The 56,492-nt window shown below is 59.3% G+C and carries 52 protein-coding genes, 1 tRNA gene and 2 pseudogenes; 6 read left to right on the forward strand and 49 right to left on the reverse strand.

The features are described 5' to 3' along the window. From ACMLHZ_RS02050 to ACMLHZ_RS02180, 27 genes and pseudogenes are all read right to left on the reverse strand, one after another. Nucleotides 1–637 (reverse strand): annotated as a pseudogene (locus tag ACMLHZ_RS02050) (PolC-type DNA polymerase III); the annotation flags it as partial. A gap of 77 nt (nucleotides 638–714) precedes the next feature. Further along, nucleotides 715–1,758: a flavodoxin-dependent (E)-4-hydroxy-3-methylbut-2-enyl-diphosphate synthase gene (gene ispG, locus ACMLHZ_RS02055; RefSeq protein WP_418666152.1), complete on the reverse strand. Its 1,044-nt coding sequence runs from the start codon at nucleotides 1,756–1,758 to the stop codon at nucleotides 715–717. Between the two features lie 23 nt (nucleotides 1,759–1,781). Then, a complete protein-coding gene (gene rseP / locus ACMLHZ_RS02060; RefSeq protein WP_418666153.1) occupies nucleotides 1,782–2,867 on the reverse strand; it encodes an RIP metalloprotease RseP in 1,086 nt (361 codons plus the stop codon). 22 nt (nucleotides 2,868–2,889) lie between these two features. After that, the gene (gene dxr, locus ACMLHZ_RS02065) at nucleotides 2,890–4,041 is read right to left on the reverse strand and encodes a 1-deoxy-D-xylulose-5-phosphate reductoisomerase (RefSeq protein WP_418666154.1); all 1,152 of its coding nucleotides are present in this window, start codon (nucleotides 4,039–4,041) and stop codon (nucleotides 2,890–2,892) included. A 17-nt stretch (nucleotides 4,042–4,058) separates the two neighbouring features. Then, entirely contained in the window at nucleotides 4,059–4,985 is a 927-nt protein-coding gene (locus ACMLHZ_RS02070) for a phosphatidate cytidylyltransferase (protein WP_418666155.1), read from the reverse strand. A 25-nt stretch (nucleotides 4,986–5,010) separates the two neighbouring features. Beyond that, the gene (gene uppS / locus ACMLHZ_RS02075; RefSeq protein WP_418666156.1) at nucleotides 5,011–5,724 is read right to left on the reverse strand and encodes a polyprenyl diphosphate synthase; all 714 of its coding nucleotides are present in this window, start codon (nucleotides 5,722–5,724) and stop codon (nucleotides 5,011–5,013) included. A gap of 81 nt (nucleotides 5,725–5,805) precedes the next feature. Further along, nucleotides 5,806–6,360 (reverse strand): ribosome recycling factor, encoded by a 555-nt coding sequence (gene frr, locus ACMLHZ_RS02080; RefSeq protein WP_418666157.1) that lies wholly within the window; start codon nucleotides 6,358–6,360, stop codon nucleotides 5,806–5,808. 45 nt (nucleotides 6,361–6,405) lie between these two features. Beyond that, nucleotides 6,406–7,119: a UMP kinase gene (gene pyrH, locus ACMLHZ_RS02085; protein ID WP_418666158.1), complete on the reverse strand. Its 714-nt coding sequence runs from the start codon at nucleotides 7,117–7,119 to the stop codon at nucleotides 6,406–6,408. Nucleotides 7,120–7,329: 210 nt separating this feature from the next. Beyond that, nucleotides 7,330–8,151, reverse strand: coding sequence for a sensor histidine kinase (locus ACMLHZ_RS02090; RefSeq protein WP_418666159.1), 822 nt, complete (start codon nucleotides 8,149–8,151; stop codon nucleotides 7,330–7,332). Further along, nucleotides 8,135–8,848, reverse strand: a complete 714-nt coding sequence (locus ACMLHZ_RS02095; protein WP_418666160.1) for a response regulator — start codon at nucleotides 8,846–8,848, stop codon at nucleotides 8,135–8,137. The genes ACMLHZ_RS02090 and ACMLHZ_RS02095 overlap by 17 nt, the downstream gene beginning before the upstream one ends. Nucleotides 8,849–9,131: 283 nt before the next feature. After that, a complete protein-coding gene (locus ACMLHZ_RS02100; RefSeq protein WP_418666161.1) occupies nucleotides 9,132–10,577 on the reverse strand; it encodes a sulfatase in 1,446 nt (481 codons plus the stop codon). 22 nt (nucleotides 10,578–10,599) lie between these two features. Beyond that, nucleotides 10,600–11,271 (reverse strand): beta-phosphoglucomutase, encoded by a 672-nt coding sequence (gene pgmB / locus ACMLHZ_RS02105; RefSeq protein WP_418666162.1) that lies wholly within the window; start codon nucleotides 11,269–11,271, stop codon nucleotides 10,600–10,602. Beyond that, on the reverse strand, nucleotides 11,249–12,727 hold the full coding sequence (locus ACMLHZ_RS02110; protein ID WP_418666163.1) for a sulfatase: 1,479 nt from the start codon (nucleotides 12,725–12,727) through the stop codon (nucleotides 11,249–11,251). The genes pgmB and ACMLHZ_RS02110 overlap by 23 nt, the downstream gene beginning before the upstream one ends. Continuing rightward, a complete protein-coding gene (locus ACMLHZ_RS02115; protein ID WP_418666164.1) occupies nucleotides 12,724–13,629 on the reverse strand; it encodes a DMT family transporter in 906 nt (301 codons plus the stop codon). Before ACMLHZ_RS02115 ends, ACMLHZ_RS02110 begins: the two co-directional genes overlap by 4 nt. Before the next feature lie 15 nt (nucleotides 13,630–13,644). After that, complete coding sequence (locus tag ACMLHZ_RS02120; RefSeq protein WP_418666165.1) at nucleotides 13,645–15,963, reverse strand: glycoside hydrolase family 65 protein; 2,319 nt, start codon at nucleotides 15,961–15,963, stop codon at nucleotides 13,645–13,647. Next, nucleotides 15,960–18,992: a glycoside hydrolase family 2 TIM barrel-domain containing protein gene (locus ACMLHZ_RS02125; RefSeq protein WP_418666166.1), complete on the reverse strand. Its 3,033-nt coding sequence runs from the start codon at nucleotides 18,990–18,992 to the stop codon at nucleotides 15,960–15,962. The genes ACMLHZ_RS02120 and ACMLHZ_RS02125 overlap by 4 nt, the downstream gene beginning before the upstream one ends. Before the next feature lie 32 nt (nucleotides 18,993–19,024). Further along, the gene (locus tag ACMLHZ_RS02130) at nucleotides 19,025–19,861 is read right to left on the reverse strand and encodes a carbohydrate ABC transporter permease (protein ID WP_418666167.1); all 837 of its coding nucleotides are present in this window, start codon (nucleotides 19,859–19,861) and stop codon (nucleotides 19,025–19,027) included. After that, nucleotides 19,862–20,749, reverse strand: coding sequence for a carbohydrate ABC transporter permease (locus ACMLHZ_RS02135; RefSeq protein WP_418666168.1), 888 nt, complete (start codon nucleotides 20,747–20,749; stop codon nucleotides 19,862–19,864). It abuts the gene before it with no gap. Between the two features lie 108 nt (nucleotides 20,750–20,857). Beyond that, nucleotides 20,858–22,273, reverse strand: coding sequence for an ABC transporter substrate-binding protein (locus tag ACMLHZ_RS02140; RefSeq protein WP_418666169.1), 1,416 nt, complete (start codon nucleotides 22,271–22,273; stop codon nucleotides 20,858–20,860). Between the two features lie 316 nt (nucleotides 22,274–22,589). Beyond that, nucleotides 22,590–23,492 carry a helix-turn-helix domain-containing protein gene (locus ACMLHZ_RS02145; RefSeq protein ID WP_418666170.1) on the reverse strand — a complete coding sequence of 301 codons (903 nt, stop codon included), beginning with the start codon at nucleotides 23,490–23,492 and terminating at the stop codon, nucleotides 22,590–22,592. 191 nt (nucleotides 23,493–23,683) lie between these two features. Further along, nucleotides 23,684–23,759 (reverse strand) — tRNA-Ala (locus ACMLHZ_RS02150). A gap of 201 nt (nucleotides 23,760–23,960) precedes the next feature. Beyond that, nucleotides 23,961–25,403 carry an aminopeptidase gene (locus ACMLHZ_RS02155; protein ID WP_418666171.1) on the reverse strand — a complete coding sequence of 481 codons (1,443 nt, stop codon included), beginning with the start codon at nucleotides 25,401–25,403 and terminating at the stop codon, nucleotides 23,961–23,963. 3 nt (nucleotides 25,404–25,406) lie between these two features. Further along, complete coding sequence (locus tag ACMLHZ_RS02160; protein WP_418666172.1) at nucleotides 25,407–26,000, reverse strand: lytic transglycosylase domain-containing protein; 594 nt, start codon at nucleotides 25,998–26,000, stop codon at nucleotides 25,407–25,409. Then, entirely contained in the window at nucleotides 26,001–26,600 is a 600-nt protein-coding gene (gene coaE / locus ACMLHZ_RS02165) for a dephospho-CoA kinase (protein ID WP_418666173.1), read from the reverse strand. After that, nucleotides 26,597–27,616, reverse strand: a complete 1,020-nt coding sequence (locus ACMLHZ_RS02170) for an L-threonylcarbamoyladenylate synthase (protein WP_418666174.1) — start codon at nucleotides 27,614–27,616, stop codon at nucleotides 26,597–26,599. The genes coaE and ACMLHZ_RS02170 overlap by 4 nt, the downstream gene beginning before the upstream one ends. Nucleotides 27,617–27,622: 6 nt before the next feature. After that, nucleotides 27,623–28,699: a peptide chain release factor 1 gene (gene prfA / locus ACMLHZ_RS02175; RefSeq protein ID WP_418666175.1), complete on the reverse strand. Its 1,077-nt coding sequence runs from the start codon at nucleotides 28,697–28,699 to the stop codon at nucleotides 27,623–27,625. A 48-nt stretch (nucleotides 28,700–28,747) separates the two neighbouring features. After that, nucleotides 28,748–28,936: a DUF951 domain-containing protein gene (locus ACMLHZ_RS02180; protein WP_177561797.1), complete on the reverse strand. Its 189-nt coding sequence runs from the start codon at nucleotides 28,934–28,936 to the stop codon at nucleotides 28,748–28,750. Between the two features lie 155 nt (nucleotides 28,937–29,091). On the opposite strand from ACMLHZ_RS02180, the gene ACMLHZ_RS02185 reads away from it, so the two are divergent. Then, complete coding sequence (locus ACMLHZ_RS02185) at nucleotides 29,092–30,015, forward strand: S1 RNA-binding domain-containing protein (protein WP_418666176.1); 924 nt, start codon at nucleotides 29,092–29,094, stop codon at nucleotides 30,013–30,015. 61 nt (nucleotides 30,016–30,076) lie between these two features. Continuing rightward, nucleotides 30,077–30,634: a DUF4364 family protein gene (locus tag ACMLHZ_RS02190; RefSeq protein ID WP_418666177.1), complete on the forward strand. Its 558-nt coding sequence runs from the start codon at nucleotides 30,077–30,079 to the stop codon at nucleotides 30,632–30,634. A 45-nt stretch (nucleotides 30,635–30,679) separates the two neighbouring features. Here ACMLHZ_RS02190 and ACMLHZ_RS02195 read toward each other — a convergent pair whose 3' ends face one another. The 17 genes from ACMLHZ_RS02195 to ACMLHZ_RS02275 form a co-directional block, all read right to left on the reverse strand. Then, nucleotides 30,680–31,273, reverse strand: coding sequence for a sugar transferase (locus ACMLHZ_RS02195; protein WP_418666178.1), 594 nt, complete (start codon nucleotides 31,271–31,273; stop codon nucleotides 30,680–30,682). 3 nt (nucleotides 31,274–31,276) lie between these two features. Continuing rightward, on the reverse strand, nucleotides 31,277–33,157 hold the full coding sequence (locus ACMLHZ_RS02200; protein WP_418666179.1) for a polysaccharide biosynthesis protein: 1,881 nt from the start codon (nucleotides 33,155–33,157) through the stop codon (nucleotides 31,277–31,279). 232 nt (nucleotides 33,158–33,389) lie between these two features. Further along, entirely contained in the window at nucleotides 33,390–34,865 is a 1,476-nt protein-coding gene (gene spoIVA, locus ACMLHZ_RS02205) for a stage IV sporulation protein A (protein ID WP_418666180.1), read from the reverse strand. A gap of 15 nt (nucleotides 34,866–34,880) precedes the next feature. Beyond that, nucleotides 34,881–36,398: a DUF3794 and LysM peptidoglycan-binding domain-containing protein gene (locus tag ACMLHZ_RS02210; RefSeq protein WP_418666181.1), complete on the reverse strand. Its 1,518-nt coding sequence runs from the start codon at nucleotides 36,396–36,398 to the stop codon at nucleotides 34,881–34,883. Between the two features lie 150 nt (nucleotides 36,399–36,548). Then, nucleotides 36,549–36,629 carry a stage V sporulation protein SpoVM gene (gene spoVM / locus ACMLHZ_RS02215; RefSeq protein WP_418455043.1) on the reverse strand — a complete coding sequence of 27 codons (81 nt, stop codon included), beginning with the start codon at nucleotides 36,627–36,629 and terminating at the stop codon, nucleotides 36,549–36,551. 36 nt (nucleotides 36,630–36,665) lie between these two features. Then, entirely contained in the window at nucleotides 36,666–37,325 is a 660-nt protein-coding gene (locus ACMLHZ_RS02220) for a thiamine diphosphokinase (RefSeq protein ID WP_418666182.1), read from the reverse strand. Between the two features lie 74 nt (nucleotides 37,326–37,399). Next, nucleotides 37,400–38,275, reverse strand: coding sequence for a ribosome small subunit-dependent GTPase A (gene rsgA / locus ACMLHZ_RS02225; RefSeq protein WP_418666183.1), 876 nt, complete (start codon nucleotides 38,273–38,275; stop codon nucleotides 37,400–37,402). Nucleotides 38,276–38,322: 47 nt separating this feature from the next. Beyond that, nucleotides 38,323–40,215: a Stk1 family PASTA domain-containing Ser/Thr kinase gene (gene pknB, locus ACMLHZ_RS02230; protein ID WP_418666184.1), complete on the reverse strand. Its 1,893-nt coding sequence runs from the start codon at nucleotides 40,213–40,215 to the stop codon at nucleotides 38,323–38,325. Nucleotide 40,216: 1 nt separating this feature from the next. Further along, complete coding sequence (locus ACMLHZ_RS02235; RefSeq protein WP_418666185.1) at nucleotides 40,217–40,957, reverse strand: Stp1/IreP family PP2C-type Ser/Thr phosphatase; 741 nt, start codon at nucleotides 40,955–40,957, stop codon at nucleotides 40,217–40,219. Continuing rightward, complete coding sequence (gene rlmN, locus ACMLHZ_RS02240) at nucleotides 40,954–41,997, reverse strand: 23S rRNA (adenine(2503)-C(2))-methyltransferase RlmN (protein WP_418666186.1); 1,044 nt, start codon at nucleotides 41,995–41,997, stop codon at nucleotides 40,954–40,956. The genes ACMLHZ_RS02235 and rlmN overlap by 4 nt, the downstream gene beginning before the upstream one ends. A gap of 75 nt (nucleotides 41,998–42,072) precedes the next feature. Beyond that, complete coding sequence (gene rsmB, locus ACMLHZ_RS02245; protein ID WP_418666187.1) at nucleotides 42,073–43,380, reverse strand: 16S rRNA (cytosine(967)-C(5))-methyltransferase RsmB; 1,308 nt, start codon at nucleotides 43,378–43,380, stop codon at nucleotides 42,073–42,075. A gap of 131 nt (nucleotides 43,381–43,511) precedes the next feature. After that, the gene (fmt, locus tag ACMLHZ_RS02250) at nucleotides 43,512–44,426 is read right to left on the reverse strand and encodes a methionyl-tRNA formyltransferase (protein ID WP_418666188.1); all 915 of its coding nucleotides are present in this window, start codon (nucleotides 44,424–44,426) and stop codon (nucleotides 43,512–43,514) included. Between the two features lies 1 nt (nucleotide 44,427). Beyond that, nucleotides 44,428–44,952 (reverse strand): peptide deformylase, encoded by a 525-nt coding sequence (gene def / locus ACMLHZ_RS02255; protein WP_418666189.1) that lies wholly within the window; start codon nucleotides 44,950–44,952, stop codon nucleotides 44,428–44,430. 49 nt (nucleotides 44,953–45,001) lie between these two features. Continuing rightward, entirely contained in the window at nucleotides 45,002–47,254 is a 2,253-nt protein-coding gene (gene priA / locus ACMLHZ_RS02260; RefSeq protein WP_418666190.1) for a replication restart helicase PriA, read from the reverse strand. Between the two features lie 18 nt (nucleotides 47,255–47,272). Next, entirely contained in the window at nucleotides 47,273–47,839 is a 567-nt protein-coding gene (gene gmk, locus ACMLHZ_RS02265; protein WP_418666191.1) for a guanylate kinase, read from the reverse strand. After that, nucleotides 47,832–48,104 (reverse strand): extracellular matrix/biofilm regulator RemA, encoded by a 273-nt coding sequence (remA, locus tag ACMLHZ_RS02270; RefSeq protein WP_177561765.1) that lies wholly within the window; start codon nucleotides 48,102–48,104, stop codon nucleotides 47,832–47,834. The genes gmk and remA overlap by 8 nt, the downstream gene beginning before the upstream one ends. Nucleotides 48,105–48,120: 16 nt before the next feature. Then, nucleotides 48,121–48,999, reverse strand: coding sequence for a YicC/YloC family endoribonuclease (locus ACMLHZ_RS02275; RefSeq protein WP_418455021.1), 879 nt, complete (start codon nucleotides 48,997–48,999; stop codon nucleotides 48,121–48,123). 227 nt (nucleotides 49,000–49,226) lie between these two features. Between ACMLHZ_RS02275 and ACMLHZ_RS02280 the strand changes: the two genes are divergently transcribed. Further along, nucleotides 49,227–49,415 (forward strand): hypothetical protein, encoded by a 189-nt coding sequence (locus tag ACMLHZ_RS02280; RefSeq protein WP_177561761.1) that lies wholly within the window; start codon nucleotides 49,227–49,229, stop codon nucleotides 49,413–49,415. Nucleotides 49,416–49,586: 171 nt separating this feature from the next. Here ACMLHZ_RS02280 and ACMLHZ_RS02285 read toward each other — a convergent pair whose 3' ends face one another. Beyond that, on the reverse strand, nucleotides 49,587–50,240 hold the full coding sequence (locus ACMLHZ_RS02285; protein WP_418666192.1) for an HAD family hydrolase: 654 nt from the start codon (nucleotides 50,238–50,240) through the stop codon (nucleotides 49,587–49,589). 233 nt (nucleotides 50,241–50,473) lie between these two features. Here ACMLHZ_RS02285 and ACMLHZ_RS02290 point away from each other — a divergent pair, with 233 nt between their 5' ends. The 3 genes from ACMLHZ_RS02290 to ACMLHZ_RS02300 are packed head-to-tail and all read left to right on the forward strand — an operon-like array spanning nucleotide 50,474 to nucleotide 52,629. After that, complete coding sequence (locus ACMLHZ_RS02290; RefSeq protein WP_418666193.1) at nucleotides 50,474–51,283, forward strand: AraC family transcriptional regulator; 810 nt, start codon at nucleotides 50,474–50,476, stop codon at nucleotides 51,281–51,283. A gap of 19 nt (nucleotides 51,284–51,302) precedes the next feature. Beyond that, nucleotides 51,303–52,220 carry a DMT family transporter gene (locus ACMLHZ_RS02295; protein ID WP_418666194.1) on the forward strand — a complete coding sequence of 306 codons (918 nt, stop codon included), beginning with the start codon at nucleotides 51,303–51,305 and terminating at the stop codon, nucleotides 52,218–52,220. After that, nucleotides 52,207–52,629: a DUF2000 domain-containing protein gene (locus ACMLHZ_RS02300; protein WP_418666195.1), complete on the forward strand. Its 423-nt coding sequence runs from the start codon at nucleotides 52,207–52,209 to the stop codon at nucleotides 52,627–52,629. The genes ACMLHZ_RS02295 and ACMLHZ_RS02300 overlap by 14 nt, the downstream gene beginning before the upstream one ends. Nucleotides 52,630–52,761: 132 nt before the next feature. Here ACMLHZ_RS02300 and ACMLHZ_RS02305 read toward each other — a convergent pair whose 3' ends face one another. From ACMLHZ_RS02305 to ACMLHZ_RS02320, 4 genes and pseudogenes are all read right to left on the reverse strand, one after another. Then, nucleotides 52,762–54,165, reverse strand: a complete 1,404-nt coding sequence (locus ACMLHZ_RS02305) for an oxaloacetate decarboxylase subunit alpha (RefSeq protein WP_418666196.1) — start codon at nucleotides 54,163–54,165, stop codon at nucleotides 52,762–52,764. Nucleotides 54,166–54,183: 18 nt separating this feature from the next. After that, nucleotides 54,184–54,549 carry a biotin/lipoyl-containing protein gene (locus tag ACMLHZ_RS02310; RefSeq protein WP_177561751.1) on the reverse strand — a complete coding sequence of 122 codons (366 nt, stop codon included), beginning with the start codon at nucleotides 54,547–54,549 and terminating at the stop codon, nucleotides 54,184–54,186. 47 nt (nucleotides 54,550–54,596) lie between these two features. Then, entirely contained in the window at nucleotides 54,597–55,925 is a 1,329-nt protein-coding gene (locus ACMLHZ_RS02315; RefSeq protein ID WP_418666197.1) for a carboxyl transferase domain-containing protein, read from the reverse strand. A 124-nt stretch (nucleotides 55,926–56,049) separates the two neighbouring features. Then, nucleotides 56,050–56,492: pseudogene (locus tag ACMLHZ_RS02320) on the reverse strand (pseudouridine synthase); the annotation flags it as partial.

A 56,492-nucleotide genomic window follows, 5' to 3' on the forward strand; every position in this document is an offset into this window, starting at 1 on the left:
GCTGGATCTCGCCGGGCTTGAAGGTCTTGCCGTAAAAAACGCTGACCGGCTTGTCCGTCAGGTCAAGGCCCGGTATCTTAAAGGTCGGTGCGACCTTTTTTTCTTCAAAACGGGGCGCCGGCACCTTTTCCAGCACCCGTTTTTCCCACTCGGCAGCGCTGACGGCCCCCGCCTGCGCCGCCAGCACCACCTGGGGCTTTGTGCCGGTGCGCTCGGCAACGCGCTGGGCCAGCCGTTCGGTAAACCCAATGCTCTCCAAAATATTTTTGCCCACCGGCACCTGCACGGTAAGGGTTTTTCCCTGCAGCTCATACCGGGCATGATCCAAAAAGCCGTTGACCGGCAGGCCGTCCTCCCGCAGCTCATCCACCATCTCCTGCACGCTTTCAGGGGTGATGCGCTCAAACGGGAAGTAGTTGCACACCGCCAGCTCAAACCCCTCGAACCCCGGCGCCAGCGAGGCGCAAAGCCGCCGGCAGGCCTCTGCCGCCAGGGGCAGGCCGCTTCGCAGGCTCACCTTCACCTTGCGGCTGCCCCGCAGCAGCTCCACCCGCTCCACCAGCACCCCCGAAAAGCAGCTTGCAAACGCCTCGTCGGCAGTGAACTGGGGCCAAAGCTCCGTGACCAAAGGATTCAAAACACAAGCTCCCCCTCACAAGATAAACGCAGCCTGCAGGCCGGGCCGCAGCAGCCCGCCCGCAGGCGCGTGTTCGCTCACAATTTATATATTTCTTCGACCAGTTGGCCCACAATGTCGCCCCGGAGCATGCGTATCTTTTCGCCCCGGATAAAGAGCAGCGCCTCATCTTTGCCGCCGGCAATGCCGATGTCGGCCTCCCGTGCCTCGCCCGGGCCGTTTACCACGCAGCCCATCACAGCCACCTTCACCGGCTTTTTATACCCCTGCAGGCGGCGCTCCACCTCGTCTGCGATCTGCGCCACTGCAATGTTGGTGCGCCCGCAGGTGGGGCAACTGATGATTTCGGGCCCGCCCACGGCATGGCCCGCCGCCCGCAGGATATCGTACCCCGCCTGCACTTCCTTTTCCGGGTCGTCGGTCAGCGAAACCCGAAGCGTGTCGCCGATGCCTTCCAGCAGCAGGCCGCCGATTCCCATGCCGGATTTAATCAGCCCCATGCGATAGGTGCCCGCCTCGGTCACCCCCACATGCAGGGGGTAATCGCATTTTTCGCTCAGCAGCCGGTATGCGGCCATCATGGTGGGCACATTGCTGGACTTGATGGAGATCACGATGTTATTGAAATCGTGCTTTTCCAGCAGGCCCACATGGTACATAGCGCTTTCCACCAGGGCCTCGGGCACAGGCGCGCCGTATTTTGCCAGGATCTCTTTTTCCAGGCTGCCCGCGTTCACCCCAATGCGGATGGGGATATTTTTGGCGTTGCAGGCCTGGGCCACGGCCCGCACATTTTCGTCTGCGCCGATGTTCCCGGGGTTCAGGCGTATCTTATCCGCCCCTGCGTCCACACAGGCCAGCGCGATTTTATAATTGAAGTGGATGTCCGCCACAAACGGGATCTCCACCGCGTTTTTAATGGCCTCCACCAGCCGCACATCCTCCAGAGTGGGCACGCTGGCCCGCAGGATCTGGCATCCCGCCGCGGCCACCCGCTTTGCCTGGGCCACGTTGCCGGCAACATCCGCCACCGGCACGTTGAGCATGGTCTGCACCGCAACCGGGTTGTTTGCACCGATCGCCACAGTTCCGATTTTTACTTCCCGCTTTACTTTGCGCATTGGAAACATCCTTTCCTCCGGGGTCAGAACAAACGGCCCAGGTCGTTGAAGGTGGCAAACAGCATCAGCCCAAACAGGAATACCAGTCCCACCATATTGACCCATATCTCAAACTTTTTGGGCAAAGGCCTCCGGAAAATGCCCTCAAACAGCAAAAACACCAGCTTGCCGCCGTCCAATGCGGGAAAGGGCAGAAGGTTGAAGATGCCCAGGTTGATGGTGAGCAGCGCCAGCAGGCTCAGCACCTCGGAAAGGCCCATGCCGGCGGCCTGGTTGATGGCGCTCACAATGCCCACCGGCCCCGAAAGCTCGGTGGCACTCACCCGGCCGGTCACAAGGTCCATGAGCGAGCGGAATACCAGCCGCCCATAGAACAGGGTGTAATTGCCTGCCTGGCTCAAAACGTTGCCCACCGTTTTTTCCATGGCATACACCTTGAACCCCATGTTCATGGTGGTGGTTTCGCCGTTTTGCACTGCGTCAAAATGCACGTCGTTGATCTGCAGGATCCTGCCGCCGCGCTTTACGGTAAAGTCGGCGGTATAGTCCTGGCTGCGCTGCAGCTCGTAGATGATGTCGTTGGCCACAAAGCAGCGCCGCCCATTGATGGCCATAATCTCATCGCCCACTTCAAGGCCCGCCGCCTGGGCGGGGGCTCCCTCTTCGAACATGGCGATGGTCCGGCTCACCAGTACATCCTGCATACTGAACATGACCAGCAGTACCACAAACCCCAAAATAAGGTTCATCACCGCGCCGGCCGCGATCACAACGGCGCGCTTCCACACTTTCACCTGGGGGAACGGCAGGCCCTGTTTCTCCGGCTCCGCCTGGGGTGCCTGGCCCGCAAACGCCTCTTCCTCCGCGGGCTGCTCCTCCAATTCTTCGTCTTCGCCCTCCATGCTCACATACCCGCCGATGGGCAGTGCGCGCACGCTGTAGCGGGTCCCGTTTTTCACGCGGGTAAACAAGGCCGGCCCCATGCCGATGGAAAATTCATTGACCTGGATGCCCGCCTTTTTGGCACTGATAAAATGCCCCAGCTCGTGGATCATGACCACAAGGCCAAAAATCAGGATCGCGGCAATGGTGGTAATCAAAACTGACATGCGGTGTGTATACTCTCTTTCTTCAAATATGGCTGTTCACAAAAGCGCGCGCCATGCGGTCACACTCGTATACGTCGGCCAGGGAATAACCGCCCCCAAAGCGGTCGCTGTCCACCACGGCCTCCACCAGGCGGCCGATCTCCAAAAAGCCGATCTTCTCCTCTAAAAACAGCCGCACAGCCTCTTCGTTGGCGCCGTTGGCGGCGCAGGGGCCAAGCCCCCCCTTGCTGATCGCCTTTTTGCAGGCCGCGAGGCAGCGGAAGCTCTCCTCGTCGGCCGCATCAAAGGTGATGGACTTCAAATTTGCAAAATCCAGCTCAGGCGCGCAGCCCGGGCGGCGCTCGGGCCAGGTGAGGGCGTACTGGATAGGGATACGCATGTCCGGCACGCCCAGCTGCGCCAGGATGGAATTGTCGCTGAACTGAACCATGGAGTGGATGATGCTCTGGCGCTGCACCACCACCTGGATCTTTTCGGGGGCAAGGCCGAAAAGCCAGACCGCTTCGATCAGCTCCAGCCCCTTGTTCATCAGGGTGGCCGAGTCGATGGTGATTTTTGCCCCCATGCTCCAGTTGGGATGTTTCAGCGCGTCGGCGGGCGTTTTGTGGGCCAGTTCTTCCTTTTTCAGGCCAAAAAACGGCCCGCCGGAGGCGGTGAGCAAAATTTTGGTGAGCGTTTTCGCAGAGTGTGCGTCCTGCAGGCACTGAAAGATGGCGGAGTGCTCGCTGTCCACCGGCAGCAGCCTGGCGCCGCGCTTTTTGCAGGCCTCGGTGACCAGATGGCCCCCGGTGACCAGGCTCTCTTTGTTTGCCAGCGCCACGTCGTGCCCGCTTTCCAGCGCGGCCAGGGTCGCCCCCAGCCCGGCGATGCCCACGATCGCGTTGAGCACCACATCCGCGCCCTCCTCCTGGGCCAGCTCCACCACGCCCCCGGGGCCTTCCAGCACCCTGGGCGCGCCAGGCATGCCCGCCAGGCGTCCTTGCAGCGCCCTGCAGGCGGCGGGGTCGGCCACTGCCACACAGGCGGGGCCGAACTCTGCGATCTGTGCTTCCAGCAGGTCGATGTTGCTGCCCGCCGCAAGCCCTGTGATCTTGTAACCCTGTGCGCGGGCTACCTCCAAGCTCTGCGTTCCAATGGACCCGGTGGACCCCAGCAGTGTGATACGCTTGGTCATATAACCTTCTCCTTTGTTCACAGGAACGTGGTGGCAAACCAAACCGAGATTGCCATCACAGGCGCTATAAACAATACGCTGTCGAACCTGTCCAAAATACCACCATGGCCCGGAAAAATAGCGCCATAGTCCTTGATGCTGCACTGCCGCTTTACCGCCGAGGCAAACAGGTCCCCCAGGATTCCCAGCACCGAGCATACCATCCCCAAAAGGAAAATGGGCAGATATCCAAAAAGCCCGCCCGCCAGGTAGCCGCCCGCGATGCCGCTTTCCCCGATCGCCGCCCAGCTTGCCATGTAACCAATGTGGCGCCCGCCCTCGATCATCGTCCAGCCGGTCAGGCCGCGGGCCACCACGGTGCAGAGCACCCCCAGCACCCCGGAACCCAGCACGCCGCCGATCGCGCCCTCCACGGTCTTGTGGGGGCTCACCACCGGCGCCAGCTTGTGTTTGCCAAAAAAGCGCCCGGCAAAATAGGCGGCGGAGTCGCCCCCCCAGGCAAAGGCCAGCGCCAGCATGATCAGATAGATCGCCTCGTAGCCGTAGCGGTCCATGGGAAGGCGGTTTTTGATGTACACCAGCGCGTAAAAGCTCACCAGCACCAGCGCGCTGAAGGACGCCATCCCCCCCAGCTTTGCCGCGCTAAGGGTCTGATTGTGCCAGATCACGCAGATCGCCAGATACAGCATGAACAGAAAGCTCAGGGGCACCAGTACCGCCTTGACGGCCGGGTACCCTGAAAACATGACCACAAAGGTATAGGGCACGAACGCCCCATACACATGCTTTTCGTTTTTCCCCAGATCAAACGCGGTATAGATCTCGTGGATGGCAATCAGGGTGATGAGCGCAATCACGATCTCAAACACGGGCGTATTGAAAAAGAACATCACTACACCCAGCACCACAAGGCCCACGGCGGCGGTAATAATGCGTGTTTTCAAACCAAGACCTCCTTGTACTGTGGGGTCAAATGCCGCCGAAACGGCGGCTGCGGCGCTGAAACTCTTCAATCGCCGCGTCCAGGTCGGCCCTTGTAAAGTCCGGCCAAAGCACATCCATCTCCACCAGCTCGGAATAAGCGCTCTGCCAAAGCATAAAGTTCGAGAGCCGCTTTTCCCCGCTGGGCCGCAGAATGAAATCCGGGTCTTTTTGGCCCCGGGTGTACATGTGGTCGCTCATCCGTTCTTCTGTAATATCGCCGGGCTGCAGAAGCCCCTGCTGCACCAGCTCGGCCAGCTGGCGCGCCGCGCGCACGATCTCCGGGCGGCCCCCGTAGTTTACCGCGATGTTCAGGGTCATACCGGTATTATGGGCCGTTTTGGTCTCGATCTCACGCATCAATTGCTGGTATTTTGCCTCCAGCGGAGCCCGGTCGCCCAAAAAAACCACCCGGTTGTTCTCTTTTTCATAATCAAACGCCTTGATGAGATACTCGCCGAACAGCCGCATAATGGCGTTCACTTCGTCCTGCGGGCGGCGCCAATTCTCGGTGGAGAACGCGTAAAAGGTGACTGCCTCCACCCCCAATTGGTTGCAGTAGCGGGTGATGTCCTGAAAGACCTCGGCGCCTTTTTTATGGCCGGCGGTGCGCGGCAGGCCGCGCTTTTTGGCCCAGCGGCCGTTGCCGTCCATAATGATGCCGATGCTCAGGCCCTGGGCCATTCGCTGCAGATCCGGCATTTGGTGAACACTTCCTTTTCCATACAAAGCAATGCCGCGCGCTTTGCTGCGCGCGGCATGCCCCGTGTTTGTAGCAGCACGTCAGATCTCCATGATCTCCTGATTCTTTGCCTCGCAGTCCTTGTCAATCTGCTTGGTGAACCGGTCGGTGATCTTTTGGATCTCATCTTCCAGGTTCTTCTGGTCGTCTTCCGTGATTTCGCTGATCTTTTTCAGCGCCTTGAATTTGTCCATTGCCTCGCGGCGCACGTTGCGCACCGCGATCTTGGCCTCCTCGCCCAGCTTCTGCACATCCTTGGTGAGCTGGCGGCGGCGCTCTTCTGTGGGCGAGGGGAACACCAGCCGAATGACCCTGCCGTCATTGGTGGGGTTAATGCCGATGTCGCTCACCAGCAGCGCGTGCTCAATGGGATGGATCAGGCTGGGGTCCCAGGGGGTAATGGTCAGGATGCGTGCCTCGGCCACGGCCACGGCAGCCATTTGGTTGATGGGCGTAGGGGTGCCGTAATAATCCACCGTGACCCGGTCCAGAATTGCAGGGTTTGCGCGCCCCGCACGAATTGCGGACAACTCTTTGCCCAGGTGATGCACCGCACCTGTCATTTTTTCTTCGTAGATCTTGGTGTATTCGCTCATGTTGACTGCTCCTTTTTTCGGGCCCTGGCGCGGGCCGTTCTCACTTTATGATTCCTCGTATACCAAGGTTCCAACCGCCTCGCCGCGGGCCGCACAGGCAATGTTGCGTGGCTGGGCAAGGTCGAATACCAAAATGGGAAGCTTGTTGTCGCGGCAAAGGGTTGCGGCGGTGCCGTCCATCACGGCAAGCTTCTTTTCCAGCACCTCGCTGAAGGTCAGCTTTTCATACCGCACCGCATCGGGATGCTTTTTGGGGTCCTTGTCGTATACGCCGTCCACCATCGTGGCCTTGAACATGATGTCGCAGCCGGTTTCAATGGCGCGCAGAGCGCTGGCCGTATCGGTGGAAAAGAACGGGCAGCCGGTACCCCCGCCAAACAGCACCACTTTTCCCTCTTCCATGGCGCGCACTGCGTCGTTCCTGGTGAACACCGGAGCCACCTGCGGCATTACAAGCGAGGTTTGCACCTGGGTGGGCACACCCAATTGTTCCAGCTGATCGGCCACCGCCAAGGCGTTCATGATCGTGGCCAGCATGCCGATCTTGTCGGCGCAGGTGCGCTCCATTTCTCCGCTGGAGCGGCCGCGCCAAAAGTTGCCTCCGCCCACCACAACACCGATCTGGGTGCCCAGGGCGTGGGCCTCACGGATCCCCTCACAGATGGCGCGCATCGCAGCCTCGTCAAACCCGGCCCCCTTTTCCCCCGCAAGGGCCTCGCCGCTCACTTTCAATAAAATGCGTTTATACTGGTTCGTCAAATATCACACCGCCTGAAATAAGCGCACCGGAGGTACACTTTATTATATTTGTTTTCATTTTACAATAAAACAGATTTATTGTAAACAATAAAAATGGCCGCAGCGAAGCGAAGGCCATTTTTTGCACCTCCGGGCCGGTTGCCCTGCAAGGGCGAGGCACGGGTACTTTTAAACAGCAAATGCGCCCGGCCAAGGCCGGGCGCACAGAAATTATTGCAGCACGCTCAGCTCCTGGGCCAGCCGCCGGTCCTGCGCGCTGCAAAAAGCCAAATCCCGCTGCGGGCTGTTCAAGGCTGCCGCTTCGCCGGGCGCGGGCCTTGGAATGCGGACCTTCACCAGCGTGCCTTCCGGCCCGCTCTCCAGCTCAAGGCGCCACCCCAGGGCACCGCAATACTCGTGCACCAGATATAGGCCCAGGCCCGCGCCGCTGCTTTGCCCGGCCTGGCTGGTCACAAACGGCTCAAAGAGATGCTGCCGCACCGCCGGCTCAATGCCTGTGCCTTCATCGCGCACCGTAAGCAAATATTCTTCCTCCCCGGCTTTCAGCGCCACGCATACCCTTGTACCGCAGCGCAGCGCGTTGGACAAAAGGTTCAGCAGCACCTTATCTGCCCACACGGGGTCCGCCTGCACATATTGCCCGTCGGAAAGCTGGCACTCCCATTCCAGCTCAATGCCTTCCAATTTTCCGATTTGGCGGCATTGCTCTGCAATGCGGCCATATTGCCAGGCCAGATCCACCGGCTGCGGCCGCACGGCCAGCTTCGCCTGCCGGCAGGCAAGCAGATCGTTCAGATTCTCCGCAATGCGCGCAAGCCGCAGGGCGCTGTTGTCCAGCGCGCAGAACGGGCGCTGGAGCTTTTCTTTGGCGGGCGTTTTGGCCATGCGCTGAAACTGCTTTTCCAGCGCCTCGCTGGCCAGCATCACAGCGCAGGCTACCTGCTCGATCTCAATGGAAAGGCCGCTGCACAGCATGGTGCGGCGGCGTTCTTCGCCCAGTTGGCGTTCCAGTTCTTCAAGAGTTTGTCGCATAGTCTTCCCGGCTTTCCTGGTCTAATTCCAGGCAAACGCCCCGTGCCAGTTCCGTCAGCAGCGTTTTATTGCTGTGCGGGCGGGCGCCGCCCGTCTGTTTTGCCAAAACCTGCGCCATGCGGTGTATCCCGCTCTCCACCCCTTTGGGTGAAATCCCGTAGTATCGCCCAACTTCCAGATAGATCGCCTTCAGCTGGGGCGGCCCGGCCCATTCCCGCAGCCAATACTGCAGGCTGCTGGCCAGATACCAATATCCCGCGTCCTTTTCCGGCGCGCCGAGCCTCCGCAGCATGTGCAGAATGGCAGCGTCTTTTGGGGTCGTCCACGCCAGGCGATGACCGGGTGCAAGGGATTCGATGCTCACAAACAGGGCGTTTGCCTTATACGGTTTTATCATATAATAATCGGCCCCGTTTGACAAGAGTGCAAGGCGAACATTTTCCGCATAGCCGCTTGGCCCGGTCACCACGATACGGCAGGCGCCGCTGCCGGGCGTTTTTCTTGCCTGCTCCAGGAAATTAAAAATCTCCATATCAATCGACAGGCAGTCCACCACCATCACATCCACCCGAACCGTTTCCAGATAGTGCAGCGCAGCCCGCGCATTGTGGAAGACCGTGCAGGCCGTTCGGCCACAGCCGTTGAACGCCCTTTGCAGCAGTTCCAATTCAGTGTTGCCGCCACCCAAAAGGACCACTTTCCCAAAGGATCTTCCCCGCATCGGATCCCCGCCCCTTTTCATCCCGTTTTGCTTTGCCGCGCTTTTTAGCTCGGATTCCAGCACATCCAGGTAAATTCTATCGGATTAACAGGAAGAAAGCAATCACAAAAAACCTTCGTTTTCCTTCGCCTTTCCTTTTGCCGGGCGGGCGCTGAATGGGGTGAGAAGGGCTTTTATGCCCTCATAACCACGGCAGCAGCCTTTCAGCTTGGGTCTGGCGCCGGCTCCGACGCCGGATCCAAGCCCCGCATGTGCCGCTTTATATTTCATAGGCGTCGTAAACTTCGCCGGGAGCTTCCAGCTGCTGCAATTTTTGGCGGATCCTTTCCAAAAATTCGGCTTCCAACCGCGGGTCGCAAAGCGGCTCCGCCTGCCCGGGATCATTTTCCAAATCAAACAAAAGATCGCCGAACGCATTTTGGCCGCTCGCATAATCGCCACACCGATCCTCCACCTGCATAAGAGGAAACCCCTTGGAGAACCCGAAAACGCGGCCTTGCCGAACTGTATAGCTGTCGTCTCTGCGCTGGATCGGGATGCGCCCAAAATGCAGCCCCGCCAATGTATAGGCAAACAGGGGTTTGCCCTGCCGAAGCCCCCGCATGTACACATACCGGCCGTTGGTCGCACAGAGTTGGCCCCCAAACGTGCCAAAGATCCCAAATTCCCGCTGCGGCGGCTTCAAAAGAGAATTTCCTGTCATGTGGGGCGTGGCATTGAGGCCAAACCAATCCAACAGTGTAACGGGCAGGTCCACGGTTTGCGTCAACCGCTCACTGCGGCCGGTTTCCTTTTTGCCTGGAACATGCAAAAACAGAGGAATATGCGCCACCTCATCATAGTAAGGGCACACATTTTTCCCCATCCAGCCATGCTCGCCCAATAAAAAGCCGTGATCGGTGTGCACGATCAGCAACGTGTCTTTCCAAAGCTCATGCTCATCCATAAAGCGCAGTACTCTGCCCAAATTATAGTCGCAAAAGCTTACCAGCGCCGCGTTTTCTTTTTTTATCCGCTCCACGGCTTCCGCATTCTGGCTGACCTTTCCATAATCAGGCCAATCCTGTCGGAGGCCGCTGAGTCCGTACAGCGCCCGAAACTCATCAGGCGCATAAAACGGTTCATGGGGATCAAAGGTTTCGATGTGTAAAAACCAATTGTCTTTTTGCCAGTTATCCTGCAGAAATTCCAGGCCCCAGCCGAAGGTCACAGCCTGTGGAAATTCTTCCGGCGCACGAATATGTTCACGATTCACCTGGTCTTGTGCCCGCAGCCATGGAACCCGCAGCCCGGCAAAAGCCTGCTGCCGGCTGGCCACCTGTGCATCGCCGTATACCGGGTCACCCTCCTGCCCCCGGGAAAAACGATAACTGCTGTAGCGATTATGGTAGGCAAACCCGGCGTCTTCCCAATAGTGGTAATGGTCAGTTACCAAATGGGTATGAATGCCGCTGTCATGCAGGATCTGCGGCACGGATTCGTCAAACGGTTCCAAGGGGCCCCATGGGCAATGCAGAAAATTCTCCCGCCCGGTGTGCAGTTCTCTGCGGGCAGGCATGCAGGGCATGCTTCCCACATAGCAGCGGTCATAAGTGGTACAGTGGTCCTGCAAAGAACGAAAAAAAGGCGCCTGCACCCAATCGTTCCCATAGTTTGGCAGCATATGCCGGTTGAGTGAATCAAAGGTTATCATGATTGCTTTCATCCAAATCGCCCCCTGTATCAGGTTACCACACTGTCTGGCTGTTTGTTTTCAAAATCTGCTCCCACTGGATGGTAGTATCGGCCAGATCGCGGGCATGCCATATTACCCTGCGGCTGAGGGCGGCCGGCCCCACCCCCAGCACTGGCATGCCTGCCGCGCAGGCTGCCTGCACACCCGCCTCTGCGTCCTCTACCACAAGGCAGGCCTCCGGGTCCACCCTCAATTTCTGTGCGGCCAGCTGAAACACCTGCGGATCCGGTTTGGAGCGCAGCGCTTCAAAACCATCCACCACTGCGTCGAATCGCCCTGCAAGACCGGTCTTTTTTAAAATTAAATCCGCGTTTTTGCTGGCGGAAGCCACCGCCGTTTTTATTCCTCTGCTTTGCAGCTCTGCCAGCGTTTCCAGCACCCCAGGCAGCAGTGCATCTGCGTTCAGTTCCTGCAGCTTTTTTACATAATACTGATTTTTCTGTTCGGCCAGTTGTTGTTTTTCGGCTTGAGTATATTTTATTTTTCCTTTCCGCAGCAGGATCTCAAGCGACTCCATGCGGCTTACCCCGCGCTGCCGCAGATTATCTTTGCGCGTAAAATCAACGATCCCCAGCGTGCGGGCCAGCTGCTTCCACGCTTCATAATGCAGTGTATCGGTGGCAACAAGGACACCGTCCAGATCAAAAAGCACTGCCTGTATCATAAAGCTCAATCCTCCATCGGGCATATAGTTCCGGGGGCGCCTCGTTCTGCTGCAGATGAAATGCCAGCTGCCTCAGAAAGCGGTTGCTGATCTCAGCGTTTTGCAGCGGTGCCAGCTGGCAGGGGTCCTGCTCCAGGTCAAATAAAAAATCTTCCCATACGTTCGGGTTATCGCTTTCATCCAGTTTGGAGCGGGCCGGCACTTTAAGCAGCGGGCACCCCCGTGTAAAGGAAAAAGGCGATACAAGTTCTGCTTTGGCAAGCGCCTGGGCAGAGAAAAAGCCTTGCATATGGCAGGGCATGAGGGTATATTCAAACAGCGGACTTTGCCGAACAGGCGCGCGCATAAACACATACCTGCCATCGGTAAGGCACGCCTGCCCGCCATGAATGCCAAACAGTGCGCTTGCACGGATCGGCTCGTCCCGCTGCAAAACTTTTTGCAGCGGATTCCCCTGCATGCGCTCCGTGGGCGGCAGATCAAACGCGTCCAACAGCGTGGGGGCAAGATCCACGGTCTGTACCAGGGCTTTGCGGCGCTGCCCCGCATTCCCATAGCGGGGGTCCCACACAAAAAGAGGAATGTGCGCCACCTCTTCATAAAAGGGATGCACGCTTTTGGCCCACAGCCCATGCTCGCCCAATAAAAAGCCATGGTCCGTGTTTACGATCAGCAGGGTGTCCCCCCACAGGTCATATTGATCCATGGCATCCAGCACCAGCCCCAAGCTCGCATCGCACTGCTCCACCAGCGCGGCATATTCATTGCGCAGGTGCGCCACCTGCTGCGGCGTTTCGCGCACGCGGGTATAATCCGGCCAGTCAAACCGCGGGCCATCATACCCATCCGCCCTTTTTCCTCGAAAACGCTGCGCAGCGCAAAAAGGCTCATGCGGGTCAAACGTTTCAATTTGTAAAAACCAGTTGTCAGCTTTGTGATTCCTCTTTAAAAAATCGAGTCCCTGCGCAAACGTACGGGCCTGGGGCCAATCCTCTTCTGTTTGCAGCCACGCCCTGTTCACCTCGTCCTGGGCGCACCAGATCCCCAAAGTTTTCGGTCTGGCAGGCGGCTGCACCTGTCCCTTCCAAAAGTCCCCTTCCTGGCCGCGTATACACTCCCAGGTGGAATAGCGGCTGTGGTAGGTGGCTCCGCCATCCTCCCAATAGTGGTAATGGTCGCTCACCAAATGGGTGTGTACACCGGCCTGTTTCAGCATCTCAGGCGCGGAATCGTCAAATGGTTCCAGCGGCCCCCAGCTGCGGTGCAAGAAATTATAGCGTCCGGTGTGCAGTTCCCTCCGGGCGGGCATGCAGGGCATGCTCCCCACATAGCACCGGTCAAACACAACCGAACACCGGGCCAGCCGCTCAAAGTTTGGCGTATTGATCCAGCCGCAGCCATACGGGCTCAGCATGTTCCGGTTCAGGCTGTCAAACATCACCATGATCGCCTTCATGCCGCATCTCCCTCCCTTCCCTTTTTCCTGGGCGGCAATTCCATCAAAATCACCACGGTCAAGATCATCATTCCCCCTGCCGCTAAACGCGGGGTAAAAGCTTCCATCCTCAGCGCCACAGAAAACAAACTTCCAAAAAGTCCTTCTGCCGACAAAATGATCCCTGCTTTTGCCGGGCTGGTATATTTTTGCGCCCAGGTCTGCAGCAGATAGCACAGGCCGGTACTCATGACTCCCAGATATAATACCGGAACAAGGGCTCTTGCCGGCTGGACTGCACACAGCGCGCCCCGGTCAAACAGCGCCAGCACCAAAAGTGAAGCGGCGGCGGCGGTGAGCAGCTGCACCGCAGTAACGCAAAGGGGGTCACCCCCCTGCCGGATCTGCCCCAAGCAGCAAATATGAAGGGCAAAAAACAGGGCGCACAGCAATACCATTCCATCTCCAATATTAAAAGCTGCGTTTCCCGGAGAGATTGTCAGCAGGCCTGTGCCCGCCAATGCTGCCCCTGTAAGCATAAACGTTTTTGCATTTGGCCGCTTGCCGGTCGCCCCCCACACCAAAAACGGCACCATTACCACATTCGTGGCAGTAAGAAACGCGCTGTTCGACACGGTCGTATGCCGCTGCCCTAAAATTTGCAGATAAAATGCCGCAAACAAAAGCAGCCCTGCCGCAATGCTTTGTTTTACCCGGTGCCGGGGCATCTGTTTGATCCGCCGGCCAGCCAAAAGGGCCAGCAGGGCCGCGGCCACGGAAAAGCGCAGCGCCATAATAAGCGCCGGCGAAGCTTGTGCCTCAAGCGCGTACTCGCTGGCAATAAAGCCCGAGCCCCATATGCCAGCCACGGCCAGACAGGCAAAATTGGCCAGACGGCTCTTTTGTTTTTGCTTGGGATCCATGGGCCATTCCCCTTTTCAAGAAAGTATCGCCTGCCGCACTGTGCCGTTACACCGGTATGCCACCGGCGTAACGCCCCCCTCCTGCATCAGGCTCAGCTCGTTTTGTGTAATGCATACCCGCAGCACCCTGCCGCGGTATTGCAGCGAAAACTGCAGTTTCTCCCAGCGATCGGGCAGCTGCGGGGCAAACTCCAGCAGGCCGTCTTTTCCCAGGCCCATGCCGCCGTATCCCAGCACAACGCTCTGCCATGTGATGGCTGCAGACGCCGCGTGGATTCCCTCCCGCGTGTTGCCCTGGTTATCATCCAAATCCACATAAGCCGAGCGCTCCAGATATTCATAGGCGCGGGCGCTCTCGCCGGTGCGGATCCCCATGATGCAGTGAACGCCCGGGCTGAGCGACGAGCGGTGCAGCGTCCTCTTTTCGTAATAATCAAAGTTGAGGCGCTGGGTCTCCGGGTCAAACTCCTGCCCCAGTAAAAAGAGCATCATTACCACATCAGCCTGTTTTAAAATACAGCGCTGCTGTTTTGGCACCAGCCGCAGCGTTTCCGGCAGCAGGGGCATTTTGTTTTGGTCCCACTGCGTGATCTCACCGTCGGCCAATGCAAAATAGCCCTGGAACTGTTCGATCAGCCCCTGACTTGCGCCCAGATACAAGCTGGCCGCCCTGCGCTTCCATTCCTCGGGTTCCTCTGCCTTCAGGCGGATCTTTTGCCGCAGCCGGGCATATACCTCCGGCCGCGCGGCCCGGCACTCTGCAAGATACCCGGCCGCCGTGACCAGGTTCCAGTGTGCCAGGCGGTTGGTATAAGCGTTATCATCCACCGGCTCATGCCACTCGTCCGGCCCGGTAACCTGGCGGATATGATACGCCCCGTCGGCCGCATCGTACTGCAGCCTGGAAGCCCAAAAGCGGGCTGTTTCTGCCAGCAATTCCAGCCCCTGCCGCTCCCAAAAATCTTGGTCCTGCGTGATGCGATAATACTGTACCGCGCTATACGCCACCGCGGCCGTCACGTGATGTTCATACTCAGCCACGTGGCAGCGATAGCAGCTCCCATCCGGTTCGATGGTCCATTGTGGACACTCTTCTTCACCGGTGTCCGCGCTCTCCCAGGGAAACTGCGCGCCTTGGTGGCTGTTGCGGCGGGCATTGCGGCGGGCGGCATCCAGCAAGTGATAGCGGTAATTCGCCAGGTTTCGGCCCACTTGAGGAAAAACATAGTCAAAAAACGGGTGCAGGAACAGTTCGGTATCCCAAAAGCTATGGCCACCGTATTCCTCTCCATGCAGCAATTTTGCACCGATCCCAACCCTATCGTCGGTAAAACTTGCCGCCCCCAACAAATGAAACAGATCGAATCGCAGGGCCTTCTGCATTTTTTCGTCACCGGTAAGCTGTACGTCTGCCAAACTCCATAAGGCCGCCTGTTTTTCAACGTGTGCCTGCACTGCGGCTTCAAATCCATGGTGGGAAAGCTCAGCCAGTGCCTGGGCCAACGCGGGCTTGAGCGGCTTTCCATCGCGCCCCGTGTATACGGCGCTGAATTTTTCAATGCATATGGTCTCGCCCTGCTCCGCTCTCACATCCATAAATTCGCAGGCGATTTCGCCGTAAGGCCGAAACGCCCGGTTGCGCTGTACCGGCACGCCTTTTTCATTTAAAACCCGGGTAAAGCTGCCCGTGCCGACCGGCAGATCCCGGTCGCGCGTTTTAGTTTCCACATAGCAGCCCTCTGCCCCAAGGCACTCGATTTTTTCCACCTGCAAGTGCTTGACCCGAAACCTTGGAAAGTCCATAAAGTTGGTGACCGTCGCATCAACAATGTCCTCTATCTCAAACAGGGCGTCAGCGTTAAGCGGCGTAAGCCACACCCGAAGCAACGCACAGTGGGGCATCGCACGGCTCAGCAGCTTCACCGATTCCACACGGGTCCGGCGCCCTCTGCTGTCGGTGTGCAGATAGCGTTTCGCTACTAAGCCGTTTTTCAGATCCAGGACCCGCAAATATTCCGCGATCCGGCCGCTCTCGGGCGAAAGCGGTTCCCGTTCCTGATAAATTTTGAGTTTGGCCCAGTCCGGCGTATTACACAGTTCGCGCTGAAATGCCTCCGACCGGTCGAACACGCCATGCACATAGCAGGCCGGCAGGGTATTCTTTACGAACCCTTCCTCATGCACCGCCCGGCTGCCCATATACCCATTTGCAAGGCAAAACCGACTTTCGTACGCCAGGTTTTGGGCGGGGTCGTATTCTTCTTCTGCCACCAGCCACTCATCCCGGGCCAAAAGCGCTTGCAGCCGGGGGCTGAATTGTTCTCTCAGGCTCATTTCAGACCTCCTTGCTTCTCTCCTAACATCAGCCCCTGGGCATAGCCTGCCGCAAACTGCGGCGGGCGCCCTTTCAACGGGCACAGGGCAAACTCACATGCAAACGGCAATGGGTGGACCCGGTAATGCCTGAGGGGCAGCGGCCCGCAGCTTGCGCTGCCAAGGCCGCTGTTCTGCAAATCAAAATGCAGTATCCTGTAAGGGCGGGGGCGCAGCTGGGCGCGGTGTGCCGCGGCAAGCAGATCGCAGTCCTCATAAGAGCTCAGGCTAAGCTCCACTGTGTTCCTCGCCGCCAAAACCATCCCCTGTGTGCCATTTTGCGCCGCCACCCATTGCACTTCTGTGCGGTTTCCATTTTCTTGAGGCCGCAGATACCCAACATCCCAGTGATCCGCCTGGCTTTGCCAAACACCATCCTGGGCGGCGGCCCGGCTGTCCGAATAATTCTCTCCGGGGCCCCTGCCCCGATAAACGATCTGTTCCAACTCTTTTGCAAGCCGGCTCACTGTGCCCAGGCGGGGCAGCGCGGGCGGAAGCCCGGCTCCGGAAAAGCAACCTTCCAGTTCCATGGTCAAATTGCCGGACCGGTCGATGCGGTAGCACACCGTCATATCCGCCCCCCAGGCAATTCCGCCGGGTCCGACCCAAAGCTTTGCGCTTACCGCCACATGGTCTTTTTTGGTTTCTCCGCGCAGCTCTTTTACCACTGTTTGCAGGCTGTCCAGGTGGCTGTGCTCCCAAATATCGCGGTACTTTATGTCATTATCGGTATAAGCCCGGAACAAAGTAAGCTCCGGCCCCTTGTGCAGCAGCAGTTCTCCCCCGTACCGGTAATTCACAATGCACCCGTCCACGGCCGAGATCGTCAGCTCAAAAGCGTCGCTCCATACCCGCACTCCCTCCAGGGTTTGGGTCCATTGCGGCGCGCCCTGCATCGTCTGGGGCACGCTAGGCGCCTCCCGCAGCAAAAACCGGCTGTGCCAGATCTCCTGTTCTGCAGCTGCGCCGCCGGGCTGCCGCTTATATTGAACCGCAAGCTCCAGCCACACCGGCCCTGTGCTTTGCAGCGCCTGCCTTTTAAGCTGTACCTCTCCCCTGTGGTGCGGCGGCACATGGGGCAGCGGTTCCACCCATTGGCACACCGTTCGCTCCCCTTCCACCAATCTGCATGCCAGTTCGGCAGCAGCCAGATCGGTAAAGTCCCATCCGTTATAAAAAGTGAACTTCAGGTCTTCCAAGACACAACTTTCAAGCCGAATGCTGGAGGCCGCCGCCGCATATTCGTAAAAAGCCGGCGTAGGGACGCCGTCTGCCGCCACAAAGCCATCCAGGCAAAAATTACCGTTATGATATCGCTCGCCAAAGTCGCCCCCATAGAGATAAGTCTCTTTTCCATCTGGCAGCGCCCTATACACGCCATGATCCTTAAATTCCCAGGCAAACATCCCCTGGATCCGCTGGCTGGCATAGACCAAATCACAATATTCTGCAAGGCCGCCGGGGCCGTTGCCCATTCCGTGGCCGAATTCGCACAAGATATGAGGCCGCTTGGGTACCTGCGTATCCAGCTCATACAATTCCCCCAGGCTGGTATACATGGTACTGCTCACATCCACGCTATGGCCGTGAACATCACCCTCATAATGTACCGGGCGGCTTGGCTCGTTTTGTTTGCACCAGCGATACATCGCCTCAAAATTCACGCCGTACCCCGATTCGTTGCCCAGGGACCACAGCAGTACGCAGGCAAAATTTCGGTCCCGTTTCACCATGCGCTCGACCCGGTCCAGATAGGCCTGCCGCCATTTCTCATCGTTTGCCAGCCGTGTCTGCTGCCCCACCGGGGTAAGGCCGTCACTTTCCAGGTCGCATTCATCGATCACATATAATCCCAAAGCGTCACACAATTCATAAAAGAAGGGATTGTTGGGGTAATGCGAGGTCCGCACTGCGTTCAAGCCTGCAGACCGGATCAGCCGCAGCTCCTGTTCGGTCTGGCTTCGGGTGACCACACGGCCTTTTCGCGCGTCATATTCATGGCGGTTGTAGCCTTTCATCAAAATACGCTGCCCATTCAGGCGCAGTTCCCCCTGTTCAATGGCAATATGGCGGAACCCCACCTGAAACCCTGCAGCCTCCATAAGCCGGCCCTGTTCATCTTTCAGCGCGGCTACCACCTGGTAACAAACAGGCGCCTCTGCATTCCAGGCTTCCACACCGGGCACATGCATCCGCAGCCCCTGCGGGGGCACCGCGGCTTCACAAAGCAAAGTATCGTCTTTATATACCAGCACTTCCAGCCGGCCATTTTCATAATGCGGCGAAAGATTTAATATGCCGCTGCCCTGTGCCAGGTCGTAGTCCGGGTCCAGCACCAAGTCCTGTAAATAGCAGGCCGGCCGATGCAGCAGCAGCACATCCCGAATGATCCCCCCCAGCCACCACATATCCTGTGCTTCCAGATAAGTGCCGTCGCAATATTGATATACCACCACGCACAGCAGGTTTTCCCCGGGGTGCACAAATGATGTGATCTCAAACTCCGCCGGCATACGGCTGCCCTGACTGTAACCTGCCATCTGCCCGTTTACATATACATGAAACGCACTTTCCACCCCTTCAAAGCGCAAGAACTGCCGCTCTTTTCCGGCTTCTTTCAGCGTGAACCAGCGTTTGTATACACCGGTCTCATTGTTTGCCGGGATAGAAGGAGGCGCAACGGGAAAAGGATAATCCATGTCGGTATAATGGAACTTCCCATACCCCGCATACTGCCAGTTCAGGGGCACCTGCAGGCTGGAGCTGAAAGCAGGGGGCGTGGAAGGGGTGTCCGCCGGAACATGGAGCGGAGAATCATACCACACAAAATCCCATAAGCCGTTCAGTAATTCCACCCGGCTGGACTCTTCCAATCTGCCGGCGCGCGCAGCCTCTATACTTTGAAACGGATAAAAATGAGCGCGGGCAGGCAGCCGGTTTCGCTGCAGCACCTCCAGGTTTGCCCAGTCGTTCTGTTCCATCAAATACATTGTTTGCTTCGTCCTTTCGCTGTGAAAAAATGCTATTCCTTTACACCGCCCAGAGCGATCCCCTGAATAAACGAGCGCTGAAAAAGCAGATAGACTGCCACTACAGGCAGCACCGAGATAGTGATCCCGGCAAACATCGGCCCATAATTTGCCACAAACTGCCCTTGCGTCATTGCAAGGCCGATGGGCAGTGTATACTTTTCAGGGCTGCTCAGCATCAAATACGGCCAAAGATAGTTGTCCCACTCCCACAAAAAGGTCATAATGGCGAGCGCGCCAATGCCGTTGGTCATAAGCGGCAATGCAATGCGATGGAAAATGCGCAGCTCGCCCGCACCGTCCAGCCGGGCGGCTTCCAGCAGAGAATCGGAGATGGAAAAAGAAAACTGCCGCATTAAAAACACGCCATACGCCGAAGTAAGCCCCGAATAAAGAATCGAAATATCTTTATCCAGCCAATTCAGCCAAACCATCATCTGATAGTTCGGGATCAGGGTGGCGGGCCAGGGCACCATCATAGTGGCCAGGATCATCAAAAAGACAGCCTGCCTGCCCCGAAACTGAAACTTTGCCAGTACGTACCCCACAATGCACGAAACATATAGCACGATCGCACTCTTGAGCACCGCATAATAGATACTGTTTTTAAAAAATGTGCCAAAATTATATTTTTGTAAGACCACCTTGAAATTCTCGATGTTCGTGATGTCATTCGGGAAAAATGTGGGTGGGATCCGCGTGATCTCTGCTGTGGTTTTCAGGCTGCTGAGCAGCATCCATATAAAGGGAAACAGCATAAACCCCGCCACCAGCAATAAAATTGCATGGATAAAAACTTGTGTCCAAGGGATCTTTTTCGTTCGCATCATTTAAATCTCCTCCCCCTTGCGCCCCAGGCGTATCTGGATCATGGAGAGCACAAAAATAATCAGAAACAGTACAAAGGATACCGCCGATGCCGAGCCAAAATTATAATAAGTAAACGCCTGATCGAAGATATAAAAAGCGATCGTTTGAGTCGACGTGCCCGGGCCGCCCTCGGTCATAAACTTGATGGGGGTGTAGATCTGCATATAGTCGATCAGCTTGGTGATCAGCAAAATCGTCATGGTATTGCGCAGAAGGGGCAATGTAATGGCAAAAAACTGCCGCGGTTTGGAGCAGCCGTCAATGGCCGCGCTTTCATAAATGCCACCGTCAATGTTGTTCATGCCTGCCAGGATCAATACCAATGCATATCCCACATCCTTCCAAGCCTCCACGACCATAAGCATCACGACCGCCAAGTGCGAGTTCTGCAGCCAGGGCACTTTGGAAAGACCAAGATCCATCAGCAGGGCATTGAGCAGGCCGTTATCATAATTAAAAATGAACCGCCACAGCATCGAGGTCGCCACCGCCGAACTGATCACCGGCAAAAAGTAGACGCCCCGATAAAAAGCCACGCCTTTTTTTGTGTTTTGCAGAAAAGCTGCCAGCAGCAAACCAAAGCTTACGGTAAGCAGCAGACTGCCGGCGGTGAATACCACCGTGATCACACAAGCATGCCAAAACTCCGGTCGCTGCAAAATGCTGACATAATTGGCCAAGCCCACAAACGTAAATAGATCCCGAAAGGGATTCCAGGTAAACAAGCTGGTGAACAGTCCATAAAAAATCGGGAAATATACAAATACGCCATAAACCAGCACCACAATGGTCATGGTCCACAAAATCAGCCCTTTTCGGCCTGGTTGAATCATCTGTTTCTTTTTCAAAACAATGCCTCCGCTTCTTGTGGGGTATCGCGGCGTTTTCCCAGCGCCGGTTTTAAAAAAAGGGCAGAATGGCAAAACCACACCATTCTGCCCTGTCCGGTCAGTTTTTTATTGCGCTAATTCGCTGTAATATTTATATTGATTTTCCTTCGCGGTGTAATTCATCTGGTTTAGCCTCATGTTCTCCATGATGTTTGCCTGGGTCGCAGGAATCACTTCTTGGGGGTCCTTTTTATTGATAAAGATGTCGCTGCCGGCTGCGCGCAATGCGGTATTGCGTGCGGCATTGCCGGGAATGGCCCCCAAATACACATGTCGGTCGGCCACCTCGGCGGCCACACGCAGGTTCTCATATTCAGCTACCCGCGGATCGCTGGCCAGCTGCACATTACTGGGCATAAGGCCCAGGCGGATCGCCAAATCACAATATACGGTCTGTTCGCACAGGAAATATTTGAGGAAATCGAATGCCACGGCGCGCTTTTGCTCATCCGCAGAACTCACGCCCAACGACCATTCATAGTCTTTCAGGCCATAGGCAGGAGCAGGCTGCCCATCCTGAGTGGGGCACAAAAAATATCCCCAATCCAGTTCCGGATAAGTTTCGTCAAAATAGCCGCCCACCCAGTTCCAATTCGACATCATTGCCGCCTGCCCATGGCCGAACTGATCTTCACAGTCGCCGTCACCATACATCATAAATCCATACTCATCTTTAAATTTGCGCAAAAGTTCAATGTTTTCATAGGTTTTAGGCGCGTCGAGATTCCAGGTAAACTGATCTTCCTTCACCAGGGCCTGGCCGCTCATATAATTCATATTTACTAAAAACACTTGAAAGGCATGGTCAATGGAAAATCCATATTGGGTCACATTGCCCTTGGCGTCCTTTTTGGTGAGTGCCTGCCCCACGCGGATAAAATCATCCCAGGTTTTAGGAATATCCGCCTCCGTGAGACCCGCCTCGGCCCACATGGCCTTGTTGTAATAAATGCCGCTGGAAAAGGTGGAGCCAAGCGGTATGGAGTAAAGCCCCCCGTCCTCCATAATCAAATCCTCTGCATCCGGAAAATCGGCAAACAGATCTTCCCGGGGGAATATGTCTTCCGGCAAGCTATGGGAATAAATTGCCAGTTCTTTAATGTGGCCGTAATGCGAGCGATAAAGGTCAGGGCCATTTCCCGCGCTCAAGGCCAAGGGCAGCTTGGTCCAATAATCATCCCAGGGCTGGGAAACCACCTGTATGGAAATATTGGGGTGTATCTCCATATATTTTTCAGCAATGGAGCTGTAATACCCTTCTGTCTCGGGCTCAGCCCAGACCAGCAGATCCAATTTTTCGCCGTTGTTGACAGGGGCGTTCACATCGTACTGCAAGGTGTTTCCAATATATTCAGGCTGTGTGCTTTGGTTGGGCGCGGCGCTTGCGGGCGCAGTGCCCGAGGGCGCGGTGCTTCCTGAAGCGCCGCATGCCGAAAGCAGCAGCATTGTGCTGATTGCCAGCGCCATCAATCTTCTTTTCATATCGTATCCTCTCCTTTTTTGTGTTAAGATCGCCCTGTGTGGTCACGCAGCTCACGTTACCACAAAACCGCTGACGAAAGATTTATGCTATTTGAAACAGGCCTGTTGTTCCAATTGTGCAGCAAAAGCATTTTCAGCCTTTTACGTTCGATTTGCTTTCCCGGCGCTCTTTCTTCGCCATAAAACTGTTTATTTCGACAATCAAACTGTACCATATCCGACCGTGCTTTGTAAAACACAAAAACCCAAATTAATTGCACAAAACAGATTTTCCATAAAAAGGAGCGGCCGTACCCAAAGGCGCCGGCCGCTCCTTTTATTCCTCTACCAATTCCAGCAAGCTTTGCCGGAGAACATTGGGAGGCTTTCCTTCGTATTTTTTGACCACGTTGCAAAAATAATTGACACTGTTGAACCCCACCATTTCGGCAATATCTCCCAAATCCAAATCCGCCTCCATCATCAGGCGCTTTGCCTTGCCCACCCGATAACGGTTGAGATACTCCACGGGCTTCATACCTGTTTCCTCTTTAAACCTTTTGCTTGCATACTCACAGTGCAGCCCGGTTTCTTCGCAGATCTGCCGCACTGTGATAGGCTTGTAATAGTTCGCTGCCACAAAACGTTTCATTTGCCCCGCCACTTTTCGGCCGCCTGCATTTCCGGGCTGAGCTGCACAGGTCTGATTGAACACCTCTTCCAGCAGCTGTAAGAATGCTGCCTTGGCCGCCAGCTGCCAAAAATGATCATGCTTAAGATATGCCTTGTAAATAGTTCGGAATAAATATTCCACCTGATCCCGGTTTTCAATGGCCAGGCATTCCGGCAGACAATATCCGTTTTGAAACACAGGGTTTTCGCGGATATGCTTCTCATGCTCCAGTGGCAGGCCAAACAATTTCATATATTCTTCCGGTTCATTATACAGCTTGAACAGCCACTTGCGATCAGGGTAAAACAAAAAATCACAATGGAACCAGTATAGCTCGCTCTCTTCGTCCTCCACCCAAAAAAGATGGGGTACATTGGGGGGTATTACCACCAAGACACCCTTTTTCACAAAGTAGGTCCGGTCCCCCAAGACCATGTGTGCGGAACCCAGGAAGCAGTATAAAAACTGATGATCATAAATTCGCCGGGGCGTATTTCTCCAGGAATCCTGATGTTGAAGCCCGGCTTCACGAATATAAGGGCATATTTCATCAAAAGAACGCTCCATGCAACTCCCTCTCTCTTATTTTTATTCTTCTGAGAATGAAACATTTGCTTTTTTTCTGTTTTTTGAACAATACCATAAATCCAGTCTTCCTTCAAGGGACTGCCGCCCTTTTTTCATCAAACGATTTTCTGAACTATACTGCACACAAAAAGGAAGAGCCTTGTTTATAAAAACAAGGCTCTTCCTTTTTGTGGTGGAGATGAGGGGGATCGAACCCCTTACCTCTTGAATGCCATTCAAGCGCTCTCCCAAGTGAGCTACACCCCCACGGGCCGCGCCAATCTTCTCGGCTGCCCTGCTATTATAGCAAACCTTCTTTTCTCTGTCAATCCCTTTTTTCACTTTTGAAAAGCCGCCGCGCAGAAGGCAGCGCACCTGCCTGCCGCCTTCGGTTCGGGCAGCGCCCGGGCCGGAAACCCATGTGGGATTCCCGGCCCGGATGCCTCCCGCCTTTTCCGGCTGCGTTTTTCAGGTTTTTGCCTCGTTAAACGCCTTGAACGCCCGGTAGGCCATGTAAATGTCCAGCTTGCTGGCCAGCTCAAAGGGCGAGTGCATGCTGAGCACCGGCACACCCACGTCCAGGGTGTCGATGTCGTGGCTGGCCACATATTTGGCAACGGTGCCGCCGCCGCCCTGGTCCACCTTTCCCATCTCGCCCATCTGCCACACAACGCCCGCTGCGTCGAACAGGCGGGTGAAATAACTCACCAGCTCCGCCGAAGCGTCGCTGGCGCTGCCCTTGCCCCGCGCGCCGGTATATTTTGCAATGGCCACGCCCTTGCCCGCGTAAGTACTGTTCTGGGGGTCGAACACGCTGGCAAAGGTGGGGTCGTATGCGGCGGTCACATCTGCCGAAAGGCATTTCGAGTGCTGGAAGCAGGCGATATCGTCCGCCCCCTGGGCCGCGCACAGCTGCTGCAAAAAGTGGAATACATACATGCTGGCAAGGCCGGTCACCCCGTCCGAGCCGATCTCCTCTTTATCCGTAAGCACGCACATTGTGGTAAAAGCCGGGGCCTTTGCCTCGATCTCGGCCATCAGCGCGGGATATGCGTCAATCCGGTCATCCTGGCCGTAGGCGCCGATCAGCCCCCGGTCAAAGCCCACGTCCCGGGCGTTCTGGGCCGGCACGGCCTCGATTTCGGCCCGCTGGAAGTCCCGCTCGGTGATGCCGTATTTCTGGTGCAGCAGCTGCATGGTGAGCAGTTTGACCCGGTTTTTAAGCTCCTTTTCCTCATAGGGCAGGCTGCCCACCACAATGTTCAGCTCTTCCGCCTTAACGCCCTCGGCCAGCTTGCGGTCGTTCTGCTCGGCGCCGAGATGTGGCAAAAGGTCGGTGATGCAGAACACCGGGTCGCCGGGCTCCTCGCCCACGCAGATCTCCACCCGCGTGCCGTCCTTTTTATAGGCGACGCCGTGCAGCGCCAGCGGGATCGTGGGCCACTGATACTTGCGCACACCGCCGTAATAATGGGTCTTCAGCAGCGCCAGATCGGCGCTCTCGTACAGGGGGTTCGGCTTCAGGTCCAGCCGGGGCGAGTCGATGTGGGCAATGTTCAGGTGCGCGCCCTCGGCCAGGGGTTTTGCGCCGACGGTCGCCGCCAGCACGCACTTTTCCCGGTTGATCCGATATACCTTGTCGCCCGGTTCCAGCGCCATGCCCGGCGCAAAGGCCCGGTACCCGGCCTTTTGCAGCAGCTCTGCGGCATAAGCCGTCACCTCGCGCTCGGTCTTGCCCTTATCCAAAAAGGCCTTGTAGCCCTCGCAGAACTCCGCAGCCCGCTCCCCCAGGCTTTGCCCGCCCAACGCGTTCATCTGCTCCAGCAGGCCGGCCGCGCTGTCCGCCGCCAATTCCGGCTCGTACAGCAGTTCCCGGGCCAGCTGCTGGCCCTGTGTCTTTTCTTTTTCCATGCTTTATCCCTCGTTTTCTGTTGTTTGATACAGCGTTTGATATTTTTGGTAGTTGCGGTTGATCTTGCGCACATACAGGCCCATCTGCTCGTAGGGGAAGGTGTGCAGCACCTTGCCGTCGGCCGAATACGCCTCGTTTGCCAGCAGTTTATCCACGGTACCCCAGCCGCTGCGATAGGCGGCCGCGGCCGTTGAAACATCGTTTTGATACCGGGCCATGCAGGCCGCGAAATAATAAGCGCCGAACCGGATGTTCACGGCGGGGTCATACAGATCGTCAAAGGTCAGCTCCTCGGCGGGGGCCAGCTTTGATTTGATCCAGGAAAAAGTTTCTTCCGTGATCTGCATCAGGCCGCGCGCGCCCACGCCGGACCTTGCCGCGGCGTCAAACCCGCTTTCGGTGCGGATCACGGTGTAAACCAAAAGCGGGTCCAGCCCGTTCTCTGCGGCGTACCGGTCCACAGCTTCGCTGTATTTCTGCGGGTAGCGGGCCAGGTCCAACCTGTGCAGGCCCACCCGCAGCACCCAGATCCCCGCCGCGGCCAGAAGGGCCAGCAGCAGCAGCCAAACCACCCATCTGCGTTTCTTTTTTGCCACCTATGCACCGCCTTTCAAGTGTTCCAGCACGGCCGCCGCGCGCAAAAGCAGCGCGGCCTGGCCGCTGTCGTTCCGTATCTCCTCGTTTGCGGCCGCCCGCAGCCGCTCCTCGGGCAGCTGGGCCGCCAGGCGGGCCCGGGCCTCCTCCACCGTCAAGTCGTCCCGCTCCCGGATGCGGCGCACACAGTCCGCCTCCGGGGCGCTCACCAGCACAATGGCGTCGCAATGGCGCTCAAAAGGCGCCCCCACGATCACCGCGCCGTCCGCAAAAAACAGATCCGCGCCGCCCTGCCGCGCCTGCTGCGCCATTTCCAGCAGCCGCCGCACGATCTCCGGGTGGGTGATCTCCACCAGGGCCCGGGTGTGCCCGGGGTCGGCATACGCCCGGTGTGCCAAAAGCGGGCGGCGCACCCTGCCCTGCTCATCCAGAATGTCTGCCCCGAAACGCCGCACCAGGGCGGGCAGGCAGGCCGAGCCGGGCTCCAGCACCCGCCGGGCCACCTGGTCCGCGTCCGCCACCGGGTACCCCTGGCTGCGGTAAAAGGCCGCCACCGTGCTTTTTCCGCTGCCTGAGCGGCCGGTCAGGCCGATGATCCTCATGCCTCCACCACCCTGAACGCCGCGGCGCGCAGCAGCCTGTTATACACCGCCAGCGCCACGCCGGTGGCGGCGGGGCAGCGGGCAAACACCCGCTTCGCGCCCCTTTCGTCCAGCTGGCGCAGGGCTGTGAACAGGTGCTTTGCCTGGTCTGCGCCATTCTGGGCTGCGCCGTATTCCACACTGGGCACGGGCAGCGCCCCGCTTTCGCCCGCAAAACACAGGCAAAAAGTCCCCGGCTCTGCGTGCTGCTGCACATAGCGGCAATAGGCCTGGAACCCCCCTTTTACAATGGTCACCTCGGCCTTGGGGGCATAGTGCTTATACTTCATGCCGGGGGAGCGCGCGGTTTCGCCCTCTTTCAGTTTTTCCAAAATCGCGCCGGATAGCAGCACCTTTTCCCGCAAAACCTCCTGCAGCTGCTCCTGTGTGATATAGCCCGGCCGCAGCAGCATCGCCTGGGGCCCCGCCAGGCTCACCACGGTGGACTCCACCCCCACCTGGCACTCACCCCCATCCAAAATCAGGGGCAGGCGGCCCCGCATGTCCTCCATCACATAGTGGGCTGTCGTGGGGCTGGGGCTGCCGGACAAATTGGCCGAGGGTGCGGCCAGGGGCAGGCCGCAGGCCGTGATCACCGCCCGTGCCACCGGGTGGCTCGGCATGCGCACCGCCACGGTATCCAGCCCGGCGCACACCTCGGCTGCCACCCTTGGCCCCCGGGGCAGAATCATAGTGAGCGGACCGGGCCAAAAGGCCTCTGCCAGCTTTTTTGCGCGCTCCGGCACGCAGCCCACCAGCCCCTCCAGCATTTCCAGCCGGTCGATGTGCACGATGAGGGGGTTATCCTGGGGGCGGCCCTTGGCCTCGAATATTTTTTTCACCGCCGCGCCGTCCAGCGCGCTGGCGGCAATTCCATATACCGTTTCGGTGGGGATGGCAACAATGCCGCCCCCTTTCAGCAGTTCAGCGGCCAGCGCCACCGCCGGCCCGTCCGCCTGTTGCAGTTTTGTTTCCATCCCGTTTCAGTTCCCTTCTGCCGCTTTGAGCTTTTCCGCCTGATCCGCGGTGATCAGGGCGTCCAGCACCTCGTCCAGCGCGCCGTCCAACACGCTGTCCAGCTTATAAAGGGTCAGGCCGATGCGGTGGTCGGTCAGCCGCCCTTGCGGGAAGTTATAGGTGCGGATGCGCTCCGACCGGTCGCCCGTGCCCACTTGGCTGCGGCGATCCGCGTCGATGGCGCTTTTCTGTGCCTGCTGCTTTTGGGCCAGCAGCCGGCTGCGAAGCACCTTTAACGCCTTATCCTTGTTTTTGTATTGGCTGCGCTCGTCCTGGCATTCCACCACCATACCCGTGGGCAGGTGGGTCACCCGGATCGCGCTGGAAGTCTTGTTGATGTGCTGCCCGCCCGCCCCGGAAGATCGAAAGGTATCGATCTTAAGCTCATTCGGGTCTAATTCCAGATCCACCTCCTTGGCCTCGGGCATCACCGCCACCGTGACAGTGGAGGTGTGAATGCGCCCCTGCGTTTCGGTTTCGGGCACGCGCTGCACCCGGTGCACCCCGCTCTCGAATTTCAGGCGGCTGTAAGCCCCCTCACCCTGCACTGAAAAGCTTATTTCCTTTACACCGCCCAGTTCGGTCTCGTTCAGGTTCAATTCCTCGCACCGCCAGCCGCGGCCAGCTGCATACATGCCGTACATCCGGTACAGGCTGCGCGCGAAAAGAGCCGCCTCCTCGCCCCCGGCCCCGGCCCGGATCTCCACAATCACGTTTTTGCCGTCGTTCTCGTCCCGGGGCAGAAGAAGAAGCCGGAGCTGTTGAGTCAGCGACTCCAGCTTTCCTTTGCTTTCCGTCAGTTCCGCCTGCACCATCTCTTTAAAATCCGTCTCGAGGCCGCCCTCCTCCAAAAGGGCTTTCGCCTCGGCGCAGGCGCGCTCAGCGGCGTCGTATTCCCCCAGCACCTGCACAATGGGCTCCAGGTTCTTGTATTCCCGCGCCAAGTCCCGGTAGCGGGCCTGGTCACCCAGCACCGCGGGATCCTGCAAAAGCAGGCTCACTTCTTCGTAACGGCGGCCTACCTGCCGCAATGATTCCAGCATGGCTTTTCCCCTTTTCTGTAACTTTTAAGCACAAATAAAAAAGGGTTGCTAGCTCTCGCCCTCCCGCAGAATCTTTTTAATGTTTTTTTCGATCTTTGCCCGGGGCAGCATTACCTCGCGGCCGCAGCCGGTGCAGCGGATCTTAAAATCCATACCCACCCGCAGCACGTCAAACAGGTTCGCCCCGCAGGGGTGCGGCTTTTTTACCAGTATTTTGTCGCCCACGCGCACATCCATTCCAACACCCGCCTTTCAAAGCTTTTTGGCTTTTCTATTATATACTATCTGGCTCTTTTTGCAAATATCCCGGCCCGCCCGCGCATATATTTTTTAAAAAACAGCGGGTCAGTGCGCCCACTGCACCAGTATTGAATGAAATGAGGATGAAAATCATGGTGGAATACAAGCCCGAAGGGCAGGGCCGCTGTGCCGCGGACCTGAGCGAAGAGGAATTGCGGGCCGCCGCAGCCAGCGGTGCTATTTTGGAAAGCACAGCGCTCGCCTTTGACCATGACCACCGGCTGCGGTTCGAGCTGTGCGGCCGCACCGCTTACATGCCCTATGAGGAATGTGCCGACGGCGCGGGAACAAGCGCCGTGCGGGACATCGCCATTCTGACCCGGGTAGGCCGCCCCACCTGCTTTGTGATCGAACAAATGCCCCTGGACGCAGGCGGTGCCTTTTTGCTCTCCCGCAGAAAAGCGCAGCAAGCCTGCAAAGTTGAATACCTTGACACTCTTTCCCCCGGCGACATCATCCCCTGCTGTGTGACCCATCTGGAAAACTTCGGCGCTTTCTGCGACGTGGGCTGCGGCATCAGCGCGCTGCTGCCCATCGACTGCCTTTCCGTTTCCCGCATCCAGACCCCGGCGGACCGGGTTGCGGTGGGCGAAGCGATTTTCTGCGCCGTAAAAAGCCGCGACGCGCAGGGAAGGCTCGTGCTCAGCCTCAAAGAGCTGCTGGGCACCTGGCAGCAGAACGCAGAGCTGTTCCGGGTGGGCGAGACCGTGGTAGGGTTGGTGCGCAGCATCGAGACCTACGGCGTTTTTATTGAGATCGCGCCCAACCTCGCAGGCCTTGCCGAGAGCTGCGAGGGCCTGCGGGTGGGCCAGCCGGTGAGCGTGTATATCAAAAATATCCTGCCGGAAAAAATGAAGGTGAAGCTGGTGATCGTGAACCGGGACCTGGGCGGTCCCCTGCACTTTGAGCCGCGCTACTTTATCCGCGAAGGGCATTTGGACCGGTGGGTCTATTCCACCGCGGGCAGCTCAAAATACATAGAAACCGACTTTTCGGCCCTGCCCAGCCCCTTGTAAATCCGGGGCGTTGCACGTATAATAAGTAGGAAGTATCTTACAGCGAAAGGATGTGCGGCCCTTGGCTTCGAATGCATTCACCAGCGGCGTAAAGCCGGGTGGGCTTACCTCCAGCTCCGAGGTTCGGATGCTGCTTTGCTATCTGATCAAGACCGCCGCGCCCCTGACCCGCCAGGAAATCGAGCAGGCCCTGCTCAGCGAACAGCTGGTAAATTACTTTGAGCTGGCCTCCAACCTGAGCGATCTGGAAGCGCAGGGCCTGGCAACGGTCAGCGAGGGGGGCGTTTACAGCATCACCCCCAAGGGCGCGGCTGTGACCGACGAGCTGGGGTTTGACCTGCTGCCCCGCAGCGTGCGTGAAACCGCGGTGCGCGCCGCCCTGCGTGCCCAGCAGTGGGTGCGCAAATCGGCCCAGCACAAAGCCGAGATCGAAAAGGCCGGCGAGGGGTATACCGTACATTGTTCCATCCGCGAACTGGGCAAGCCTGTGTTCTCCATGGATCTGTCGCTGCCCGATCCCTTTACCGCCGAAATGGTAAAGACCGCTTTTGTGGAAAAGGGCGACGCGCTGTACGCGCTGGTGCTGAACGCGCTGACCGAATGCTCCGGCAAAGACTGAACCTGCAAAAACCACCGGCAGCCACAGGCTGACGGTGGTTTTCTTTTATTCTTTCTGCCTGCCCTCCACCACGCCGTCGTGGTGCAGCACACTGCCGATGGTCCTGAAAAAAATCTTCACATCCAGCCAAAAGCTCAAATTCTGGGCATAATAGCCGTCCAGCCGGGCCTTTTCCGGGATGGGCAGCTCGTCGCGCCCGTGCACCTGGGCATAGCCGGTAAGGCCCGGCACACAGCCGTTCGCGCCGTACTTATCCCGCTCGGCCACAAGGTCGTCCTGGTTCCAAAGCGCGGGGCGGGGCCCCACAACGCTCATTTCCCCCTTCAGGATGTTGAACAGCTGGGGCAGCTCATCCAGGCTGGTCCTGCGCAAAAAGCGCCCGGCCGGGGTGATGAACGCCTCCGGGTTTTCCAACAGATGGGTGGGCATATCCTTGGGCGTATCGCTGCGCATGCTGCGGAATTTATAGATTTGAAAGTACGTTTTGCCCCTGCCCACCCGCTTTTGCTTGAACAGCACCGGCCCGGGAGAGGAGCATTTTACCCACACCGCCAGCGCCGCCAGCACCGGCGACAGCAGGATCGTGCCCAGCAGCGAAAGCAGAAAATCGATCAGACGCTTGAAAAAACGCCGGTACATCCCTCACATCTCCCCCGCTCTGGATTCGTCGCGCCGGTGGTGAAAGGTCGGCACCATGTCCACCAGGGCCTGCACCAGGTTGTCGCTGTTGTTGGTGTAAGCGATCTGCTTCAAGGTCATCAGGTGGTCAAAGAAGGTCTGGTTGTTCAGCTTCAGCGGCGCGCCGATGTAAATTTTCCGGTTGGCGGTCTTCTGAAGGCCTTCCTCGTCCATCAAAAGCTCTTCGAACAGCTTTTCGCCCGGGCGCAGGCCGGTAAACACGATCTGGATATCCTTGTAAGGGATAAAGCCCGAGAGCTTGATCAGGTTTTCCGCCAGGTCCAGAATGCGCATGGGCTTGCCCATATCCAGCACAAAGATCTCCCCGCCGGTGGCCATGGCGCCCGCTTCCAGCACCAGGCTCACCGCCTCGGAAATGGTCATGAAATAGCGCACGATGTCCGGGTGGGTCACCGTGACCGGGCCCCCGCAGGCGATCTGATCCTTGAACAGGGGGATCACCGACCCGTTGGACCCCAGCACATTGCCAAAGCGCACGGCCGCAAACCGGGTCTTGCTTTTTTGCGCCATGGCCTGCACGATCATCTCGCACACCCGCTTGGTGGCCCCCATCACGTTGGTGGGGTTCACCGCCTTGTCGGTCGAGATCAGCACAAACCGCTCGGCGCCGTATTTGTCGGCCGCAACGGCTGTGTTGTAAGTGCCGAACACATTGTTCTTCACGGCCTCCTCGGGGCTGTCCTCCATCAGGGGCACATGCTTGTGCGCCGCCGCGTGGAACACCAGCTGCGGGCGGTAGGCCTCGAACAGGGCGTCCATCTTTTTGGAATCCCGCACCGAGGCGATCAGCACCTCCAGCTGGAATTCCGAGCCGTATTTGCGGCGCAGCTCCTGCTGGATCGCGTAAGCGCTGTTCTCGTAAATATCCACAATGATCAGCATTTCCGGCCTGCACGAGGCGATCTGCCTGCACAGCTCCGAGCCGATGGACCCGCCGCCGCCCGTCACCATCACCCGCCTGCCCCCAACGAACTGGGTGATGGTGCTGGAAAGCTGCACTTCGTCCCGCCCCAAAAGGTCCTCCACCTTCACGTCGCGGATGCGGCTCGCCAGGTCCTTGCCGTCGGTGATCATCTTCACGATGTCCGGCAGGATCTTCACATTGCACTTGGTGCGGTTGCAGATCGACAGCACACGGCGCTTGTTCTCCTCGTCCATGGTGGGGATTGCCAGCAGCACCGTTTCGATCTCGCAGCGCTCCACCAGTTCGGGAATGTCCTCGGTGGTGCCCATGATCTGGATGCCCATGATGTAGCGGCCCTGTTTTTCAGGCGCGTCGTCCACACAGCAGATGATATTCATCTCGGGGCTGGGGCTTTTAAACTGCTCGTGCAGCAGGGTGCTGGCCGCATCGCCCGCGCCGATCAGCAGGGTGCGCCGCGCCAGCTTTTTGCCCTGCTGGCCCAGCTTCACATTGCGGTACATGCGGTAGGTCAGGCGGGAATACAGGGTGAGCGACACCGCAAACAGCGCGCTCAAAAAATACACCGACCTCGGCACCCGCACATCCGTGAAAATGAAAAGCGAGGTAACGGCAAACAACGCCACCGCGATCACCGAGGCCACGCACAGGCGGAAAAACTCCACGATCTCGGCATAGCGCCACAGGCTGTCGTACATACCCATCAGCCCATACACGATCTCAAAGCAGCACACGAACAAAAAGCAGCTGGCAGCCAAAAGGCTGGCATACTGCTGGTAGCTGGCGCGCCCCGCAATGAGCACCCAGGGCACAAGATACGAGGCCGTGATGACCACAATGTCGAACAAGATCAAAATCTGTTTGCGGAACCTGCGCACAAGCTCCGTGAGAGATTTCTTCAAACTTTATCACCAGTTCTTTTTTATTCTGCAGCCGCCGGCCGCGCCTGCGGAGCCCCGAGACCCGCCCCGCCCAAGAATTCTTTTACCAATTTGTTATTATTTTACACCATTTTGCCCAAATAAGCAATCATCCCTTTTGTATTTTCGCCTGATATTCCATTATCAATCCAACACCGCATATAAAAGCCGCCGCGCTTTCACAACGCGGCGGCTTTTCAAAAAGGGTGGAACCTCACAGGATAATGCAGATCAGGCCGGAGCAGCCCTCGTTGATGACCCGCTCCAGGGTTTCCTGCAGGCGGGCGCGGGCTTCCTGGGGCATGTGCAGCAGCTTGTTCTGCAGCCCTTCGTTCACCAGCTCATGCAGGCTCTTGCCAAAAATGTTCGACTCCCAAATGCGGATGGGATCCTGCTCGAAGTCCTGCAAAAGGCTCATGACCAATTCTTCCGATTGGCGCTCGGAACCCACAATGGGCGAGATCTCGGTGTTGATGGTCGCCTTGAGCAGATGGATGGAGGGGGCGCTGGCCTTCAGCCGCACGCCGTAGCGCCCGCCCTGGCGCACGATCTCCGGCTCCTCCAGATGCAGCTCGTTGATGGTGGGCATCACAATGCCGTAACCTGTGGCCTCCACCTGCTCAATGGCGCTGCGGATCTTCTCGTATTCGCGCTTTGCCTTGGCCAGGCTGATGATGCAGGGCATCAGGCTGGCCTCGTCGCAGATCTCCAGGCCCGTGGTTTCGCCCAGCACCTGATAAAAAATATCCGGCTGCAGGCTCAGTTCCAGGGTCACCTGGCCGGTGGCCAGCTGCATGGAGCGAATCTTGGACTCCTTCAGATATTCGCATTGGATGGGCTGGTCCCGCTGCACCACATCCTTCATTTGGCCAATGGAGGCCGCAAAATCCTGTGCGGCGCTGTACACGGCAGTCTGCAGCCAGTGGTCTGGTTCCAGCATGGTGATCCACTTAGGCATTGCAAAGGCAATTTCCTTTACATCAAACTCATACAGCACACTCTGCAGAATGCGGTCAATGGCCGCGCTGTCCAGGTCCACACAGCTGATGGGCAGCACCGTGTGGCCGTATTGCGCCTCCATCTGGGCTGCCAGCTCCCGGCTGGCGGTGCTTTGGGGCTCCACGCAGTTCAGCAGGATCACAAAGGGCTTGTTGATGTCCTCCAGTTCCGCCACCACCCGTTCCTCGGCGGCCTGGTACTTTTCCCGGGGAATGTCGCTGATGGAGCCGTCGGTGGTGATTACCAGGCCGATGGTGGAATGATCCCGGATCACCTTCTGCGTGCCGGTCTCGGCGGCCAGGTCAAAGGGGATCTCCTCCTCGTACCAGGGGCTCTTCACCATGCGGGGCTTATCGTTCTCTTCATGGCCCATGGCGCCGTCCACCATGTAGCCCACACAGTCGATCAGGCGCGCTTTAAAGCTGCCGCCGCCCTCCAGTTCCACCGTCACGGCGGTCTCGGGAATAAACTTTGGCTCGGTGGTCATAATGGTGCGCCCAGCCGCCGATTGGGGCAGCTCATCCCGCGCGCGGGTCCTGACCGCCTGGCTGGAAAGCTGGGGAAGGATCATCTCCTCCATAAACTTTTTTACAAAGGTGCTCTTGCCGGTGCGCACCGGCCCCACCACGCCAATGTAAATATCGCCCCCGGTGCGGGCCGCGATGTCCTTATAAACGTTTGCTGTTTCCATGCTCTGTCCCCCCTCTCAAACCGTCATGGGAACCAGCAGCCGGGCGCCGACCCCCAGCTCCAGGTCTTCCAGATGGTTCAGCTTCATCATGGCCGCGGGCGACACATGGTAGAACTTTGCAATGTCGAACACGTTTTCCCCTGCTGCGGCGTAATAGATGCGCAGGGCCACGTCCGGCTCGCCCACTTCCAGCGCCTCGTCGCAGGTCACGCTGTCCACGATGGTCTCTTTTATGCGGCGGAATAAAAGCCCCCGCACCCGGATGTTCACCTGGGCGGTCATGTCCATGCCGTTCTTCTGTGTGTTCACCGCCGTCACGCCGGGCCAGCACTCAAACCGGTACTGCTCGGCGGTTCCCGGGTAGACCCCCGGCAGGCTGTACTCAAACGCCTTGTCGTAACAGTCGATCTCGCCCAAAGAGTTCATGCACAGCACATGGGCACTGGCGCGCCCGCCCAGGGTGAGCCCGCCCTCTGCCTGCCCCCATTCCAGGGGGTGCAGGCTCACAAAGCAGCCGATGATCTCGGCATTCTCATCCGGCAAAGCGCCTGCCACGTCGGCCTCCACCGTTTTGTCCAGCTGCTCCTGCAGCTGCTCGGCGTTCACTGTCTTGTAGGTCACGTCCGCTTTATACTGGGTCGAAAAAGCGTCGCCCACCACATAGCATTCCACCGGGCGGTACACCCGCAGATGCAGGATCGCCGTAACCGTGAGCGTGTTGCCCGCCTCCTGTCCGGCGGTGGCCATCATGGTACAGCCCACCATTTCCACCTCGGCAAAGCACACGCCGTCGTCCGGCACGCCGTCCAGATCGATGATCTGGTTAAAAGGCACGTCCTTGGCCGCGCCCTCCAACCGGTAGCCGGGCTGGCTGCGGTAGGTCAGCTCCACCTTTATCTTTCCCTTGATCACCGCCTTGCCCGAGATCATCTTGATCTCCTCTACCTGCCCCACGCCGCTGATATCCAAAATTGCCTGGGGCTGGCTGGGCAGGGTCAGCTCTTCCTCTGCGGTCATGAGCTTATCCAGGTTGGCCACGCTCTTGACCCCGGTGACCGGTAGCATTTTTTGCTCTACCCCGCAGTCGGCCAGCGCGGTGATGATCTCCTGGTCGCTCTGTGCCGTGACCAGCGCGCTGAGCGCATAGGCGCCCCGCACATCCACCCGGCGCTGGTTCACCGCCCGGCAGTTGAGGTATTCCACCTCGCCGCTCACCTGCGCGGTGTAGCCCTGGTAATTGCTCTCCGGCAGATCCATTGCCCGGGTGAACGGGATCTTTTGCTCGGTCTGGCACAGGCTCTGGTCTTCTTCTGCCTGATAGTACACCACACACCGCAAATAGCCCTCCACCGTGAGGCGGCCCGCCGTGATTTGTTTTTGCAGGGTGACCAGGTACACAAAGCACTTCACGATCTTAAAGACTTGCGGCAGATAGTCCGGGATCAATATTTCCGTCTCGATGGGCAGCTCCGCCTTGGTCTCGCACAGGCTTGCCATCGTGGACAGGGTGTCCCTAAACACCTTCAGTTCCATTGTTTCGCCCCTTTCGCGTGTTTCTACCCCATCTATATTCGCGGCGAACAGGCAGTATGCCGCAAAATGGGGACAAAGAAACCCCGGGGCCCGGCACAAAGCTGCCGGGCTCCAGGGCGCTCGTTTGGGGCGGCCGCCAGGGCGGCGCCTTCACTCCTCTTTTTTGATCTTGAAAATGGCCCTCAAAAGGCCAGCCAGACATTTCGGGCTCTTAACAACGACGACTTGCACGGAATATCCCCTCTTTTCTGTGGTGTGGATATCCCATTATATCCCGCCGGGCCCGTTTTTGTGCGCAGGACCTTCTTTTGGGGTCTCTACCAGCAATAAACTGCCTTTTTGCACTGAAATCTCAGCGCCGCCCGGCAGCGTTTCGTTGCTTACCCCCAAGGGAAAATCCGCCGTCAGGCGCGCGTTTTGCAGCGGGTACTTGGCTCCTCTTTCCCATACGCCCTCGGCTGCTCCCTCCAGCGGAAAGATGGAAAAGTACCAGCCCGGCCTGTGTGCCAACCGCGCCGGCGCGCCGGGCAGCACATACGAAAACCGGCTTTCCCCCTGCAGCAGCTCCACCTGCGCGCCCTGCTTTGCCAGCCAAAGGCCTGTGGCAAGGTTCGCAAGGCCGTGCTCCGGCCGCCGCCCCCCCAGGGCACCCAGCAAAAGGAACTGCCGGAACCCCTTTTCCCAGCCTGTTCGGGCCGCGTAATGGGTATCGGTGTCGTCTTTTTCCGCGGGCAGCGCCATCACCGCCCCGCCCAAGGGGCGGGGCGCGCTGTCAAAGTCGCCCAAAATCAGGTCCGGCTCAAGCCCAAGCTCCCGGGCGGCAAGGTACCCCGCGTCGCAGGCGATCAGGTAATCTCCCGGGCGCATTTTGTTTTTCGCCGCCGGCCCCACCGGCCCCGCGCTCAGGATCACACACCGCCGTTCCACCGCACTCATCCCCTTTTGTTTTACCTTTCCGGCACACAGGCGGGCGGGGCGCTTTGCCCCGCCCGCCTGTGTGTTCAGTGTACTTCCCAGTCCTTAATGTCCTTTACCTCGTCGTACATGGCGGCATAGCTGGCGTAGCGGCTGGGTGAAAGCTCCCCCGCCTCCAGCGCCTCCAGCACCGCGCATCCCTTTTCGCCCCGGTGGGCGCAGCCTGTAAACCGGCATTTGCCCAGGTACGGCCCAAACTCCGGGAACGCATACTGCAGGTTTTCCTTGGGAATGTAGCAGGCCCGGCCGGTATCCAGGCTGGCAAAGCCAGGCGTGTCGGCCACAAGGCCGCCGAAGGCCTCAAACAGCTCCACCTCGCGGGTGGTGTGGCGGCCCCGGCCCAGCTTTTGGCTGATGGCCCCCGTCTGCTGCGCCAGCTCGGGCAGCAGCGCGTTCAGCAGGGTGCTTTTGCCCACCCCGGAATTGCCGCAAAAAGCTGCCAGCCTTCCCCGGACCCAGCCCTTCACCTGCTCCAGGCCCTCCCCCGTGGCATAGTCCGCCACAATTACCGGCAGGGCCGAACGCTCATAGGCGGCCAGCAGCTCCTTTGCGCTGGCAAGGTCCGCCTTGGTGAACACCAGCACCGGCTGCGCGCCCTTGTCTGCCGCAATGGCGGTGAGCTTATCCAGCACCAGGGTGCTGGGCACGGGCTGGGTGGTGCTGGCAACCACAAACAGCACATCCAGGTTTGCAATGGGCGGCCGCACAAACACATTTTTGCGCGGGGCGATCTGTGCGATCACATTTCCGCCCGCGTCGCACTCCACCGTTACCCGGTCCCCCGCCACAGGGGTGATGCGCCGCTTGCGGAAGATTCCTTTCGCCTTGCATTCCAAAAGGCCCTGGGCAGTCTGCACGTAGTAAAAGCCGCCGATTCCTTTTTTGATATATCCTTCTGGCATGGGTGCTCCCATTCTGTCGCGTTATGGTCTTGTTTTACCCGCCCCGCTCACCCGGGGACCGGGGTCCCGTCATTGCCTTGCGGCACATCGGTGGGTTCGGGGGGAGCGACGCTTGGCTCCGGCGTAGGTGTGGGCACCGGTGTGGGGGCCTGGGTCGGCTCCGGCGTGGGCTCCGGCTCGGGTTCCTCTGTGGGCTCCGGCGTGGGCGCCGGCCCGATCGACACCACCACGTTTACCTTGGTGTTCAGCCGCACCGTGGTGCCCGGCTCCCTGCTCTGGGAAATAATGCGCCCGGCCTCTATGCTGTCGCTGTAGTCTTCAGTCTGGGTGCCCAGCGTCAGGTTCACCCTGGTCAGCTCCTGCATCGCCTCTTCCAGGGTCAGGCCCTGCAGCATGGGCACCGTGCGGTCGGTGTCCACGTCCTTGCGGCTCACATACACCGACACCGTGCTCCCGCTGGCGATCTCCATCCCGGCCTCGGGTTCGGTGCTGATGACCGTGCCCACCGGCACGTTCTCATCCACCTTGTCCATCCGACGCACCGAGAAACCCTGTTCCTTCAGCTTCTCTTCCGCGTCTGCGATGCGCCACTGGGTCACGTCAGGCACCTGCACATACAGGGTGCCAAGGCTCACCTTGATTACCACCTTCTGCCCTTCCTTTACGGTCCGGGGTCCCCGGGGAGACTGGTAAAAAATCGTGCCCTTCTCGTACTTTTCGTTCCACTCCTCCTCGGCCTTGAAGGTCAGCTGGCTGCCGTATTCTGCCTTTACTTGCTCCCAGCTTTTTCCGGTAAAGTCCGGCAGCTCCACGTCCGCCTTGTTGCTGAACAAAGGGTTGGTGGAATTGGCAAAGATCATATAGCACAGAATCACCGAGCCCAGCGCAAAGGCCGTTGCCATGCCCGCAAGGATGGGCAGCACCCCCACCCGCTTTTTGCGGGGCGCGGGGCGCTTGCCGTTTTGCCCATTTGCCGGGCGTTGGCCGCTTTTATTTGGCTGCGCCGGCCGCCGGGGGCCATTCTGCCCGTTTTTCGTTTGCCGTACCACCTTGTCGATCACCCTTTCCGGGGCGTCCCCGGTCATATACTCATATTCAAATCGGATGCTGGGATCCTTTTTGAACGCTTCCAGATCGTTCAGCATTGCCCTTGCGCTGGGGTAGCGGGCCGCAGGGTCCTTTGCCATGGCCCGGGCGGTAATGTCCTGCAGGGCTTTGGGCACCTCCGGCGCCACTTCGCCCAACGGCACAGCCTTGTCCGAGATCTGCTTGATCGCCACCGACACCGCTGTATCGCTCTCAAAGGGCAGCTTGCCCGAAAGCATTTCATACAGCATGATGCCGGTGGAATAGATATCCGCCTTTGCGTCGGTCACATCGCCCTTTGCCTGCTCCGGGCTGATATAGTGCACCGACCCAATGGCCTTCTCGCTGGCCGCCTGGCTCTCCGCGCGGGAAAACCGCGCAATGCCGAAGTCCATGATCTTGACCCGGCCGTCCGCCACCAGCATGATGTTCTGGGGCTTGATGTCCCGGTGCACCACCCCTTTTTGGTGCGCGTGGTCCAATGCATCCAGGATCTGCTGGGCAAAATGCACCACCTCTTTCCAGGTGAGGGGGCCGCCCCGCTGGGTCATGTACTCTTTAAGGGTAATGCCGTCGATGTATTCCATCACGATGTATTGCAGTTTGTCGGTGACCGACACGTCATACACCTTTACGATGGCGGGATGATCCAGAATGCAGATCGCCTTGGATTCATTTTTAAACCGCCGCACCAGCTCGGCGTCCTGCGCGAACTCCTCGCGCAGGATCTTTACCGCCACGGTGCTGTTGTTTTTCAGGTCGGCCGCCTTGTAAACGTTGGCCATACCGCCCACGCCCACCAGCTCCTGCAGCAGGTAGCGGCCGTCCAGCTTTTTGCCGATCAGTTGATCCATCTCATTCCTCCGTGGGTTCCACCCCAATAACCAGGGCAGTCACATTGTCCTGGCTGCCCGCCTGCAGCGCCTGCTCGATCAGCTTGCGCGGCGTGATAAAAAACGGGGTGTGCCCCAGAATTTGTTCCAGCTCCCCATCCGGCACCGCGCCGGACAGGCCGTCGCTGCAAAGCAGCAGGATATCCCCCTGCTGCACTGCCGCAAAGGTATAATCGCCCTCCACCTCCGGTTCCACGCCCAGCGCCTTGGTGATCAGGTTCTTGCGGGGGTGGCGCTCGGCCTGCTGGCTTGTGAGCTGTCCGCTCTCCACCATCTGCTGCACCATGGAATGGTCCTTGGTAAGCCTTGCGAACTGCCCCGGGCGGTATAAATAGGCCCGGGAGTCGCCCACATGGGCAATGTGGGCCGTGCCGTCCCGCACAAGCGCGCACACGGCCGTGGTGCCCATGCCCCTGTTTGCCGGGTTCTTGAGCGACTCCTCATACACCGCCTTATTGGCCTTTTGCAGGCACTTCAGCAAAAACAGCCGTTCCTGCCCCTGTGCAAGTTTGGGCAGGGCGGCGGTAAAACAATCCTCCAGCGCGTCGGTGGCCACCTGGCTTGCCAGCTGCCCCGCAGCCGCGCCGCCCATTCCGTCGCACACCACTGCCCAGACCGTGTCGTCCGGCAGGCGGGCGGCGCGGTAATTATCCTGATTCTCTCTGCGGCAGTTGCCGATGTCGGTCTTGCCAGCCAGTTTCATGTAGCTGCCTCCTTTGCCGCCTCTTCCCGCCGCAGCTGGCCGCAGGCGGCGCTGATATCGCTGCCCAGGCGGCGGCGCACAGTGGCGTTCACCCCCAGGTCTGTAAGCCATTGCTGAAAGCGCTTTACGTTTTCGGCGTCGGTGGCCGAATAGGGGCTGCCGTCCACCGGGTTGATGGGGATCAGGTTCACATGCGCCCCCATGCCCCGCACAAGCTGGGCCAGTTCAAGGGCCGTACCGCGGCTGTCGTTCACGCCCCGCACCATGGAATATTCAAAGCTCACCCTCCGGCCAGTGGTCTTCTGGTAGCGCCTGCAGGCCGCGATCACCTGTTCCACGGGGTAGGCGTCGTTTACCGGCATCATGCCGCTGCGCATCGCGTTGTTCGGCGCATGCAGCGATACCGAGAGGGTGAGCTGCAGCTTTTCCTGTGCCAGCCGGTCGATCTGCGGCACAATGCCGCAGGTGGAAAGGCTGATGTTGCGCATGCCGATGTTCAGCCCTTCCGGGTGGGAGATCAGTTTTAAAAAGGCCATCACGTTGTCAAAGTTATCCAGCGGCTCGCCGATCCCCATCAGCACAATGTGCGAGATCCGCCCGCCGATATCCCGCTGGGCGGCATACACCTGGGCCGCGATCTCTCCGGCTTCCAGATTGCGCGCCCGGCCCGCTTGGGTCGAGGCGCAAAAGCGGCAGCCCATGCGGCAGCCCACCTGGGTGGACACGCAGATCGTGTTGCCGTAGTGGTAGCGCATCACCACCGCCTCGATGCAGTTTCCATCGAACAGGCGCAGCAGGTATTTCACCGTGCCGTCCTTTGCTTGCTGCCGCCGCTGGATCGCAGGCGCCGCCACGTACCAATCCTCCGCCAGCGCCGCCAGCAGCGCTTTGGGCTGGTCGGTCATTGCCGAAAAGTCCGCAGCCAGCTTTTGGTGCAGCCAGTGGAAGATCTGCTTTGCCCGAAACGCCGGCTGCCCCAGCTCCTTCATCAGGGCGGCCAGCTGTTCCAGCGTAAGGGAAGAAATGCACTTCTTGCTCATTGTATCACAATCTCTCCGTGGTTGCCATCAAAAATAGGGCGGCGCCCTATTTTCCGGCCAGGTTTGGCCCAGATCCTACACGCTTCGCTCCAATGCAGCAATAAAAAATCCGTCGGGGCCGCAAAAGCCGGGCAGCAGGGTGAGCATATGATCTTCTTCCAGCGCACCGGAAGGCGTGCAGTATGGGGGCACTGTTCGAAATCCGGGCTGTGCGGCCAAAAATGCCCGCACCACCCGCTGGTTTTCCGCCGGGTCCACCGTGCAGGTGGAATAAACCAGCCTGCCCCCTTTTTTTACATAACGCGCCGAGGTGCTCAAAATTTTCAATTGCAGCGCGTGCAATTCCTCCGCGCCCTCCAGGGTCTTATAGCGGATATCGGGCTTTTTGGCCATAATGCCAAGGCCGGAGCAGGGCGCGTCTACCAGCACCCGGTCCGCTCTCTGGAAAGCGGGGTTGTAAACCGCGGCGTCGTTCTGCCGTACCGTCACATTTGTAAAGCCGTACCGCTTTACGGCTTTTTCAATCAAAGGCAGTCGGCCCTCAGCCGCATCGCAGCTCACCAGCCTGCCCTCGCCCTTCATTTCCTGGGCCAGCAGCAGGGTTTTGCCCCCCGGTGCCGCGCACAAATCCAGCACCGTTTCGCCGGGCTGCGCCCCAAGGCTCAGCGCCGCCAGCTGCGAGGCCTGCCCCTGCACGTGGTAAAGCCCCTGGGCAAAGGCTTTGGTGGCGGCCGGGCTGCCCGCAAAGCGCGCCAGCACCGCCCCGGGCAGATCGCCCGCCCCGGCCTCTGCGCCTTCTTGCTCAAGCGCCGCACAAAGCTTCTGCACGTCGGTGCGCAGGGTATTGCATCGCAGCGCGGTGGGCGCGGGTTCAAAGCAGGCCTGCAATATCTTTTCACACTGGGCGGGGTATTCCCGCAGCAAAAGCCGCACGGCCGGCAGCCCCACCGAATAGAGCACCGAAAACCGCTCGGCTTCATCCGCAAACTGCGCCTGTTCCGGGTGCTGCTCCAGCGCCCGGCGCAGCACTGCGTTCACAAGCCCGGCAGCGCTGCTTTTTTTCAGTGCTCTGCATAAAGCCACTGCCTCGCTCACGGCCACCGCGGCGGGCGTGCCCATATACCGCGCCTCATACAGGCCCATACGCAGCACCGCGCGCACCTGTGGGTCAAGCCTTTTCATGGGCCTTGACAGGCAGCGCGCCAGGCACCAGTCCAGGGTGAGCAGCCGCTCGGTAACACCGTAAAACAAAGCGGTCACGAACGCCTTGTCTCGGGGCGGCAGCGCATGCTTTTCCAGCGCGCCGGCCAGCACCAGGTTGGAATAGCCGCTCTGTTCCTGGTGCACCAGGGCCAGGGCCGCGGTGCGGCGGGCAACATCCATAAAATCATTTCCTCCGGTCGTTTGGCTGCTCCGCAATCAAACGCTTGTTTAAAAAAGTCCCACGCTCTGCCCCTTGCCGGGCATGGGTGCACGTGGGCAATCGTCAAACTTTTCTTCGGCGGTTTTCGCCCTCACACCGCGTCGCCCGCTTTCAGGCGGCGGCCTGCCGCCCAGGCAGCGCCCTCCATGGGCTTTTTACCCTCGGGCACCACCTCGGTCAATTCCAGCGCTCCCTCGGCGCAGGCCACCACAAGCGGCCTTGCGGCCAGCACCGTGCCTGGCGCGCCGCTGCCCACCGCCAACCGGCTGCGCAGCACTTTGACCTTTTTTCCCTCCCGCTCAAAGTAGGCCGCGGGCCAGGGGTTCATCCCCCGGATCAGGTTATGAAGCGCCCAGGCGGGGCGGTCAAATTCAAAGTGCGCCAGTTCCTTGGTCAGGGGCGGCGCCTGGGTCGCCTTTTCGTGATCCTGCGGGGTGCGCACCGCGCTGCCCGCGGCGATCCCGGCCACAGCCTCCACCAAAGTCGCGGCCCCCAGGGCGCTGATCCGCTGGAATAGTTCCCCGCTGGTTTCCTCGGGGCCGATCTCCACCGGGGCAACCTTCAGAATGTCGCCGGTGTCCAGGCCCTCGTCCAAATACATAATGGACACGCCGGTCTCGGCCTCCCCGTTGATCACCGCCCACTGCACCGGCGCCGCGCCCCGGTATTTGGGCAGCAGCGACACATGCAGGTTGATGCACCCCTTGGCAGGGATGCTCAAAATTTCCGGCGGCAGGATGCGCCCGTAGGCCACCACCACGATCAACTCGGGGGCCAGCGCCCGGATCTGGGCCTCAGCCTCGCCGGTGCGCAGGGTGCGGGGCTGGAACACGGGCAGCCCCGCCCGCAGCGCCAGCGCCTTGACCGGCGGCGCGGTGAGCACCTGTTTGCGGCCCACCGGCTTATCCTCGCGGGTAAACACCCCGCACACCTCGTGCCCCGCGCTCAGCAGCGCCTGCAGGCTGGCGGCGGCGATCTCCGGCGTGCCCATGAACAGGATGCGCATCTTATTCTTCCTCCGCCCCGTCGGGGTAATCGTCCTCGTAAAAACGGTCGGCCAGGTCCATAATGGTAATGCCGTCCAGGTGGTTTGTTTCGTGGCAGAAGCAGCGGGCCAGCATCTCTTCGCCCTCCATCTCAAACACCTTGCCCGTGCGGTCCTGGGCGCGCAGCTTTACCTTGCGGGGGCGCGCAATGGCCCCGTTGTGCCCAGGGAAGGAAAGGCACCCTTCGTACAGGGTCACCTCGTCCTCCGAGCACTCCACGATCTCGGGGTTGATGCACTCGATGAACTTGGGCTCATACCCCTCCGGCACGGTGCCGTCCTCGGGCAGGTCGCGCTCGTCCAGCGCCACAAACAGGCGGCGCATCACGCCCACCTGGGGGCCCGCCAGGCCCAGCCCCCCCGCGCTCAGCAGGGTCTCCTTCATATCGTCGAGCAGGGTGGCCAGCCGGTCGTCAAAATTGGTCACAGGGCGGCAGACCTTTTTTAAAATCGGGTCGCCGTCCTGCACAATGGTCCGAAGTGCCATAGAAAAAATCCTCCTTGCATGGTTTTCGTCTTGTCGTTTTGCGGGCGGCCTAGTCGCCGTCCGAGTTGAAATCCAGCGTGACCGAGGCCTTGGCGGGCAGCCCTTCGGCGGCATAGGCCTCCAGGGTCCTTGCCACCAGGGCGCGGAACGCCCGATCGTTGCGGCATTTGATGGTGAGCTTGTAGCGGTAGCGGTCCTTTACCAGCACCACGTTCATGGGGGCGGGCCCCAGGATGCGCAGCGGAAGCTCCGGCGTTTTTTGGGCTTCCACACCCAGCAGCGCACCGAACCGTGCCGCCGCCGCCAGGGCCTCGCCGTCCTTTTCGCCGCTGAAGGCCGCAATGCACACCGCGCAGAACGGCGGGTAAAGGCACAGCTTCCGGAAGGCGATCTCCTGGGCAAAAAATGCCTCGTAGTCCTGCCGGGCCGCCAGGTTCAGCACCGGGCTGGCCGGGTCCACCGTTTGAATCACCGCGTGCCCCGGCTCGCTGGCGCGCCCGCTTCTGCCCACAACCTGGGTTACCAGGCTGAACACGTTCTCAAACGCCCGGAACCCCTGCGAAAACAGCAGCGAATCAATGCCAAGCACCCCCACAAGGGTCACGCGCTCAAAGTCCAGCCCCTTGGCGACCATCTGGGTGCCAAGCATGACGTCGTATTCCCCCGCGGCAAAGCGCGCCAGCATGCGCTCGTGCGCGTTTTTTTGCCCGGTGGAATCCTGATCCATGCGCAGCACCCGCGCATCCGGGAACAGCTCCGCCAGTTCCTCCTCCACCCGCTGGGTGCCAAAGCCGGTATACCGCAGCTTGCCGCCGCATTCCGGGCATACCGTGGGCACCGGGCTGATGGTCTTGCCGCAGTAATGGCACATGAGTTTGCGCTCGGGCTTGTGGTAGACCATGGGCACACTGCAGCTGCCGCACTTTACGGCCTTGCCGCAGTCGGTGCACATGCCCACCGTGCGGTAGCCTCTCCGGTTCAGCAGCAAAATGGTCTGCCGCCCCCCGGCCAGCGTTTCGCGGATATGCTGCGCCAGCACCGCGCTGATGCTGCCGGGGTTGCCCGCCGCCAGCTCACCGCGCATATCCACCAGCTCCACGCTGGGCAGCGGCTGGCTGGCATACCGCTGGGTCAGCTTGTAAAGGGTATACCGCCCCTCCAGCGCGGCCTGGTAGCTCTCCACGCTGGGGGTTGCACTGGCAAACAGCACCAGGGCGCCGTGGCTTGCCGCGCGGCGCTTTGCCACGTCGCGGGCGTCAAACCGGGGGGCGCTCTCCGAGCGGTAGGTGTGCTCCTGCTCTTCATCCAGGATTACCAGGCCCAGATTCTGCAGCGGCGCGAACACCGCGCTGCGGGTTCCCACCACAATATCGGCCCCGCCCTGCTGGATCATCCGCCATTGCAGCAGCCGCTCGGTGTGGTTCAGCGCCGAGTGCTGTACCGCCACCCGGTTGCCGAAGCACTCTTTCAGGCGGCGGATCATTTGGGGGGTCAGGCTGATCTCGGGCACCAGCACCAGCGCCGTCTTTCCTTTTTGCAGGGCGCGCTCAATCAGCTTCAAAAACACCAGCGTTTTGCCGCTGGCGGTCACGCCGTACAGCAGCGCCGCGGCGGCTTTTCCCGCGTCCATCTGGGCGGCCAGGCCCTCAAACACCCTCTGCTGCGCCCCGGTGAGCTCCAGCACTTCCCCGCTGGGGGCAATGTGGGCGTACAGGTCAATGACCTTGTCGGTCTTGCTTTTTTCCAGCACTCCCTTTGCGCACAGGTTATCCAGCACCGCGCGGGAAAGCCCCAGCTCCGCCAGCTGGCTTTGGGGCAGCGGGCCGCTTTTCAGCGCCTCCACCGCAGCCTTTTGCTTGTCGGTCGGTTTCGGCTTGGCGGGCAGTTCCCCTGCCAGCCGGTATAAGGGTTCCGTGTGGCGCACCAGCTGCTTTTGCAGCCGCGGCCCCTGCTCGGTGGCGGCCGGGCGGTATTGCGCCCCATAGGGGATCACCGCCTTGACCGCCTCGTACCAGGTGCAGAAGGTATACTCTTTTAAAAAGCGCACCAGCTCCATCAGTTCGCCGGTCAGGCGCGCTTCCTCAGGGGCGGCGTCGAACAGCTCCTTGCAGCGGCCCGGCTCCTCCTGCTGCCCCAGCGCCAGCACCACGCCCATGCGCGGTTTGTTCCCCCGGCCAAAGGGTACCAGCACCATACTGCCCAAAAACACCGCACCGCACAGGCGCGGCGGCAAAAGGTAAGTATACAGCTTATCAAAGTGGAACGTGGCGCCGCTCACCGCTACCTGTACCGTATCCAACAAAAGCGACGCCTCCCTTTTTTACTGCCGCTGATGTTTTTGAATCAGCGCATAGATCTCTTCCGCACACTCGTCCACCTGGGCGTTTACCACGACCTCGTCGTAATCCACGGCGTACTCCATCTCCTCCAGCGCGCGCCGCAGCCGTTTTTGAATGGCTTCCTCGCACTCGGTGCCCCGGCCCCGCAGCCGCTGCTCCAGCTCTTCATAGCTGGGCGGCCGCACAAAAACAGTGGTCGCGCCGGGGTAGTTCCGCTTGATGTTGGCGGCTCCCACTACCTCGATCACCAGGATCACGGTTTTATGGGCCGCAATGCGCCTGTCCACCTCCGCGCGGGGGGTGCCATAATAGTTTTCGCAGTATTGGGCGTATTCCAATATCTCGCCCGCTGCAATGCGCCGTTCAAATTCATCTCTGGCCAGGTAGTAATAGTCAACGCCCTCTCTCTCGCCCGGACGCATGGGGCGGGTGGTGGCCGAAACCGATATCTCGATCTCCGGGTGAAGCTCCATCAGCCGTTTTACCACGGTATCCTTGCCGGAGCCGGAAGGGCCGGATACGACCACAAGATACTTTTCGTTACTCATCCCCCAGCTCCTCGTCCAGCTCATCCTCGTTGTCGTCCGCCAGGCGGTTCGCCACCGTTTCGGGCTGCACAGCCGACAGGATCACGTGATCCGAGTCCATGATAATCACGGCACGGGTGCGGCGGCCGTAAGTGGCGTCGATCAGCGAGCCCTTGTCCCGGGCCTCCTGCACGATCCGCTTGATGGGCGCGGATTCCGGGCTTACAATGGCGATCAGCCGCCCCGCGCTGACCATGTTGCCAAACCCGATGTTGATGAGTTTCATATTCCCTCTCCTGTCGTTATTCAATGTTTTGAATCTGTTCCCGAATCTTTTCGATCTCGGCCTTGATGTCCACCACAACGCGGGTGATCGCCAGATCCTGGCACTTGGAACCAATGGTATTGGTCTCCCGGTTGAGCTCCTGGGTCAAAAAGTCCAGCTTGCGGCCCACCGGGCCGCCGCTGCCCAGAATCTCCCGGTACTGGGCAATGTGGCTGCGCAGCCGCACGGTCTCCTCGTCCACGGCGGTCTTGTCGGCAAAGATCGCGGCCTCGGTGAGCAGGCGTGCCTCATCAATATTCTGGTCCTGCAGCAGGGTCTGCAAACGGGCATACAGCTTTTTCGTATACGCCTCCACCCGGCCGGCGCTGCCCTCTTCCACCGTGCCAACCGCCTGTTCAATGGTGGAAAGGCGGCCCAGAATGTCCTCCTTGAGCTTTTCCCCCTCTGCCGCACGCATCTGCACAAAGTTTTCCACCGCGGCGTCGCACACCGCGCTCACATCCTGCCACAGCTGTTCCTCGTCCACTGCGGCGTGCCGCACCGCAAGCACATCCGGGAAGCGCGCCACCATCCCCGCGGTAACGTCGTTTTTTAGGCCCAGCTCTGCGCTCAGCAGGGCCAGGGCGTCCCTGTAGCTTGCGGCCAGGGGCAGGTCCGCCTCCACGGCGGTGTCTTGGGCTGAAACATTCTGCAGCTGCATGTTCAGTTCCACCTTGCCGCGGCTGATGGCTGTGCTGAGCCGTTTTTTCAGCCGGTCGTCCAGAAAGGCGCAGCTGCGGGGAATGCGGGAAGAATACTCGAAATAGCGGGAATTGACGCTCTTGATCTCCACGGTGATGTCCCGGCCGTTCACCACGGCCTCGGCCCGGCCATAGCCGGTCATGCTCAATGCCATTGAATGCACCTCTTCCTTATGAAAAAATAGAAAGTCGGCTTTGTATATTGTTTCATTGGGCAGTATGACCCATTTTTAAATATACATGTTCATATTTTACACGTTTTACCCCCTCATTGCAAGGTTTTTGCCCGCCTTTCTGCGCGCGCCGTCTGCCCTGTGAATGGTCGGATTTCCCAGAAAAAAGCCGGTGCGGGCGGGGCACACTAAGAGCGAGGTGAAACGCAATGGACGAGATGCCGTACTTTATTCCCATGGCCGATGCGGGCCTTTTGGGCCAGTGGAGCCCCGACGCAGGCGAGGACGAGGCCTTCTTCAATTCTCTGCCTGAGGACGCACAGCAATCCCTTCTGGCAGGGTGCGCCGGCAGCGAGGAATTTCACGCCCGGGTGCGCGAGGCGCGCCTGCGCCAGTGACCCAAAAGCGGCGGAGCGCTCAAAAGCGGCGTTCCGCCGCTTTTGAGCAATATAAAACCACTGGCTAGGCCAGTGGTCGAAAATAGCCTGAGGCGATAAGAAAAAAGCCCCTTTGTTATAAGCCAACTGCCCCAAAAAAGATAGCAAGGAGAGGACATTCAGCGGAAATTTTCACTCCAAAGTTAAAATATACTTACAAATGTCTGCTATATCTTCGCCTATATATGTGCAATTGTAATTTTTAAAATCATCCCTTGATTTTGTTCCTGTTAGCACAGCAACAAAATCAACTTTGGCGTTTTCGGCTGTCTTGGCATCAACCAAGCTATCCCCGACATAAAGCACCTCTTTATTTCTTACATCCAAATGTTCAATAGCCCAAAGCAATCCTTCCGGATCAGGTTTCTCTGCTTTTACATCTTCCGCCCCAACAATGATATCAATTAACTCACTTAAAGAAAATTTATTTAATATCTGTTCAATTCTATAATGAAATTTTGTTGTAACAATAGCGGTCTTACGCCCTTTGTCCTTCAGCATTTGCAAAGCATTTTTTACTCCTGCATACAGTGTGGTATGAGCAACCATAACGCTATCAGCTTTTTCCTTAAAGAGTTTGGCAAATTGCCCTGCCTCGTCCAAATCATCGTTCGATGTTAATGTAAAGTATGTTTCTGTTAAGGATAATCCTATTGACTTTTTTATATCTGAAATGTTTGGGGGTGCGTAGCCCAATTCTCTCAAAGCATAATTTATACTTAAAGCAATACCATTTGTGGAGTCTCCCAATGTATAATCAAAATCAAAAATTACCGCTTTCAGCATACGATACCCCCTCAAAAACCCCTGTTGGGCGCTGGCTTCATTGTAGCATAGCAGCTTTACAGAGTCTATAAGAATGGATGGTTATTTCTGCCCGTACCCGGTGCCGGGGCAAAAACATACCCGGGCAAAAAAGGCGATATCGTACAAGCCGGGGCTTGCCGGCCGGGTGTATAATAAGCATACGATTTCGCCAAAAGCGGGCCTGCCCGCGCCGCACAAGGAGGTATTCCCGCATGGGCGATTCCCTGTTCCGCTACGATGAAGGCCTGCAAATGGAAGCCCATTTTTTCAAGGGGCTCAAGCCTGCCTTTCCCCCGCACTTCCACGAGCATTATCTGTTCGGCCTGGTGGAAGAGGGTGCGCGCACCTTATTTTATAAGGGCTGCTCCTACACGGCCCGGACCGGGGCCCTGCTGGCCATCAACCCGGGCGACCCCCACGCCTGCCAGCAGCTCGGCCCCGAAGCCACGGACTGGCGTGCGCTCAACGTGCCGCCCGCCGTGATGGAGGCTCTGGCGCAGGAGCTCACAGGCAGCGGCGAAGCCCCGCTGTTCGCCCCGCCCGTTATCTGGGACCCGGAGCTGGCGGCCGAATTCGGCAGGCTGCATCAGCTCATTCTGGAGGGCAGCGGTGAGTTCGAAAAAGAGGAGCTCCTGCTGTTCTTTTTTGACCGGCTCCTCGGCCGGTACTCCCGCCCGATCTCCCTGGCCCAGCCGGAAAGCCGGGCCGAGGTGGAGCGCGCCTGTGATTTCATTCGGCAACATTACACCGAGCACATTGCGCTGGACGATCTCTGTGCCGCCGCCGCGCTGAGCCGCTCTTCCCTGCTGCGCGCCTTCACCCGCGCCAAGGGGGTCACGCCGTACCGCTACCTGCAATCCGTGCGCGTCGAGCGCGCCAAAGCCCTGTTGGAGCAGGGCGCCGCCCCGGCCGAGGCCGCGCTGGCGGCCGGCTTTGCCGACCAAAGCCATTTCCACCGTTTTTTCAGCCTGTTTATCGGCATGCCCCCCGGCGCTTACCGGGAGATCTTTTTTCAAAAATAACCAGGAAAGGGGCGCGTTTATGCAGCGCGAGCTTCGTGCCGGGCACCTTGCCGCCGGCCTGACCATGCTGATCTGGGGCACCACTTTTATTTCCACCAAAGTGCTGCTGCGGCAGCTCAGCCCGGTCGAAATTTTGTTTCTTCGCTTTTTGCTAGGCTACCTTGCCCTGTGGCTGATCTGCCCCCGCCGCCTGCGGGGGGTCAGCGGCCGCCAGAATGCGGCGTTTGCGCTGGCGGGCCTCACCGGCATCTGCCTGTATTACTTACTGGAAAATGTGGCGCTCACCTTCACGTTCGCCTCCAACGTTGGGGTCATTATTTCGGTGGCGCCCTTTTTCACAGCGCTGCTGGCCCACTGGATGTTTCGGGGCGCTGAACCGCTGCGGCCGCGTTTTTTTGCCGGCTTTGCCGCAGCCATGGCGGGTGTGTGCCTGCTCAGCTTTTCCGGCGGGCCGCTCAAGGCAAGCCCTGCCGGTGATCTGCTGGCACTGGCCGCCGCTCTGGTATGGGCTTGCTATTCCCTGCTTACCCGCGTCATTGGGGGGTATGGCTTCGGCGCGGTGCAGGTCACCCGCCGGGTCTTCTTTTTCGGCCTGCTTTTTATGCTGCCCACCCTGCCCTTTTCCCCTTTTGACCTGCGCCCCGCCCTGTTGGCGGAACCGCAGATCCTTTTGAACCTGCTGTTTTTGGGCCTCGGCGCTTCAGCCTTATGTTTTGTTACCTGGAACTTTGCCGTGCGGGCCCTGGGCCCGGTGCGCACCAGCGCCTATATCTACGCGGTTCCGGTGGTCACGCTGGCCGCCTCGGCACTTTTGCTGCACGAAGCCATCACCCCTGCCGCCCTTGCCGGCACGGCCCTCACCCTCACGGGCCTTTTCCTCTCCGAGAGCGGCGATAAAGCCCCCAAAAAAGGAGCGATCCCACATGGAACAGATTGAAGAAAAATGTGTGCTGGTATTGCACGAGGCCCTTCCTCTGGGCGTCGCCGCCAACACAGCCGCCATTCTGGGCGTTACCCTGGGCAAACAGTGCCCACACATCGCAGGTCCGGCCGTGGCCGATGCCGGGGGCTGTGAGCACCTGGGCATCGTGCAGATCCCCATTCCGGTTCTGCGCGCCTCCGGGGAACGGCTGCACCAGCTCCGCCAGGCCCTCTACCAGCAGGAATACGGCGACCTTACGGTGGTCGATTTTCAGGATCTTGCCCAAAGCTGCCATACCTATGACCAATACATCCTGCGCATGGCCGGCACCCCGGGCAGCGCGCTGCACTACTTTGGCCTTGCCCTGTGCGGCGATAAACGAAAGGTGAATCGCCTCACCGGCAGCCTGCCCCTGCTGCGGTAGGTCCCGCGCTTTACACCGGGGCGCGCCGTCCCTTCTGCTCCTTTGCCTTCTCAAACGGTTTTTGCCCGCTCCGCCGAAAAAACGGCCCGTGCCTGAAGTAACCAGGCATGGGCCGTTTTCATGTACAACAATTTATACCGGGTGGGATTTTCCGGCGTAGTCCACGTGTTCGCCGTCCACGCCGGTGGCTTTCTCGGCCCGCTTCTCAAAAAACTTCGGCGCCACCTGGGGGAACATGGCGTAGGTCAGCACGTCCTCCTCCTGGATCACGTACTTTGCCGCCTCGGCCTTCAGCTTTTCCACCTCGGGCTCCAGGGTATCCGCAAAGCGGCAGGTGATGGGCGCATCGTCGCCCAGGATCTTTTTGCTGAACGCCGGGTCGATGGGCGCGGGGGTCTTGCCGTAATCTCCGTGCACAAGGCCGCGGAATTCCTTGGTTACCATCTTGTAGCGCTCGCCCATGATCACATTGAACACCGCCTGGGTGCCCACGATCTGGCTGGTGGGGGTGACCAGCGGCGGATAACCGGAATCCTGGCGCACGCGGGGGATCTCCTGCAGCACCTCGTCCAGCTTATCCTCTTTGCCCGCATCCTTGAGCTGCTTGAGCATGTTGGAGAACATGCCGCCCGGCACCTGGTACAACAGGGTGTTGGCGTCCACACCCAGGCTCTTGGGGTTGATCTGGCCGTTGGCGATATACTTTTCGCGCAGCTTGGCAAAGTGGGCGCGCACCACATTGAGCTTGTTCAGGTCAAGGCCGGTGTCGTAATCGGTGCCCTGCAGGGCGGCCACCAGGCTCTCGGTGGGCATGTGGCTGGTGCCCAGTGCCAGCGGGCTCATGGAGGTATCCACAATATCCGCACCGGCCTCGATGCCCTTCAGGATGGACATGGAGGCAAGGCCCGCAGTGTAATGGCTGTGGATATCGATGGGAATGTTCACAGTCTCCTTGAGCTTCTTCACCAGATCATAGCAGGTATACGGGGTAAGCAGGCCTGCCATGTCCTTGATGCAGATCGAGTCGGCGCCCATCTCCTCCAGGGTCTTTGCGTACTCGGCAAAATACTCGTTGTTGTGCACGGGGCTCAGGGTGTAGCTGATGCAGCCCTGCACATGGGCCTTTTCCTTGTTGGCCGCCTTGATGGCGGTTTCCAGATTGCGGGGGTCGTTCAGCGCGTCGAAAATGCGGATGATGTCGATGCCGTTCGCCACCGATTTCTGCACAAAGTACTCCACCGCGTCGTCGGCATAGGGGCGGTACCCCAGCATGTTCTGGCCACGGAACAGCATCTGCAGCTTGGTGTTCGGCATTTCCCTGCGCAGGATGCGCAGGCGGTCCCAGGGGTCTTCATCCAAAAAACGGATGCAGGAATCGAAGGTAGCGCCGCCCCAGCACTCCACCGAGAAGTAGCCGATCTCGTCCATTGCGGGCAGGATGGGCCGCATCTCGTCCATGGTCATGCGGGTGGCCAGCAGCGACTGATGCGAGTCGCGCAGCACCACTTCGGTAATTTTAATGGGCTTTTTCGCCATCTCTTTCACCTCGCTGCCTTAGTTCATCGTGACCAGCACGTCGCCGGAGTTCACGCTGTCGCCCTTTTTCACAGTGATGGAAGCCACCGTACCGTCCTGCGGTGCCACGATCTCGTTCTCCATTTTCATGGCCTCCAGGATCACCAGCACGTCGCCGGCCTTTACAGAACTTCCCGCGGCGCTCTTCACATCCAGAATGGTGCCGGGCATGGGGGCGGTTACCTTCACCGCGCCTGCGGCAGCAGCGGGGGCCGGGGCCGCCGCAGGTGCGGCAGCTTTGGGTGCGGCAGCAGGGGCGGCCTTGGGGGCGGCAGCGCCGCCGGCGGTCTCTTCCACGGTCACATCATACGCGGTTCCGTTCACGGTAATGCTGTAGTGTTTCATAGGGGGTTCCTCCTAATCTCAATTCTCTATACGAACGTTCGTTTTCCTTACAGGCTCAGGTTCCCGTGCTTTTTGGGCAGGCGCTGGGCGCGCTTGGTGGCCAGCATATCCAGGGCGGCGGCCAGGGTGGCGCGCACATCGGCGGCGGCCACTGCAAAATCGGCGGCGCCTGCGGCCAGGGCGGCCTGGGCGCTGCACTCGGCAGCCGCATACTGTGCCGCCTTGGCGGCGGTGGCGGCCAGAATGTTGTCGCTGGCGTCCAGCTCGTCTTTATACAGCACGCGCACGGCGGCCTGGGGCTCCAGGGCGGCCACGGTGCAGCCCTCCACGGCAATGGTCACGTCGGCGTTTGCCAGGGCGGTATAGACCGGCCCCACAGCCTTGCCGGCCAGCACCGCCACCTTTGCGGTGGTGGCGTCTGCGTAAGTACCGGCCAGGCGGGCCGCCTCGCGGATGCCCCCTGCCTGGTCGTCGGTGGCGCTTTTCACAAAGCCCTCGCTGTTCACCAGGGTCACCACCGGAATGCTGAACGCGTCGCACAGGCGCATCATGCGGGCCGCCTTGGACACGCAGTTGTGGCACAGGCCGTCCGGCTCGGTGGCCACAACGCCCACGATGTTGCCGTTCACGGTGGCAAGGGCGGTGTATACCTTTTTGCCAAAGCCGGCGTATACCTCCAGCGCGCTGCCCGCATCCACCAAAGCCTCCACAGCCTTGGGGGCGCTGTAGCTGTTCAGCTCCAACACAGCCGAGGGCGCCTCAAACTCGAACACCGAGGGGCCGGCCAGGTTATTGCCCGGCAGGGTGCCCGCCACACGGGCGGCCAGGGCGGCTGCCTCGGCCCCGTCCTTGGCGGTCAGAGCCGCCACGCCCGCCTTTGCCGCAAACGCCGCGCTGCCCGCGCCCGCCAGCTTGTCGCCCTCGGCGGCGCTGGTAAACGGAGCGGTAAAGAACAGCTGCGCGTCCTCGGCCATGATGCACAGGTCTGCGCTGGCCGCAGCCAGCGCGGCCGTGCCTCCGCACACGCCGGTCACCACCGCGATCTGGGGCACCACGCCGGACACCCGGGCGATCTCGGCGGTCAGGGCCGCGTTTGCAGTCAGCAGGTCCAGGCCTTCTTCCAGCTTCGCGCCCACAGAGTCGTAGAACGTCACCACCGGATTGCCGGTCTTGGCGGCCATGCCAAGGACCTTGCGGTTTTTATCCAGATCCTTTGCGGTCACGGCGCCGCCGCTCTGGCACACCGCATACACCGGCTGGCCGCCGGCGCAGCCGTACGCGGCCTGTACCGCGCCGCCCGCAAACAGCTCGGTATAAACGCCTTCATCGAAGAAAGCGGCCAGGATCTCGCCCTTGCTCAGCTTTTTAGAAGCCATGTGAAACCCTCCTGCATTGATTGATCTAGTTTTGAGTTTATTATACTATTTTGACAAATGGATAACAATAGCTTTTTGCCCGTGCAAAAGCTATCGTGCAACAAAATTGTCTGAATGTGACAGCTTATTTTGCGCCCCGTGCCGGCCGCCTGCGGGGCGGTCTTTGCCGGGTTTGCACCGTTTGCGCCGCCCTTTCCTGCTGCTCCCGGGTCACGGCGCGCGCTTTGCCCTTCTGGGCGGCGGCGCGCAGGGCAACCAGCTCGCTTTTGGCAAGGGGCCGGTATTGGCCGGGCTGCAGCATCCCCAGCTTCACCGCGCCCACGGCGCTGCGCCGCAGGCGCACCACCTCCAGCCCCACCGCCTCGCACATGCGGCGGATCTGGCGGTTCTTGCCCTCCTTAATGGTCATTTCCAGCACGGTGCGGCCGGGCTCGTCCACCACCACGTTGATCACGGCGGGCTGGGTCACGGCCCCGTCGTCCAGCTGCACCCCCTTGCTCAAGGCAATCACTTGGCTCTCCTCGGCCCGGGGGCGCACGGTCACCCGGTACAGCTTGCTCACCCCGT

Origin of the sequence: Allofournierella sp. (assembly GCF_048388525.1) — a bacterium.
In the GTDB taxonomy this organism is placed as follows: domain Bacteria; phylum Bacillota; class Clostridia; order Oscillospirales; family Ruminococcaceae; genus BQOK01.

Excerpts from the sequence above, each read along its gene's own strand:
- ispG (WP_418666152.1), bottom strand. The coding sequence starts at position 1,758 with ATGCGCAAAGTAAAGCGGGAAGTAAAAATCGGAACTGTGGCGATCGGT.
- rseP (WP_418666153.1), bottom strand. The coding sequence starts at position 2,867 with ATGTCAGTTTTGATTACCACCATTGCCGCGATCCTGATTTTTGGCCTT.
- dxr (WP_418666154.1), bottom strand. The coding sequence starts at position 4,041 with ATGACCAAGCGTATCACACTGCTGGGGTCCACCGGGTCCATTGGAACG.
- uppS (WP_418666156.1), bottom strand. The coding sequence starts at position 5,724 with ATGCCGGATCTGCAGCGAATGGCCCAGGGCCTGAGCATCGGCATCATT.
- frr (WP_418666157.1), bottom strand. The coding sequence starts at position 6,360 with ATGAGCGAATACACCAAGATCTACGAAGAAAAAATGACAGGTGCGGTG.
- ACMLHZ_RS02090 (WP_418666159.1), bottom strand. The coding sequence starts at position 8,151 with ATGCGACAAACTCTTGAAGAACTGGAACGCCAACTGGGCGAAGAACGC.
- ACMLHZ_RS02100 (WP_418666161.1), bottom strand. The coding sequence starts at position 10,577 with ATGAAAGCAATCATGATAACCTTTGATTCACTCAACCGGCATATGCTG.
- pgmB (WP_418666162.1), bottom strand. The coding sequence starts at position 11,271 with ATGATACAGGCAGTGCTTTTTGATCTGGACGGTGTCCTTGTTGCCACC.
- ACMLHZ_RS02110 (WP_418666163.1), bottom strand. The coding sequence starts at position 12,727 with ATGAAGGCGATCATGGTGATGTTTGACAGCCTGAACCGGAACATGCTG.
- ACMLHZ_RS02115 (WP_418666164.1), bottom strand. The coding sequence starts at position 13,629 with ATGGATCCCAAGCAAAAACAAAAGAGCCGTCTGGCCAATTTTGCCTGT.
- ACMLHZ_RS02120 (WP_418666165.1), bottom strand. The coding sequence starts at position 15,963 with ATGAGCCTGAGAGAACAATTCAGCCCCCGGCTGCAAGCGCTTTTGGCC.
- ACMLHZ_RS02125 (WP_418666166.1), bottom strand. The coding sequence starts at position 18,992 with ATGTATTTGATGGAACAGAACGACTGGGCAAACCTGGAGGTGCTGCAG.
- ACMLHZ_RS02130 (WP_418666167.1), bottom strand. The coding sequence starts at position 19,861 with ATGATGCGAACGAAAAAGATCCCTTGGACACAAGTTTTTATCCATGCA.
- ACMLHZ_RS02140 (WP_418666169.1), bottom strand. The coding sequence starts at position 22,273 with ATGAAAAGAAGATTGATGGCGCTGGCAATCAGCACAATGCTGCTGCTT.
- ACMLHZ_RS02145 (WP_418666170.1), bottom strand. The coding sequence starts at position 23,492 with ATGGAGCGTTCTTTTGATGAAATATGCCCTTATATTCGTGAAGCCGGG.
- ACMLHZ_RS02155 (WP_418666171.1), bottom strand. The coding sequence starts at position 25,403 with ATGGAAAAAGAAAAGACACAGGGCCAGCAGCTGGCCCGGGAACTGCTG.
- coaE (WP_418666173.1), bottom strand. The coding sequence starts at position 26,600 with ATGAGGATCATCGGCCTGACCGGCCGCTCAGGCAGCGGAAAAAGCACG.
- ACMLHZ_RS02170 (WP_418666174.1), bottom strand. The coding sequence starts at position 27,616 with ATGGAAACAAAACTGCAACAGGCGGACGGGCCGGCGGTGGCGCTGGCC.
- prfA (WP_418666175.1), bottom strand. The coding sequence starts at position 28,699 with ATGCTGGAATCATTGCGGCAGGTAGGCCGCCGTTACGAAGAAGTGAGC.
- ACMLHZ_RS02180 (WP_177561797.1), bottom strand. The coding sequence starts at position 28,936 with ATGGATGTGCGCGTGGGCGACAAAATACTGGTAAAAAAGCCGCACCCC.
- ACMLHZ_RS02185 (WP_418666176.1), top strand. The coding sequence starts at position 29,092 with ATGGTGGAATACAAGCCCGAAGGGCAGGGCCGCTGTGCCGCGGACCTG.
- ACMLHZ_RS02195 (WP_418666178.1), bottom strand. The coding sequence starts at position 31,273 with ATGTACCGGCGTTTTTTCAAGCGTCTGATCGATTTTCTGCTTTCGCTG.
- spoIVA (WP_418666180.1), bottom strand. The coding sequence starts at position 34,865 with ATGGAAACAGCAAACGTTTATAAGGACATCGCGGCCCGCACCGGGGGC.
- ACMLHZ_RS02210 (WP_418666181.1), bottom strand. The coding sequence starts at position 36,398 with ATGGAACTGAAGGTGTTTAGGGACACCCTGTCCACGATGGCAAGCCTG.
- rsgA (WP_418666183.1), bottom strand. The coding sequence starts at position 38,275 with ATGCCAGAAGGATATATCAAAAAAGGAATCGGCGGCTTTTACTACGTG.
- pknB (WP_418666184.1), bottom strand. The coding sequence starts at position 40,215 with ATGGATCAACTGATCGGCAAAAAGCTGGACGGCCGCTACCTGCTGCAG.
- ACMLHZ_RS02235 (WP_418666185.1), bottom strand. The coding sequence starts at position 40,957 with ATGAAACTGGCTGGCAAGACCGACATCGGCAACTGCCGCAGAGAGAAT.
- rlmN (WP_418666186.1), bottom strand. The coding sequence starts at position 41,997 with ATGAGCAAGAAGTGCATTTCTTCCCTTACGCTGGAACAGCTGGCCGCC.
- rsmB (WP_418666187.1), bottom strand. The coding sequence starts at position 43,380 with ATGGATGTTGCCCGCCGCACCGCGGCCCTGGCCCTGGTGCACCAGGAA.
- fmt (WP_418666188.1), bottom strand. The coding sequence starts at position 44,426 with ATGCGCATCCTGTTCATGGGCACGCCGGAGATCGCCGCCGCCAGCCTG.
- def (WP_418666189.1), bottom strand. The coding sequence starts at position 44,952 with ATGGCACTTCGGACCATTGTGCAGGACGGCGACCCGATTTTAAAAAAG.
- gmk (WP_418666191.1), bottom strand. The coding sequence starts at position 47,839 with ATGAGTAACGAAAAGTATCTTGTGGTCGTATCCGGCCCTTCCGGCTCC.
- remA (WP_177561765.1), bottom strand. The coding sequence starts at position 48,104 with ATGAAACTCATCAACATCGGGTTTGGCAACATGGTCAGCGCGGGGCGG.
- ACMLHZ_RS02275 (WP_418455021.1), bottom strand. The coding sequence starts at position 48,999 with ATGGCATTGAGCATGACCGGCTATGGCCGGGCCGAGGCCGTGGTGAAC.
- ACMLHZ_RS02280 (WP_177561761.1), top strand. The coding sequence starts at position 49,227 with ATGGACGAGATGCCGTACTTTATTCCCATGGCCGATGCGGGCCTTTTG.
- ACMLHZ_RS02285 (WP_418666192.1), bottom strand. The coding sequence starts at position 50,240 with ATGCTGAAAGCGGTAATTTTTGATTTTGATTATACATTGGGAGACTCC.
- ACMLHZ_RS02290 (WP_418666193.1), top strand. The coding sequence starts at position 50,474 with ATGGGCGATTCCCTGTTCCGCTACGATGAAGGCCTGCAAATGGAAGCC.
- ACMLHZ_RS02295 (WP_418666194.1), top strand. The coding sequence starts at position 51,303 with ATGCAGCGCGAGCTTCGTGCCGGGCACCTTGCCGCCGGCCTGACCATG.
- ACMLHZ_RS02300 (WP_418666195.1), top strand. The coding sequence starts at position 52,207 with ATGGAACAGATTGAAGAAAAATGTGTGCTGGTATTGCACGAGGCCCTT.
- ACMLHZ_RS02305 (WP_418666196.1), bottom strand. The coding sequence starts at position 54,165 with ATGGCGAAAAAGCCCATTAAAATTACCGAAGTGGTGCTGCGCGACTCG.
- ACMLHZ_RS02310 (WP_177561751.1), bottom strand. The coding sequence starts at position 54,549 with ATGAAACACTACAGCATTACCGTGAACGGAACCGCGTATGATGTGACC.
- ACMLHZ_RS02315 (WP_418666197.1), bottom strand. The coding sequence starts at position 55,925 with ATGGCTTCTAAAAAGCTGAGCAAGGGCGAGATCCTGGCCGCTTTCTTC.